55 protein-coding genes and 4 tRNA genes (2 of these 59 running past the window's edge) are annotated in these 56,525 nt (G+C 62.5%); 13 read left to right on the top strand and 46 right to left on the bottom strand.

Annotated elements, in window-relative coordinates; translation table 11 throughout:
• The 16 genes from nuoG to AC1RQ9_RS03580 all read right to left on the bottom strand — a co-directional run.
• On the bottom strand, positions 1-814 hold the 5' end (the start) of the coding sequence (nuoG, locus tag AC1RQ9_RS03655; protein ID WP_485985582.1) for an NADH-quinone oxidoreductase subunit NuoG. 1,250 nt of this gene lie to the left of the window's left edge; the window shows 814 of its 2,064 coding nt (coding positions 1-814); the start codon lies at positions 812-814; its stop codon lies off the left edge, out of view.
• 5 nt (positions 815-819) lie between these two features.
• On the bottom strand, positions 820-2,145 hold the full coding sequence (gene nuoF, locus AC1RQ9_RS03650) for an NADH-quinone oxidoreductase subunit NuoF (protein ID WP_193732354.1): 1,326 nt from the start codon (positions 2,143-2,145) through the stop codon (positions 820-822).
• 5 nt (positions 2,146-2,150) lie between these two features.
• A complete protein-coding gene (locus AC1RQ9_RS03645) occupies positions 2,151-2,801 on the bottom strand; it encodes a complex I 24 kDa subunit family protein (RefSeq protein ID WP_485985581.1) in 651 nt (216 codons plus the stop codon).
• A 5-nt stretch (positions 2,802-2,806) separates the two neighbouring features.
• Positions 2,807-4,063: an NADH-quinone oxidoreductase subunit D gene (locus tag AC1RQ9_RS03640; RefSeq protein WP_485985579.1), complete on the bottom strand. Its 1,257-nt coding sequence runs from the start codon at positions 4,061-4,063 to the stop codon at positions 2,807-2,809.
• Between the two features lie 7 nt (positions 4,064-4,070).
• The gene (locus AC1RQ9_RS03635) at positions 4,071-4,739 is read right to left on the bottom strand and encodes an NADH-quinone oxidoreductase subunit C (RefSeq protein WP_193732357.1); all 669 of its coding nucleotides are present in this window, start codon (positions 4,737-4,739) and stop codon (positions 4,071-4,073) included.
• Entirely contained in the window at positions 4,732-5,313 is a 582-nt protein-coding gene (locus AC1RQ9_RS03630) for a NuoB/complex I 20 kDa subunit family protein (protein WP_141260759.1), read from the bottom strand. The genes AC1RQ9_RS03635 and AC1RQ9_RS03630 overlap by 8 nt, the downstream gene beginning before the upstream one ends.
• Positions 5,314-5,337: 24 nt before the next feature.
• Complete coding sequence (locus AC1RQ9_RS03625) at positions 5,338-5,703, bottom strand: NADH-quinone oxidoreductase subunit A (RefSeq protein ID WP_193732358.1); 366 nt, start codon at positions 5,701-5,703, stop codon at positions 5,338-5,340.
• Positions 5,704-5,990: 287 nt separating this feature from the next.
• A tRNA-Asp gene (locus tag AC1RQ9_RS03620) sits at positions 5,991-6,067 on the bottom strand.
• A gap of 39 nt (positions 6,068-6,106) precedes the next feature.
• A tRNA-Val gene (locus AC1RQ9_RS03615) sits at positions 6,107-6,181 on the bottom strand.
• Between the two features lie 84 nt (positions 6,182-6,265).
• Positions 6,266-6,553 carry an HU family DNA-binding protein gene (locus tag AC1RQ9_RS03610; protein ID WP_007399823.1) on the bottom strand — a complete coding sequence of 96 codons (288 nt, stop codon included), beginning with the start codon at positions 6,551-6,553 and terminating at the stop codon, positions 6,266-6,268.
• 172 nt (positions 6,554-6,725) lie between these two features.
• Positions 6,726-9,215: an endopeptidase La gene (lon, locus tag AC1RQ9_RS03605; protein WP_485985577.1), complete on the bottom strand. Its 2,490-nt coding sequence runs from the start codon at positions 9,213-9,215 to the stop codon at positions 6,726-6,728.
• 161 nt (positions 9,216-9,376) lie between these two features.
• Entirely contained in the window at positions 9,377-10,636 is a 1,260-nt protein-coding gene (clpX, locus tag AC1RQ9_RS03600) for an ATP-dependent Clp protease ATP-binding subunit ClpX (protein ID WP_010506375.1), read from the bottom strand.
• Positions 10,637-10,767: 131 nt separating this feature from the next.
• Positions 10,768-11,403: an ATP-dependent Clp protease proteolytic subunit gene (locus AC1RQ9_RS03595; RefSeq protein ID WP_010506376.1), complete on the bottom strand. Its 636-nt coding sequence runs from the start codon at positions 11,401-11,403 to the stop codon at positions 10,768-10,770.
• A gap of 263 nt (positions 11,404-11,666) precedes the next feature.
• Positions 11,667-13,004 (bottom strand): trigger factor, encoded by a 1,338-nt coding sequence (tig, locus tag AC1RQ9_RS03590; RefSeq protein ID WP_193732360.1) that lies wholly within the window; start codon positions 13,002-13,004, stop codon positions 11,667-11,669.
• A gap of 95 nt (positions 13,005-13,099) precedes the next feature.
• Positions 13,100-13,184 (bottom strand) — tRNA-Leu (locus tag AC1RQ9_RS03585).
• An 80-nt stretch (positions 13,185-13,264) separates the two neighbouring features.
• Positions 13,265-14,725 (bottom strand): NAD(P)H-hydrate dehydratase, encoded by a 1,461-nt coding sequence (locus tag AC1RQ9_RS03580; protein ID WP_485985575.1) that lies wholly within the window; start codon positions 14,723-14,725, stop codon positions 13,265-13,267.
• 139 nt (positions 14,726-14,864) lie between these two features.
• Here AC1RQ9_RS03580 and AC1RQ9_RS03575 point away from each other — a divergent pair, with 139 nt between their 5' ends.
• From AC1RQ9_RS03575 to AC1RQ9_RS03565, 3 genes are all read left to right on the top strand, one after another.
• On the top strand, positions 14,865-15,317 hold the full coding sequence (locus AC1RQ9_RS03575; protein WP_193732362.1) for a CopD family protein: 453 nt from the start codon (positions 14,865-14,867) through the stop codon (positions 15,315-15,317).
• A gap of 211 nt (positions 15,318-15,528) precedes the next feature.
• Positions 15,529-17,109, top strand: a complete 1,581-nt coding sequence (locus AC1RQ9_RS03570) for a DEAD/DEAH box helicase (protein WP_485985573.1) — start codon at positions 15,529-15,531, stop codon at positions 17,107-17,109.
• Positions 17,110-17,138: 29 nt separating this feature from the next.
• Complete coding sequence (locus AC1RQ9_RS03565; protein ID WP_485985572.1) at positions 17,139-18,413, top strand: class I SAM-dependent RNA methyltransferase; 1,275 nt, start codon at positions 17,139-17,141, stop codon at positions 18,411-18,413.
• A gap of 104 nt (positions 18,414-18,517) precedes the next feature.
• Here AC1RQ9_RS03565 and AC1RQ9_RS03560 read toward each other — a convergent pair whose 3' ends face one another.
• The 9 genes from AC1RQ9_RS03560 to AC1RQ9_RS03520 all read right to left on the bottom strand — a co-directional run bounded on the left by AC1RQ9_RS03560 (position 18,518) and on the right by AC1RQ9_RS03520 (position 26,528).
• Positions 18,518-18,895 (bottom strand): HesB/IscA family protein, encoded by a 378-nt coding sequence (locus tag AC1RQ9_RS03560; RefSeq protein ID WP_485985571.1) that lies wholly within the window; start codon positions 18,893-18,895, stop codon positions 18,518-18,520.
• 21 nt (positions 18,896-18,916) lie between these two features.
• On the bottom strand, positions 18,917-19,378 hold the full coding sequence (locus tag AC1RQ9_RS03555) for an SUF system Fe-S cluster assembly protein (RefSeq protein ID WP_485985617.1): 462 nt from the start codon (positions 19,376-19,378) through the stop codon (positions 18,917-18,919).
• A gap of 7 nt (positions 19,379-19,385) precedes the next feature.
• A complete protein-coding gene (sufU, locus tag AC1RQ9_RS03550; RefSeq protein ID WP_193732368.1) occupies positions 19,386-19,814 on the bottom strand; it encodes a Fe-S cluster assembly sulfur transfer protein SufU in 429 nt (142 codons plus the stop codon).
• Between the two features lie 13 nt (positions 19,815-19,827).
• Positions 19,828-21,078 (bottom strand): aminotransferase class V-fold PLP-dependent enzyme, encoded by a 1,251-nt coding sequence (locus AC1RQ9_RS03545; protein WP_485985616.1) that lies wholly within the window; start codon positions 21,076-21,078, stop codon positions 19,828-19,830.
• Complete coding sequence (gene sufD / locus AC1RQ9_RS03540; RefSeq protein ID WP_193732369.1) at positions 21,078-22,352, bottom strand: Fe-S cluster assembly protein SufD; 1,275 nt, start codon at positions 22,350-22,352, stop codon at positions 21,078-21,080. Before sufD ends, AC1RQ9_RS03545 begins: the two co-directional genes overlap by 1 nt.
• On the bottom strand, positions 22,349-23,122 hold the full coding sequence (gene sufC / locus AC1RQ9_RS03535) for a Fe-S cluster assembly ATPase SufC (RefSeq protein WP_193732370.1): 774 nt from the start codon (positions 23,120-23,122) through the stop codon (positions 22,349-22,351). Before sufC ends, sufD begins: the two co-directional genes overlap by 4 nt.
• Positions 23,123-23,137: 15 nt before the next feature.
• Positions 23,138-24,628 (bottom strand): Fe-S cluster assembly protein SufB, encoded by a 1,491-nt coding sequence (gene sufB, locus AC1RQ9_RS03530; RefSeq protein WP_193732371.1) that lies wholly within the window; start codon positions 24,626-24,628, stop codon positions 23,138-23,140.
• Between the two features lie 20 nt (positions 24,629-24,648).
• Complete coding sequence (locus tag AC1RQ9_RS03525; RefSeq protein WP_193732372.1) at positions 24,649-25,110, bottom strand: SUF system Fe-S cluster assembly regulator; 462 nt, start codon at positions 25,108-25,110, stop codon at positions 24,649-24,651.
• Between the two features lie 122 nt (positions 25,111-25,232).
• Positions 25,233-26,528, bottom strand: coding sequence for a DUF445 domain-containing protein (locus AC1RQ9_RS03520; protein WP_193732373.1), 1,296 nt, complete (start codon positions 26,526-26,528; stop codon positions 25,233-25,235).
• 154 nt (positions 26,529-26,682) lie between these two features.
• On the opposite strand from AC1RQ9_RS03520, the gene AC1RQ9_RS03515 reads away from it, so the two are divergent.
• Together AC1RQ9_RS03515 and AC1RQ9_RS03510 are read left to right on the top strand one after the other, a co-directional pair.
• Entirely contained in the window at positions 26,683-29,487 is a 2,805-nt protein-coding gene (locus AC1RQ9_RS03515) for a phosphoenolpyruvate carboxylase (RefSeq protein ID WP_485985570.1), read from the top strand.
• Complete coding sequence (locus tag AC1RQ9_RS03510) at positions 29,468-30,331, top strand: MBL fold metallo-hydrolase (protein WP_485985569.1); 864 nt, start codon at positions 29,468-29,470, stop codon at positions 30,329-30,331. Before AC1RQ9_RS03515 ends, AC1RQ9_RS03510 begins: the two co-directional genes overlap by 20 nt.
• Positions 30,332-30,711: 380 nt before the next feature.
• Here the strand turns inward: AC1RQ9_RS03510 and fusA are convergent, their stop codons facing one another.
• The 4 genes from fusA to AC1RQ9_RS03490 form a co-directional block, all read right to left on the bottom strand.
• Positions 30,712-32,799 carry an elongation factor G gene (gene fusA / locus AC1RQ9_RS03505; protein WP_485985568.1) on the bottom strand — a complete coding sequence of 696 codons (2,088 nt, stop codon included), beginning with the start codon at positions 32,797-32,799 and terminating at the stop codon, positions 30,712-30,714.
• 218 nt (positions 32,800-33,017) lie between these two features.
• Positions 33,018-33,317 carry a 50S ribosomal protein L28 gene (gene rpmB / locus AC1RQ9_RS03500; RefSeq protein WP_010506414.1) on the bottom strand — a complete coding sequence of 100 codons (300 nt, stop codon included), beginning with the start codon at positions 33,315-33,317 and terminating at the stop codon, positions 33,018-33,020.
• Positions 33,318-33,498: 181 nt separating this feature from the next.
• The gene (locus tag AC1RQ9_RS03495) at positions 33,499-33,765 is read right to left on the bottom strand and encodes a hypothetical protein (protein ID WP_010506416.1); all 267 of its coding nucleotides are present in this window, start codon (positions 33,763-33,765) and stop codon (positions 33,499-33,501) included.
• A 99-nt stretch (positions 33,766-33,864) separates the two neighbouring features.
• Positions 33,865-35,706 carry an ABCB family ABC transporter ATP-binding protein/permease gene (locus AC1RQ9_RS03490; RefSeq protein ID WP_485985615.1) on the bottom strand — a complete coding sequence of 614 codons (1,842 nt, stop codon included), beginning with the start codon at positions 35,704-35,706 and terminating at the stop codon, positions 33,865-33,867.
• Positions 35,707-35,818: 112 nt separating this feature from the next.
• Between AC1RQ9_RS03490 and AC1RQ9_RS03485 the strand changes: the two genes are divergently transcribed.
• The 3 genes from AC1RQ9_RS03485 to AC1RQ9_RS03475 all read left to right on the top strand — a co-directional run bounded on the left by AC1RQ9_RS03485 (position 35,819) and on the right by AC1RQ9_RS03475 (position 40,005).
• Positions 35,819-36,670 carry an NUDIX hydrolase gene (locus AC1RQ9_RS03485; RefSeq protein ID WP_485985566.1) on the top strand — a complete coding sequence of 284 codons (852 nt, stop codon included), beginning with the start codon at positions 35,819-35,821 and terminating at the stop codon, positions 36,668-36,670.
• 28 nt (positions 36,671-36,698) lie between these two features.
• Positions 36,699-38,780, top strand: a complete 2,082-nt coding sequence (locus AC1RQ9_RS03480; RefSeq protein ID WP_485985565.1) for a S9 family peptidase — start codon at positions 36,699-36,701, stop codon at positions 38,778-38,780.
• A gap of 70 nt (positions 38,781-38,850) precedes the next feature.
• Positions 38,851-40,005, top strand: a complete 1,155-nt coding sequence (locus AC1RQ9_RS03475; RefSeq protein WP_485985563.1) for an AI-2E family transporter — start codon at positions 38,851-38,853, stop codon at positions 40,003-40,005.
• 89 nt (positions 40,006-40,094) lie between these two features.
• On the opposite strand, the gene AC1RQ9_RS03470 is transcribed toward AC1RQ9_RS03475, so the two are convergent.
• From AC1RQ9_RS03470 to AC1RQ9_RS03440, 7 genes are all read right to left on the bottom strand, one after another.
• A tRNA-Pro gene (locus tag AC1RQ9_RS03470) sits at positions 40,095-40,168 on the bottom strand.
• A gap of 84 nt (positions 40,169-40,252) precedes the next feature.
• Positions 40,253-41,047, bottom strand: a complete 795-nt coding sequence (locus AC1RQ9_RS03465; RefSeq protein WP_485985561.1) for a MerR family transcriptional regulator — start codon at positions 41,045-41,047, stop codon at positions 40,253-40,255.
• Positions 41,044-41,367 (bottom strand): integration host factor subunit alpha, encoded by a 324-nt coding sequence (locus tag AC1RQ9_RS03460; RefSeq protein ID WP_010506428.1) that lies wholly within the window; start codon positions 41,365-41,367, stop codon positions 41,044-41,046. Before AC1RQ9_RS03460 ends, AC1RQ9_RS03465 begins: the two co-directional genes overlap by 4 nt.
• Before the next feature lie 99 nt (positions 41,368-41,466).
• The gene (locus AC1RQ9_RS03455; protein WP_485985559.1) at positions 41,467-42,438 is read right to left on the bottom strand and encodes a beta-ketoacyl-ACP synthase III; all 972 of its coding nucleotides are present in this window, start codon (positions 42,436-42,438) and stop codon (positions 41,467-41,469) included.
• Between the two features lie 83 nt (positions 42,439-42,521).
• Entirely contained in the window at positions 42,522-43,613 is a 1,092-nt protein-coding gene (plsX, locus tag AC1RQ9_RS03450) for a phosphate acyltransferase PlsX (protein WP_485985557.1), read from the bottom strand.
• A 165-nt stretch (positions 43,614-43,778) separates the two neighbouring features.
• Positions 43,779-43,982, bottom strand: a complete 204-nt coding sequence (gene rpmF / locus AC1RQ9_RS03445) for a 50S ribosomal protein L32 (RefSeq protein WP_010506434.1) — start codon at positions 43,980-43,982, stop codon at positions 43,779-43,781.
• Between the two features lie 173 nt (positions 43,983-44,155).
• On the bottom strand, positions 44,156-44,686 hold the full coding sequence (locus tag AC1RQ9_RS03440) for a YceD family protein (protein WP_193732386.1): 531 nt from the start codon (positions 44,684-44,686) through the stop codon (positions 44,156-44,158).
• Between the two features lie 189 nt (positions 44,687-44,875).
• Between AC1RQ9_RS03440 and AC1RQ9_RS03435 the strand changes: the two genes are divergently transcribed.
• Positions 44,876-45,445 (top strand): outer membrane protein assembly factor BamE, encoded by a 570-nt coding sequence (locus tag AC1RQ9_RS03435; protein WP_193732387.1) that lies wholly within the window; start codon positions 44,876-44,878, stop codon positions 45,443-45,445.
• 21 nt (positions 45,446-45,466) lie between these two features.
• On the opposite strand, the gene AC1RQ9_RS03430 is transcribed toward AC1RQ9_RS03435, so the two are convergent.
• Together AC1RQ9_RS03430 and rpsU are read right to left on the bottom strand one after the other, a co-directional pair.
• The gene (locus AC1RQ9_RS03430) at positions 45,467-46,864 is read right to left on the bottom strand and encodes a sensor histidine kinase (RefSeq protein WP_193732388.1); all 1,398 of its coding nucleotides are present in this window, start codon (positions 46,862-46,864) and stop codon (positions 45,467-45,469) included.
• Positions 46,865-46,955: 91 nt separating this feature from the next.
• Entirely contained in the window at positions 46,956-47,159 is a 204-nt protein-coding gene (gene rpsU / locus AC1RQ9_RS03425) for a 30S ribosomal protein S21 (protein ID WP_010506446.1), read from the bottom strand.
• A gap of 239 nt (positions 47,160-47,398) precedes the next feature.
• On the opposite strand from rpsU, the gene def reads away from it, so the two are divergent.
• The 4 genes from def to AC1RQ9_RS03405 are packed head-to-tail and all read left to right on the top strand — an operon-like array spanning position 47,399 to position 49,843.
• Entirely contained in the window at positions 47,399-47,929 is a 531-nt protein-coding gene (gene def / locus AC1RQ9_RS03420; protein WP_485985614.1) for a peptide deformylase, read from the top strand.
• Positions 47,926-48,549, top strand: coding sequence for a COQ9 family protein (locus AC1RQ9_RS03415; RefSeq protein ID WP_485985554.1), 624 nt, complete (start codon positions 47,926-47,928; stop codon positions 48,547-48,549). Before def ends, AC1RQ9_RS03415 begins: the two co-directional genes overlap by 4 nt.
• Before the next feature lie 14 nt (positions 48,550-48,563).
• On the top strand, positions 48,564-49,109 hold the full coding sequence (locus AC1RQ9_RS03410) for a MarR family winged helix-turn-helix transcriptional regulator (protein ID WP_485985553.1): 546 nt from the start codon (positions 48,564-48,566) through the stop codon (positions 49,107-49,109).
• On the top strand, positions 49,106-49,843 hold the full coding sequence (locus AC1RQ9_RS03405) for a response regulator (protein WP_010506450.1): 738 nt from the start codon (positions 49,106-49,108) through the stop codon (positions 49,841-49,843). The genes AC1RQ9_RS03410 and AC1RQ9_RS03405 overlap by 4 nt, the downstream gene beginning before the upstream one ends.
• 188 nt (positions 49,844-50,031) lie before the next feature.
• Here the strand turns inward: AC1RQ9_RS03405 and leuB are convergent, their stop codons facing one another.
• From leuB to ffh, 8 genes are all read right to left on the bottom strand, one after another.
• A complete protein-coding gene (gene leuB, locus AC1RQ9_RS03400) occupies positions 50,032-51,150 on the bottom strand; it encodes a 3-isopropylmalate dehydrogenase (protein WP_485985552.1) in 1,119 nt (372 codons plus the stop codon).
• 59 nt (positions 51,151-51,209) lie between these two features.
• On the bottom strand, positions 51,210-51,833 hold the full coding sequence (leuD, locus tag AC1RQ9_RS03395; protein WP_485985551.1) for a 3-isopropylmalate dehydratase small subunit: 624 nt from the start codon (positions 51,831-51,833) through the stop codon (positions 51,210-51,212).
• Between the two features lie 2 nt (positions 51,834-51,835).
• Positions 51,836-53,239, bottom strand: coding sequence for a 3-isopropylmalate dehydratase large subunit (leuC, locus tag AC1RQ9_RS03390; protein WP_485985550.1), 1,404 nt, complete (start codon positions 53,237-53,239; stop codon positions 51,836-51,838).
• Positions 53,240-53,379: 140 nt separating this feature from the next.
• Positions 53,380-53,775, bottom strand: coding sequence for a 50S ribosomal protein L19 (gene rplS / locus AC1RQ9_RS03385; protein WP_233065258.1), 396 nt, complete (start codon positions 53,773-53,775; stop codon positions 53,380-53,382).
• 31 nt (positions 53,776-53,806) lie between these two features.
• Positions 53,807-54,553: a tRNA (guanosine(37)-N1)-methyltransferase TrmD gene (gene trmD / locus AC1RQ9_RS03380; protein WP_485985548.1), complete on the bottom strand. Its 747-nt coding sequence runs from the start codon at positions 54,551-54,553 to the stop codon at positions 53,807-53,809.
• Positions 54,550-55,101: a ribosome maturation factor RimM gene (gene rimM / locus AC1RQ9_RS03375; protein ID WP_485985546.1), complete on the bottom strand. Its 552-nt coding sequence runs from the start codon at positions 55,099-55,101 to the stop codon at positions 54,550-54,552. The genes trmD and rimM overlap by 4 nt, the downstream gene beginning before the upstream one ends.
• 45 nt (positions 55,102-55,146) lie before the next feature.
• Positions 55,147-55,491 carry a 30S ribosomal protein S16 gene (gene rpsP, locus AC1RQ9_RS03370; protein WP_193732396.1) on the bottom strand — a complete coding sequence of 115 codons (345 nt, stop codon included), beginning with the start codon at positions 55,489-55,491 and terminating at the stop codon, positions 55,147-55,149.
• Between the two features lie 57 nt (positions 55,492-55,548).
• On the bottom strand, positions 55,549-56,525 hold the 3' portion of the coding sequence (gene ffh, locus AC1RQ9_RS03365) for a signal recognition particle protein (RefSeq protein WP_485985544.1). It continues 418 nt past the right edge of the window; only the last 977 of its 1,395 coding nucleotides appear in the window; its start codon lies off the right edge, out of view; the stop codon is at positions 55,549-55,551.

The following is a 56,525-nucleotide window of genomic DNA, read 5'->3' as shown; positions in this document are numbered from 1 at the left end:
GGCGGCGGCGGCGAAAGCCATCGACCACGAACCGTCCCTTGTCCGACAGCCATTCCTCGTTCACTTCGTCATTGATGCGCGGCACGATGCGCAGCACCGCCGCCCCACGTGCATGCATGACGATATTGGTTCCCACCGCGTCACACACATCGATGGAATCCGTGCGCTTGAGTTCCCATGAACGGGCGGTGAACGCATAAGGCTGCGATGTCAGCGCGCCCACGGGACAGATATCGATCAGGTTGCCCGACAGTTCGGATGTCAGGGCCTTTTCAACATAATTGGTGATCTCGAGGTTTTCGCCGCGTGAAATGCCGCCCAGTTCGGGCACGCCCGCGATTTCGGTCGAAAAGCGGATGCAGCGCGTGCACTGGATGCAGCGCGTCATGACCGTCTTGACCAATGGGCCAAGATACTTGTCGGTTACCGCACGCTTGTTTTCACGGTAGCGGGAATGGTCCGCGCCATAACCGAAGGCCTGATCCTGCAGGTCGCATTCACCGCCCTGGTCACAGATGGGACAGTCCAGCGGATGATTGATCAGCAGGAATTCCATCACCGCGCGGCGGGCGCGGCGCACGACCTCGGTATCGGTGAAGATCTGCATCCCCTCCCCTATGGGGAAGCCGCATGAGGCGACCGGCTTGCGCCCACCCGCCACTTCAACCAGGCACATCCGGCAGTTGCCCGCCACCGACAGGCGTTCATGATAACAGAAACGCGGGATTTCCTTGCCCGCCGCCTCACACGCCTGCAGCGCGGAGGAACCTGCCGCGACTTCCACCGGAATACCGTCAACGGTTACTTTTACCACTGTTCCTACTCCGCAGCTTCAACCAGGCCCACGGGCACCTGCACGGGCCGCGTGCCGCCATGGGCGGCCTTGTAGGCATGGATGCGTTCTTCCATGACGGGCCGGAACCTGCGGATCAGCCCCTGTATCGGCCACGCCGCCGCATCACCCAGCGCGCAGATGGTGTGCCCTTCCACCTGCCGGGTGACCTGTTCCAGCATGTCGATTTCCTCGATTTCGGCGCGACCTTCGACCATGCGTTCCATGATGCGCATCATCCATCCCGTGCCCTCGCGGCACGGGGTGCACTGGCCGCAGCTTTCATGTTTGAAGAATTTCGAGAACCGGGCGATCGCGGCGATGATGTCGGTGGATCTGTCCATCACGATCATGCAGCCGGTGCCAAGGCCGGAACCTTCGGCGCGCAGGCTGTCGTAATCCATCAGCACGGTATCGCACACGTCACGCGGCAGCATGGGCACCGAACAGCCGCCGGGAATGACCGCCAGCAGGTTGTCCCACCCGCCGCGCACGCCACCGCCGTGCTTTTCGATCAGTTCCTTCATCGGGACACCCAGCTCTTCTTCAAACACGCAGGGCGTGTTGACGTGACCCGATATGGCCATGAGCTTGGTGCCCGCGTTATTGGGCCGCCCCAGTCCCGAAAACCATGCCGCCCCCCGGCGCAGGATGGTGGCGGAAACGGCAATGCTTTCCACGTTGTTGACCGTGGTGGGGCAGCCATACAGGCCCATCGCCGCCGGGAAAGGCGGCTTCATGCGCGGCTGGCCCTTCTTGCCCTCCAGGCTTTCCAGCAGGGCGGTTTCCTCACCGCATATATACGCACCCGCGCCACGGTGGATGTAGAAGTCGAAATCCCAGCCCGACCCGCAGGCATTCTTTCCGATCAGGCCCGCCGCATACGCCTCGTCAATGGCGTGCTGCAGGTGCATGGCCTCGTTATAGAACTCGCCACGGATGTAGATGTAGGCCGCATGCGCCCCCATGGCGAAGGAAGCGATCAGCGCGCTTTCCACCAGCTTGTGCGGGTCATGGCGCAGGATCTCGCGGTCCTTGCAGGTACCGGGTTCTGACTCGTCACCATTGATGACGAGGTAATGCGGCCGCCCGTCATTCTTCCTGGGCATGAACGACCATTTGACGCCGGTGGGGAAACCCGCGCCACCGCGCCCGCGCAGGCCGGATGCCTTCATCTCGCTGATGATGGCGTCACGCCCGCGCGCCAGTATGTCGGCCGTGCCGTCCCAGTCACCGCGTGCGCGGGCACCGGCCAGCGTCCAGTCGTTCTGGCCATACAGGTTGGTGAAGATACGGTCCTTGTCCTGCAACATGTTCTCTACCCCTGCCCCTGCGGCTTGCGCGCCACGTCATCCACCAGCACCTTGCGCCCACCGGCGGGGGCGGCGTTCAGGCGGTCGATGGTGGGGCCGGGCCTGGGACGTTCACCGCGCCTGAGTGCGGCAATCAGTTCCTCGGTACGCAGGCCGTCCAGATCTTCGTAGTAATCATCATCCACCTGCAGGATCGGGGCATTGGCGCACGCACCCAGGCATTCGACCTCGGTCAGGGTGAACAGGCCGTCGGCGCTGGTCTCGCCAAACGCCTTTATGCCCGTCGCCGCCTTGCACGCCGCCGTCACGTCATCCGACCCACGCAGCCAGCACGACGTGGTGGTACACACCTGCAGGTGGTACTGGCCGATCGGCCTGGTGTTGAACATGAGGTAGAAGGTCGCGACCTCGTATACCCGGATCGGGGCCATTTCCAGACGTTCGGCCACGACATCCATGGCCACGCGGGGGATCCACGCGCTGCCGGTCTGGCGGCCCATCTGCTTCTGCACCACATACAGCAGTGGCAGCACGCCGCTTGCCTTCCGCTCGGGCGGATATTTGGCAAGGACGGTCGCGATCTGCTGTTCGCTCTCGTGGTCGAATTCAAAATGGGTGGGTTCCACGCCCTCAGGCGCGTTGGGCTGGACGGACATGTCGGTCACCTGTCAATCTCGCCAAATACCAGATCGAGCGACCCGATAATGGCCACGGCATCCGCCAGCATGTGCCGGCGCGACATCTCGTCGATTGCCTGGAGATGGGAAAAACCCGTGGGCCGGATCTTGCAGCGATACGGCCGGTTGCTGCCATCAGCCACCAGATACACCCCGAATTCCCCCTTGGGCGTTTCGGTCACGGTGTAGGTCGCACCCGGTGGTACGTGGTAGCCTTCGGTAAACAGCTTGAAGTGATGGATCAGCGCTTCCATCGACCGCTTCATTTCGCGGCGCGGCGGGGGCGTGATCTTGTGGTCGCGTACCTTGACCGGGCCGGGGCGGATCTGTTCCAGGCACTGGTTGATGATCTTCACGCTCTCGCGCATTTCGGCGACGCGTATCAGGTAGCGATCATAACAGTCGCCCTGACGGCCCACGGGCACGTTGAATTCAACCTTGTCGTAATTGTCGTAAGGCTGGCTGCGGCGCAGGTCCCATGGCACGCCCGATGCCCGCAGGCACGGGCCGCTGAAACCCCAGGCCAGCGCCTGTTCGGTGGTGAAAACACCGATGCCCACCGTGCGCTGTTTCCAGATGCGGTTACTGGTCAGCAGCGATTCAAGGTCATCAATCCATTTGGGGAAGGTCCGCGCCCAGTCGGCAATACGTTCCTCCAGTCCCGCAGGCAGATCGCGCGCCACGCCACCGGGGCGAACGTAATTGGCATGGAAGCGCGCGCCGGATGCGGCTTCATAGAACTCGATCAGCTTTTCGCGTTCCTCATATCCCCACAGCGCGGGTGTCAGCGCGCCGCAGTCCAGCCCGAAGGAGGTCAGGTTGAGGATATGGTTCAGGATGCGCGTGATCTCGGCAAACATGACCCGGATCCATTTGGCGCGTTCCGGGGCCTCGATATTCAGCAGCTTTTCCACCGCCAGCGCGAAGGCCTGCTCCTCACACATGGGCGAGACGTAATCGAGGCGATCGAAATACGGCAGCGCCTTGGGATACGTCTTGTATTCGATCAGCTTTTCCGTGCCACGATGCAGCAGGCCGACATGGGGAATGGCGCGGGCGACGACCTCGCCTTCCATTTCCAGAACCAGCCGCAACACACCGTGGGCGGAAGGATGCTGAGGACCGAAGTTCAGCGCATGGGAATCAATTTCCACCACATGGCGTTTGACCTCACCGTCATGGTCCTCCGGCAGCATGCTGTCGGGGATGTCCGTATCACTACGAAGGGTTACGTCGCTCATCTGTCGCCTATCCCTGTCGTTTCATGTCCTGGCGGTCGGCATGTGCCTTTTCATCGCCCGGCAGCGTCAGGATGCCTTCCCAGGGGGATTCGAAATCGAAATTGCGGAAATCCTGCACCAGGTCGACCGGCCCATAGACCACCTGACGGCGTTCCTCGTCGTAATGCAGTTCGACATAACCGGTCAGGGGAAAGTCCTTGCGCAGCGGATGCCCTTCAAACCCGTAATCGGTCAGGATGCGCCGCAGGTCGGGCTGATCGGTAAACAGCACGCCAAACAGGTCGTAGCATTCGCGTTCCCACCACGTGGCCGCGGGCCATAGCTGGTGGACTGATGGCACGGGCGATGTCTCGTCCGTTGTCACGATCACGCGGATGCGGTGGTTATGGGTAACCGACAGCAGGTTGTAGACCACATCAAACCGCTCGGCCCGTTCAGGAAAATCCACGCCGCATATGTCCATCACCTGCTGGCAGGCGTAACGCGGGTCATCACGCAGCATGGTCATGAGTTCGAGCAGGCGATGGCGCGTGGCGCGCACCACCAGTTCACCCTTCTCGATCCCGGCGGACATGATGCCCGGCACGGCTGTGGACAGGCGGAAGGCAATGGCGCCCAGCGGACCCGACACGGCGCGCGGCACGGCCACGGGGGGGATGCTTGCGGGATCAGCCACGGCGGATTGTCCCTGTCCTGCGGATTTTCTTCTGCAGTTGCAGAATGCCGTAGATCAGCGCCTCCGCCGTGGGGGGACAGCCGGGCACGTACACATCCACCGGCACGATACGGTCACAGCCCCGCACCACCGAATAGGAATAATGGTAATACCCGCCGCCATTGGCGCATGATCCCATGGAAATGACCCAGCGTGGCTCGGCCATCTGGTCGTAAACCCGGCGCAGGGCGGGCGCCATCTTGTTGGTCAGCGTGCCCGCCACGATCATCACGTCCGACTGGCGTGGCGATCCGCGCGGGATGATGCCCATGCGGTCCAGATCATAGCGCGGCATGTAGGCGTGGATCATTTCCACCGCACAGCATGCCAGCCCGAAGGACATGGGCCACAGGCTGCCGGTCCGGCCCCAGTTCACCAGCTTGTCCAGGCTTGCGACCACAAAACCCTTTTCGGTGATTTCACCGGTAATGCCCTTGATAACCGCGTCCTGCTGCGGACCCGGCGGCAGCATTTCCCGGTTCCACGCAATACTGTCGGCAGGCCGGTCCGGCCCGGATGTATCGTTGCTACCCATTGGCGCGCCTCCCCCTTGTCATGCTCAATCCCAGTCCAGCGCGCCCTTGCTCCATTCATAAATGAAGCCGACCACCAGAATGCCCAGGAAGCCCATCATGGACGCGAAACCGAACCACCCGATCCGTGACAGACTGACCGCCCACGGGAACAGGAACGCGACCTCCAGATCGAAAATGATGAACAGGATCGCCACCAGGTAGAACCGCACATCAAAACGATGACGTGCATTATCAAATGCCTCGAAACCACATTCGTATGCGGACGTTTTCTCGGCATAGGGTTTCTGGTGGCCAAACAGCAGTGAACTGCCAAGCATCGCGCCTGCGATCACTACCGCAATGCACCCGAATATGAGTACGGGCAAATAATCAGCGATAACGGAATGCATCTTCCGTGTTCCCAACCTGTTAATGCGCCATCGGGTGTCTTGATCGACTTATGTATGGCTTCGGGGATGCTAGACCCAACATGCTGGGGGGAACAGTTACTTAACCGTGTTCTTGGGTGAACATTACTGTGAGGATGTATACCGGACCATTTCCGTCAATATTACGTGACCGTTACTTATATGGCACGAATTATTGTTTTCATTTTTCCGTGTAAAAATATGGGCACAAAAAAACGCCAGTGCGGCTGCATCTGGCGTGGTACGGAAGCATATGGATTGTGCCGTAATGGCGCGAGTGACGGGGCTCGAACCCGCGACCTCCGGCGTGACAGGCCGGCGCTCTAACCAACTGAGCTACACCCGCGTGGTGCATATCCCTGCTTATATAAAAGCATGGAAAATATGGTGGGCGATGACGGGATCGAACCGCCGACCCTCTCGGTGTAAACGAGATGCTCTACCGCTAAGCTAATCGCCCGCGACCCTACTAAGCGATTGCAAAAAAAGGGGCAACCCAAAAAATGGATTGCCCCTTCTTTTTTTCCTGAAAAAACAGTCAGCCTTACTTGCTGACAGCTTCCTTCAGGTTCTTGCCCGGCTTGAAACGCACGGACGTGGAAGCCGGAATGTCCAGCGGCTCACCCGTGCGGGGGTTGCGCCCCTTGGCCGCCTTGCGGGTGGCGGTCACGAACGTACCAAAACCAACCAGACGGACTTCCTGCTTGCTTGCAAGCGCCTTTTCGATCGCACCGAAAACCGCATCAACCACTTCGCCAGCCTTTGCCTTGGCCAGATCGGCTTCCTCGGCTACCGCAGCGACGAGTTCCTGCTTGTTAAGTGGCTTCTCCATTTTACGCCTTTCTTTGTACTGTGCGCCTACGCAATCATTTAAAAGTCGCGCCGCATTTCTGCACGCACTATGCCGCTGTTTTTTCTCACGTCAACCGACAGAATTCGGGGAACGACAGAGAAAATCCGTCATTCCCCTCCATCATGACAATTTTGCGACCACGCAACCCTGCTTAATGCGTCAATGCAGGGGTAGCCGTGCCTTCCTTGGCGCCCGATGCCACCGGTTCCGTCCATTCGATCGGCTCCGGCTTGTGCACCAGCGCCTGCCCGATCACCTCATCCACATGCGAGACCGGCAATATGGTCATGGCACTGGTCACGACTTCGGGAATGTCTACCAGGTCCTTCTCGTTGTCCTTGGGAATGAAGATGGTGGTCAGCCCCGCACGATGGGCCGCCAGCAGCTTTTCCTTAAGCCCGCCAATGGGCAGGACACGACCACGCAGCGTGATTTCGCCTGTCATGCCCACATCGCGACGCACCGGGATACCCGTCATCACGCTGACGATGGATGTCGCCATGGCGATACCGGCGGACGGACCGTCCTTGGGCGTGGCCCCTTCGGGCACATGCACGTGCAGGTCACGCTTTTCAAACAGATCCGGGCTGATACCGAACGTCACGGCGCGGCTGCGGACATAGGACAGGGCGGCGGCGACACTTTCCTTCATCACATCGCCCAGCTTACCGGTCAGCTTGATGTTGCCCTTGCCGGGCACCATCACACTTTCGATGGTCAGGATTTCCCCGCCCACCTCGGTCCATGCCAGCCCGGTCACGACTCCGACCATGTCTTCCGACTCGGTCTCGCCATGGCGGAAGCGTTTCACGCCAGCGTATTTTTCAAGGTTATCGGCCGTGATTGCCACGGTCTTGGCCTTGCCCGTCACGATTTCGGTCACGGCCTTACGTGCAAGGGTCGCGATTTCACGTTCCAGGTTACGCACGCCCGCTTCACGCGTGTAACTGCGGATCAGTTCGCGCAGTGCATCATCCGACACCGACCATTCACCCGGCTTCAGGTTGTTCGCCTCCGTCTGCTTGGACAGCAGGTGGCGCTTGGCGATCTCGACCTTCTCGTCTTCCGTGTACCCGGACAGACGGATGATCTCCATGCGGTCCAGCAGTGGCTGGGGCATGTTCAGGCTGTTGGCCGTGGTGATGAACATCACATCCGACAGGTCGTAATCGACTTCCAGATAGTGATCGCCAAAGGTCGAATTCTGCTCCGGATCCAGCACCTCAAGCAGCGCGGAGGACGGATCGCCACGCCAGTCCGCACCCAGCTTGTCGATTTCATCCAGCAGGAACAGCGGATTCGAAGTCTTGGCCTTCTTCATTCCCTGAATGATCTTGCCCGGCATGGAACCGATATAGGTCCGGCGATGACCACGGATCTCGGCCTCGTCACGCATGCCACCCAGCGACATGCGGACGTACTGCCGCCCTGTCGCCTTCGCGATGGATTTGGCCAGCGAGGTCTTGCCCACGCCCGGCGGTCCCACCAGGCACAGGATCGGCCCCTTCAGCTTCTGCGCGCGACTCTGCACCGCCAGATATTCGATGATGCGTTCCTTGACCTTCTCCAGACCGTAATGGTCGGTATCGAGTACCTTCTGGGCCTCGGACAGGTCATGGCGCACCTTGGAGCGCTTCTTCCACGGAATGCCAAGGATCCAGTCGAGGTAGTTGCGCACCACCGTCGATTCGGCAGACATCGGGCTCATGCTCCGCAGCTTTTTCAGCTCGGCCACCGCCTTTTCGCGCGCTTCCTTGCTCAGCTTGGTCTTGGCGATCTTTTCCTCAAGCTCGGCCGTCTCGTCCTTGCCGTCCTCGCCTTCACCCAGTTCCTTCTGGATCGCCTTCAGCTGCTCGTTCAGGTAGTATTCGCGCTGCGTCTTTTCCATCTGCCGCTTCACGCGGTTGCGGATGCGCTTTTCCACCTGCAGCACGCCGATTTCGGCTTCCATGTGCGCGAAAACCCGTTCCAGACGCGCATTCACGTCCTGGATTTCGAGGATTTCCTGCTTTTCGGGAATCTTCAGGTTCAGATGGCTGGCAATGGTGTCCGCCAGCTTCGACAGGTCATCAATCTGGTTGAGCGAGACCAGCACCTCTGGCGCGATCTTCTTGTTCAGCTTGATGTACTGCTCGAACTGGCCGATCAGCGTGCGACCAATGGCCTCGGCTTCCTTACCGTCGGTTTCCTGTTCCGGCACATCCTCGATCTCGGCCTCGAAATGGCCATCGACCTCATGCAGGGCGGTGATGTGGGCGCGACGTCCCCCTTCGACCAGCACCTTCACCGTGCCATCGGGCAGCTTGAGCAGTTGCAGGATGGTGGACACGGTGCCGTAGCGATAGATATCGTCTGGCGTCGGGTCATCCTGTGCCGCGTTCTTCTGCGCGACCAGCAGGATCTGCTTGTCGCTGCGCGTCACCGCTTCCAACGCCCGCACTGATTTTTCGCGTCCCACGAACAGCGGCACGATCATGTGCGGGAAAACGACAATATCCCGCAGCGGCAGCACCGCAATCGTATCATGTGCGCTGGTCGTTTCTTCCGTCTCACGCTGGGCGGGGGGCGGATTGGCTACCATGTTGTTGTCCGTCGTTTCCGTCCCGTCGGGGACGGGATTCAGCCTGTCAGTTTCAGACATGTTATTTTTTGACCTCCTGATGGACGATCCCGGACGGGCACCCGAACATTGCGGCCTGCCCATCCGTTGCGCCGCATATGCGACAACTTCACTTCATGTTGTCACGACGCGCCATCACCACAAGTCCGGCGATGGCATTTCGGCGTAAACCGGCCCTGCCGTCAGGCAGACTGTTCGGCCGGCTGGTTCTTCCCATACACATAGACAGGCTGTGCCTTGCCTTCGGCCACTTCCTTGTTGACCACGACTTCCTCGACGTTCTTCAGGCCGGGCAGTTCGAACATGGTCGACAGCAGGATGCTTTCCAGAATGGCGCGCAGGCCACGCGCACCGGTCCGCCGCGCAATGGCGCGCTGGGCCACCTGGCGCAATGCGTCCTCGGTAAAGGTAAGCTGCACGTCTTCCATCTGGAATAGGCGGGCATACTGCTTGACCAGGGCGTTCTTGGGCTTGGTCAGGATCTCGATCAGGGCAGCCTCATCAAGGTCCTCAAGCGTCGCAACCACGGGCAGACGACCGATGAATTCAGGTATCAGACCGAATTTCAGCAGGTCCTCAGGCTCCACGTCACGCAGCACCGCGCCCATGCGACGTTCGTCAGGGGACTGCACATCGGCGCCGAAGCCGATGCCCGAACCCTTGCCACGCGCGCTGATGATCTTATCCAGCCCCGCGAACGCGCCACCGCAGATGAACAGCATGTTGGTGGTGTCGACCTGCAGGAATTCCTGCTGCGGGTGCTTGCGTCCGCCCTGCGGCGGCACGGAGGCGACGGTGCCTTCCATGATTTTCAGCAGCGCCTGCTGCACGCCTTCACCGCTGACATCGCGGGTAATCGAAGGGTTGTCCGACTTGCGCGAGATCTTGTCGATCTCATCGATATAGACGATGCCGCGCTGTGCCTTTTCCACGTTGTAATCCGCCGCCTGCAGCAGCTTGAGGATGATGTTCTCCACATCCTCACCCACGTAACCGGCTTCGGTCAGGGTCGTGGCGTCGGCCATGGTGAAGGGCACGTCAAGAATGCGGGCCAGCGTCTGCGCCAGCAGCGTCTTGCCCGAACCCGTCGGCCCGATCAGCATGATGTTGGACTTCGCAATCTCGACATCATTGTTCTTCTGGGCATGGGCCAGGCGCTTGTAGTGGTTATGCACCGCAACCGACAGCACCTTTTTCGCGTGTCCCTGCCCGATGACATAATCATCCAGAATTTTGCAGATTTCCCGTGGTGTCGGCACGCCATCGCGTGATTTGACCAGATGCGTCTTGTGTTCCTCACGGATGATATCCATGCACAATTCGACGCATTCATCGCAAATGAACACGGTGGGACCGGCGATCAGTTTGCGGACCTCGTGCTGCGACTTGCCACAGAACGAGCAGTAAAGCGTATTTTTGGAATCGCCGGATTTGTTATTCATAACCGCTCCTATTCCCACGCGGGGGAACTTCTCCATACCTTGCGACCGGGCCACGGGGGCACGGCACGCCGCAGGTGATTTTCACCCACAGGGGCAGGAAGCGCACCTGCGCGCGCGCTTCCTTGTGCAGATTACTCCGCAGGTTTTGATGCAACGTTACGACGGACCACTTCATCGACAATACCGAATGCCTGCGCTTCTTCCGCCGACATGTAGCTGTCGCGTTCCAGCTTCTGCTCGATTTCCTCAAGCGTGCGGCCGGTATGCTCCTTGTAGATCTCGTTCAGGCGCTTGCGAATGGTCAGGATTTCCTGTGCCTGGATCTCGATATCGCTGGCCTGTCCCTGCGCGCCGCCCGAAGGCTGGTGCACCATGACGCGGGAATTCGGCAGGGCGAATCGCCGTCCCTTTTCCCCACCGGCCAGCAGCAGCGACCCCATGGACGCCGCCTGCCCGATGCACACCGTGCTGACGGGGCAGCGGATATACTGCATGGTGTCGTAAATCGCCAGTCCCGCCGACACCACGCCGCCGGGGCTGTTGATGTAGAACGAGATTTCCTTGCTCGGGTTCACGCTTTCCAGATAAAGCAGCTGCGCCGACACAAGGGCGGAAACCTGGTCATAGACCGGTCCGGTCAGAAAGATGATCCGTTCCTGCAGAAGGCGGGAATAGATGTCGAATGCCCGTTCCCCGCGGGAGGTCTGCTCCACCACCATGGGCACCAGAGCGTTATTGAAGATCTCTACGGGATCCCGATCCCTCATAGCCATATTCCCGTCCTGAAAAGCAAGGATCCGCCCTGCGCGCAATCACCGGCAAGAGATTCGCGGACAACGCGGACGCAGCCGGACCCTTCCCGGTTACTTATGACAAAATAGAGACAAACACGCCAGATACCACCCCATCCCTGTCATTTTGCCATGAACCGGGGTGACAAACTGTGCGTATTCACCTGTCCGCAAACACATACGGCGCACGGAAGTCCCCTTCCGCGCGCCGCATGCGCCACCTATACCGCGAAAGCGGATCAGACGTCAGCTTCCGGCATTTCAGCCAGTTCTTCCGGCGTCACTTCCTTGTCCTCGACCTTCGCCAGCTCGACGATATAGTCGATGACCTTGTTTTCGAAGATCGGGCCGCGCAGGCCGTCAACGGCCTGCGGGTTCTTGGAGAAGTACTCGAACACGGCCTGTTCCTGACCGGGGTAGCGCGCGGCTTCGGCGCGCACCGCATGCACGATTTCTTCCTGCGTCACGGTGATGTTGTTCACACGACCGATTTCCGCCAGCAGAAGACCCAGCTTCACGCGGCGTTCGGCAATCTTGCGATAGTCGGCGCGCAGCGTGTCCTCGTCCTTGTCCTTGTCTTCCTCATCCAGGCGACCGGCCTTGCGGTCTTCCTCGATGCGGTTCCAGATCTGGGTGAACTCGGCATCGACCATGCCCGGAGGGGCTTCGAAATCGGTCTTTTCCGCCAGCTTGTCCAGCAGTTCGCGCTTCAGGCGCAGGCGGGACAGCTGTTCGTATTCCTGACCAACCTGCTTGGAGATCAGTTCACGCACCTGCTCCAGCCCGTCGAAGCCGAGCTTCTTGGCCAGTTCGTCATCAATCTTGGCCTCGACCGGACGGCGGAGTTCCTTGAGCTTGATATCGAAGCTGGCTTCCTTGCCCGCCAGGTGTTCCGCGCCGTAATCGGCGGGGAAGGTCACGGTGATCACCTTTTCGTCACCGACCTTCATGCCCTCGATCTGCTCGGCAAAGCCGGGGATGAAGCCTGCGCCACCCAGTTCGACGCTGACATCATCAGCGGAACCGCCTTCAAACGCCGTGCCGTCGATCTTGCCCACGAAGTCAACCACGGCCACGTCGCCATTGGCGGCGGGGCGGTCTTCCTCGACCTTTTCGAACTCGCGCTGGCGGCTGGCGATTTCCGTCAGGGCCTTGTCCACGGTCTCGGCGTTCACTTCGGACTTGAGACGCACGAGCGACAGGTCCGACAGGTCGGGGATGGTGATTTCGGGCAGGACCTCGAACTCGACCGTGAACTTCAGGTCTTCCTTGCTGCCCGGCTCGCTGCCGGAAACCAGGTCAACCTTGGGCTGCATGGCCGGGCGCAGGCCGCGCTCATCCAGCAGGGTGCGGGTCGCGTCGCTTACAACCTGCTCCAGGACCTCGCCCTGAACAGATTCACCAAAACGCTGCTGCAGGATGCTCATCGGCACCTTTCCGGGGCGGAAGCCCGGCAGCTTCATGGACTGTCCAACTTCTTTCAGGCGCGCGGTGCGCTTGCTCTCGATTTCCGTGGCAGGCACCGTAACGGTAAACCCGCGCTTCAGGCCATCGGAAAGCGTTTCAGTAACCTGCATCTGCCAGGCCATCCTCTCGGTCAGAACGTGTCAAAGAACGCAATAGGCCGGTCAGGCCACCACGTCTGCTCGCATAACGCGACTTGCCGGGATCTTGGTACGGGCGGAGGGACTTGAACCCCCACGACTTGCGTCACCAGAACCTAAATCTGGCGTGTCTGCCAATTCCACCACGCCCGCACTGTGCCCAGGCTGTAAGCGCGGGGCTTTAGCGCACCATTGGCCACGGGGCAATATCCCACGCGGCCCGAATGGCGTTTTCAGCCGAAAACTTTTTTTGCCTCCGCTTCCGCGCGTGCCCTGGCCGCACCCAGATGGCGGTCAAAATCCTCGGCTACCGGCCATTCGCCGGCATGCAGCGCCGCATCACCATGCATCCACACCCCTGCACAGGCCGCATCCCAGCGTGGCATGCCCGCCGCCAGCAGGGCCGCGATGATTCCCGTCAGCGTATCGCCCGACCCCGCCGTGCCCAGCATGGGGGTGGCGTGGCTGTTGATCGCGACACGCCCGTCGGGACTGGCGATGATGGTGTCCGGCCCCTTCATGACGGTCACGGCCCCCGTCCGCGCCGCCGCATGTCGTGCCGCCGCCACGCGATCCGGCCCCGGCTTGCCGAACACGCGCGAAAACTCGCCGATATGCGGGGTGATGATGGCAGCCCCTTTCAACCGGTCGGGCTGCCCCGCCGCCATGGTGAACGCCCCGGCATCGGCAATCACGTCCCGCCCCGCATGCACCAGCGCCGGGAAGGTCGCCGCAACCTCCGCCACCGACAGGCCCGGCCCGCAGACCCAGACGTGACGCCGCGTATCGCGCAGCAGGTCATCCAGCGCGCCGGAATCCACAATCAGCCCCGGCGGCGCGGTCATGCGGTACACCTCCGCGCTGTCGCCCACCGCCAGCCGCACGAGACCCGCGCCCGCCGCCCGCGCGCCCGCCGCCGACAGGCGCGCCGCACCCGGCATTTCACGCCCGCCACATATGCTGACAACACCACGGCTGTATTTATAGCTCGTCGGCCCGCACGCGGGCGTGCGCCACAGCCCCGGTTCGTTATGCCATGTCCGAATCGGCACCGACGCCACCGCGCCTTCCCCGATGCCGATATCCGCCAGCACGGTCTGGCCACACAGCGTATGCCCAGGCAGCAGCAGGTGCCCGGGCTTGAGCCGGCAGAATGTGACCGTCATCTCGACCTGTGGCGCATATCCCCGGACAGCGCCCGTCGCCCCGTCCACGCCCGTCGGCATGTCAATGGCAACCAGACGGGGGGCGGCATTGAGCACATCCGCCACGTCCTGGCCGATATCGCGGCTCAGCCCCGCGCCGAACACCGCATCGACCACCAGGTCGAAACGGGCAGCACTTTCGGGCGTGAACGCCACGACCGGCCCCCGCCACAGCGCGGCGGCCGCGGCAGCATCCCCACCGGGATGGGGCGGTGCCATTTCAGCAACCGATACCGGCCAGCCTTCTTCCGCCAGTCGTCGCGCGGCCACGTAACCGTCACCGCCGTTATTGCCGGGACCGCACAGCACCAGCACGCGGCACGGGCGCATGTGCCGCCGGATGGCGCGAGCAACGGCCCGGCCCGCGTTTTCCATCAGCACAGCCACCGGCACGTGGCGGGCGGCCGCGGCATCGATCCGCCCCATTTCATCAGGCGTAGGCAGCAGCAGGTGGCGTGCGGCCGTCCGTGCTGTTTCATCCATGGTCATGATGTCATTCCCCTTCTGGCAACTTTGGCTGCATGACTGGCCTTGCGCATGATACAGGAATGGGGAAACAAGCATTCCGCATCTTGCCCCCGTGGCAGGGACTGCTTTCTTTACCCATTCACCCCCGCAAGGAGGCGTCATGTCCTATTCCATAGTCTGGAGCCTTGTGCTCGCACTCCACATAACCGGCATGGCGGCCTGGGTTGGCGGCATGATCTATGCGGCCTTCGTGCTCAAGCCCAGCCTCAACCTGCTGGATGGAACGCAGCGCGCCTCCGTCCATCTGCAGACGCTCAACCGTTTTTTCCGTATCGTATGGCATACCATGCCGACGGTGCTGATTACGGGCTGGCTCCTGATTTATCACGATGGCGGGTTTGCGGTGGTGCCATGGCCGATCAACCTCATGCAGTTGTTCGGGCTGATCATGGCCGGCATTTTCGCCCGCATCTATTTCGGTCCCTACCAGAAGGCGCGCCGCGCGCTGCGCCCGCAGCAGGGCACGTTCGACTCGATCCGTTCGCTGGTCATGCTCAATACCGGCATCGGCGTGCTGACCATCATCTGTGGCTGCCTGGCCCATCCGTTCTGAAATTGCGGGGATAATCCTCACGTCCCCTTGATTTCCGTTGCAAATATGGGTAGGCACAGGGAATGTGGCACAGCAGGGTATCTGACCCGGACATGCCGCACTCCCCTTCCCTGCATTGCTGCAGGTACATCAGGGACGGCAGCCTGATACAGCGCGACACGGTGGCAATCGGACGGGGCCATATTCATCTGCTGATACGTTCGAGAGTAATTTGAGCGCCAAAAAAACGCCCTCCGCCCCGGCCCGATCCGCAAAGAAGGCGGTGGCCCAAGCCCCCGTCACCAGCACGGACGGAGTCCCCCCTACTGATACCCCCGCACCGGAAGATGCTGCGGAACAGGAAGCACAGCCCCTGTTTTCCGAACTCGGCCTGTCCGAACCCATCCAGCAGGCGATTGATGAGATGGGATACCGTCATCCCACCCCCATCCAGGCGCAGGCCATTCCGTATGTGCTGATGGGGCGCGACGTTCTGGGCGTGGCCCAGACCGGGACCGGCAAGACCGCGTCCTTCACCCTGCCCATGCTGGAAGTCCTGTCCGGCTCACGGGCACGGGCACGGATGCCGCGTTCGCTCATCCTTGAACCCACGCGTGAACTCGCGCTGCAGGTCGCGGAAAATTTCGTCAATTACGGCAAGCACCTCAAGCTGACCCATGCGCTGCTGATCGGCGGCGAAAGCATGGCCGAACAGAAGGAAGTGCTGAACCGTGGCGTTGACGTGCTGATCGCCACCCCCGGGCGGCTGATCGACCTGTTTGAACGCGGCGGCCTGCTGCTGACCCAGACCCGGCTGCTGGTGATCGATGAAGCGGACCGCATGCTGGACATGGGCTTCATTCCCGATATCGAGAAGATCGTGAACATGCTGTCGCCGCTGCGCCAGACGCTGTTCTTCTCCGCCACCATGGCGCCGGAAATCCGCAGGTTGGCGGACATGTTCCTGAGCAATCCGAAAGAAATCACGGTCAGCCGTCCCTCCTCCGTCGCATCAACCATCGTGACGGGACTGGCCATTGTCGACGCCAAGGAAAAGCGCCGTGCGCTGCGCAAGCTCCTGCGCACGTCGGACATGCAGAACGCCATTGTGTTCTGCAACCGCAAGCGTGATGTCGATGTGCTGTGCAAATCCTTGATCAAACACGGTTTTTCCGCAGGCGCCCTGCATGGTGACCTGGCGCAGTCGCTGCGTTTCTCGACACTTGAAGCGTTCAAGAACGGCGAACTGAAGATCCTTGTCTGCTCCGACATTGCAGCACGCGGGATCGACATTGGCGGCCTGTCGCATGTGTTCAATTTTGACGTGCCGTTCCATGCCGAGGATTATGTCCACCGAATCGGCCGTACCGGCCGCGCGGGCCGCACTGGCCACGCCTATACCCTGGCCACGCCGGATGAAGAGGCGCTGGTGCAGGCCATCGAGAAACTGACAGGCAAGCCAATTCCCCGAATCGAAATCCCTGGCATGGAAATGCTGGAATGGTCGGAAGAGCCCCGCACCGGCAATGGCCGCCGCAAGCCCGCCCGCAAAAGCAATGCTGCAACAGCCACAGCCAAGCCCGAACAGCCTGCGGCACCTGCCACGGCTGAGGAAAAAGCCCCGACTCCGCGCAAATCGCGCAGGTCGAACGGTGGGGTGGCAGGCGGTTCGTCCGCAGCGCCATCGCCGCGTCGCGACTCCGGATTGCTGCCGTCCGCGCCCGATCAGCCTGTTACCGGCTTCGGCAATGACGTCCCGGCCTTCATGCAACTGCCGCGCCGGGAAAAATCCGTCATTCCGGCGGACGAATAAGCAGTCTGCCCTTCTGGCGATAACAGGGAATGGAAAACGCAGTGGCGCATGCCATCCGGGTGGTGGCGCTCGGCAATGATGGGGATGGCATAGCCCAGACCCCAGATGGCCGGGTATTCGTACCCGGCACGGTTCCGGGTGATGAAATCGTGCTGGCAACGCATGACGGTACGCGCGGGACGCTTGATCGTGTGGTGACACCGGGGGCCGACCGCGTACCTGCCCCCTGTCACCTGTTCGGCGCCTGTGGTGGCTGCCGCATTCAGGACATGGCGCTGCCTGCCCTGCTGGACTGGAAGACAGGCCGCGTGGTCGAGTCCCTGCAACATGTGGGGTTTGACGCCATTCCCACGCCGCAGGCCCATCAGGTCGGCCCGCATGGCAGGCGCCGGGTTGATCTGGCCTTCCGCCGCGTCGGGAAACAGATCGTGCTGGGGCTGCATCGCCGCCGTGGCGATGTGGTTGACATGAGCGAATGCACATTGCTCGATCCCACGCTTTTCGCCCTGCTGACACCCCTGCGCGCCATGCTGCATTCGCTTCCGGCCGTGCATGCGGGTGGTGATCTTCAGATCAACCTGCTGGATAGCGGTCCCGACCTGCTGATTACGATGGATGGCACGCCAGACGCCAATGACCGTCGCATTCTGGCGCAGTTTGGCAAGACGCATGGCATCCCGCGCATTTCACTGCAGGGTCGTCCGCCAGAAACACTGGCCCTGACCGGGCCGGTTTTCCATCATTTTGATGACGTGCGTGTCGTGCCCCCGCCGGGTGCCTTCCTGCAGCCCGCGCGGGCGGGTGAAACCTTTATCAAGGCCGCCGTGGTCGCGGGCCTGCCGCGCAAGGGACTGAAGGCAGGCATTATCGAATTATACGCAGGATGTGGCACGCTGTCCTTCGCGCTGGCTGAACAGGCCAAGGTTCATGCCTATGAAGGTGATCGCGCGGCCCTGGCCTGCCTGAAACAGGCCAGTGGCGGCACACGCGTCCTGCCCGCGCTGCGTGACCTGAACCGCCAGCCGGTCATGGCGACCGATCTGGCGAAGGCGGCAGCCATCGTGCTGGATCCGCCCCATGCCGGGGCCGGTGCGCAGATCGCCCAGATCGTGGCGGGCAGACCGGCATGTGTCATCTATGTCAGTTGCAATCCCGTAGCATTGCAGCGGGACCTGACGCCCCTGCAACAGGCGGGTTACAGGCTGGATAGCGTGACGGTTGTTGACCAGTTCCTGTGGTCAGCGGAAGTCGAATCCGTCTGCGTGCTGACTCTGCCGGGGGCAAACCGCCGTAACCGGCGCTAAGAACAGGAAAGTTTTTTGGTGAAGCTTTTTTCAAAAATCTTCAAAGAAGGCCGCCTTTCTGAAAAAAGGCGGCACCCAGAAAACTTCTGTTTTTCATCAATACATCAGACGTGGAAGCTTTCCCCACAGCCACAACGCCCCTTTTCATTGGGATTGCTGAAGGTGAAGCCGGATTCAAGCTGCTTGACCTCGTAATCCATCACCGATCCGATCAGGAACAATGTTGCCTTGCGGTCCACCAGCAGGGTCACACCCTTGTCCACCACCACTTCGTCACCCGGGCCAGCCTGTTCGACAAAGCTCATGTCATAGGCATGGCCTGAACAGCCCTTGGTCGAGACGGCAATGCGCAGCAGGTGCCCTGCGTGATTGGTCTGGTACAGTTTTTCCAGCCGCTGCGCCGCCCGGTCCGTCAGGGTCATAAGCGGCGGCAAAGCCCGGCGCGGGGTGGCAGTGGTGGTTGTGGCGTTATGTTCAGTCATGGCACGTTCCCCTTGCTGGGTTCAGAACATGTTCAGGGCAAGGCGCGCATCTTCACTCATGCGCGACATATCCCATGGCGGTTCCCACACGATTTCCACCGTGGCAGTGGTGACCGTATCGATCTTTTCCACCGCTTCCTTGACCTGCACCGGCAGTTCCTGCGCGCTGGGACAGTTGGGGGCGGTCAGCGTCATCTCGACCTTGACCGATCCATCCTCATGCAGGTCGATGGCGTAAATCAGGCCAAGTTCATAGATATTGACCGGAATTTCCGGGTCATACACCGTGGCGATCGCGGCAATGACCGTTTCCTCGTCCGGTATGCTGGCACTGGCGGGGGCATCATTCGGCTTTTCCCCGTCCGGTGTCCATGTTGATACGGGTTCAGCCCCGGGGTCGGTCTTACCCTCGGCCTCAAGGGAGAAATGCCCGGCTCCCTCTGCCATGCCGATGGCAGGCGCTACCTGATTTTTCTCGTCCATGAGACCTTCACCTGTCTTTATCATCATTGAGCATCCCGATCAGCGCCGACCATGGCAGCATCGCGCAGCGGATACGCGAACGATGCCGGTGCAATGGCGCGAAAACCGAAAGGTCACCCAAGCCCTCAGGGGCTATACCTGTTTCAACGGCCGTCACAAGTTCCGCATGCATCTGGCTGATCCGTGCGCGATCCTGCCCGGCCACGCGTTCCGCCATGAGATCCGCGGACGCGGCACAGATCGCACAGCCCCGGGTTTCATGTCGTAATGCCGTAACCCGGCCCTGTGCATCGACACCGGCCTGCAACTTCACCCGGTCACCGCACAGGGGGTTCGATCCTTCCCCCTGCAACTGCGCACCCGCCAGCGGGCCTGCGTAACGCGGCGTTCTGGCCCGTTCCAGCACCACGGTGCGATACAGATCATCCTGCGCCATGACTGTCACGCCATCAGACAAAAAAGCCGCGTATCTGTTCCAGCGTGGCGGCTAGGAAGTCGATTTCCTCCGGCGTGGTGTAAATGCCGAAGCTGGCCCGTGCGGTGGCCGAAACCCCCAGCCTGCGCATGAGCGGTTCAGCGCAATGATGTCCCGCCCGTACCGCAATGCCATTGCGGTCCAGCAGGGTGGCGATATCATGCGGGTGGACATCGTCCATGGTGAACGAAATCACCCCGCCACGATCCGGCGCGGTCCCGATCACCTTCAGCCCGCTGACATTGCCCAACACCTTCAGCGCATGGGCTGTCAGGGCTTCCTCATGCGCGCCGATCGCGTCAAACCCTATGGATTCGATATAGGCAAGGGCGGCGCCCAATCCAATGGTCTCGATGATGGCGGGGGTCCCGGCCTCGAATTTATGCGGGACACTGGCCCATGTCGAACGCTCGAACGACACGGTGGAAATCATGTCGCCACCGCCAAGGAAGGGCGGCATGGCATCAAGGATCTCGCGTCGCGCCCACAGCACGCCGATACCGGTCGGGCCATACAGCTTGTGCCCGGTCACCACATAGAAATCCGCATCCAGCGCGCGCACGTCCACACGACGATGGACGGCAAGCTGGCTGCCATCAAACAGCACTTTCGCACCCGCAGCATGCGCCATGTCGGCAATGGCGCGGGCATCCGTGATCGTGCCCAGCACATTGGACATATGGGTGATCGCCACCAGCGCCACCTGCCCGTCGGACAGGTTGCGCGCCAGGGCATCCATGTTCAGCGCCCCATCATCGGTAATGGGGGTCACGCGCAGTTCAACGCCCGTGCGGTCCCGCAGCATCTGCCAGGGGACCAGATTGGCGTGGTGTTCCATTTCGGACACCAGCACCACCTGCCCCGGCTTCAGCAGGGAGCCGAAGGAATGGGCGACAAGGTTTATGGCCTCGGTGCTGTTGCGGGTAAAAACGATTTCTTCGCGCGCCTGCGCGCCAAGGAAGGCCGCCACCTGATCGCGCACGGCTTCATAGGCTTCCGTCGTGCGTTCGCTCATCCAGTACAGGCCACGGTGGATGTTGGCGTACTGGGTGCGCATGGTGTCTGCCATGGCGTCAATGACCTGCCGCGGCTTCTGCGCGGAGGCCGCGCTATCAAGGAACACGAGGTCCTTGCCATGCACCTTCTGCGACAGGATCGGGAAATCGGCCCGGATACGGCGCAGGCTGCCCGCGACGTCCGTGCGGCTGGCTACAGTCTGGTCCATCATGCGACCTCCCGCGTCCACCATGCCTCGACGGCAAGGTTCAGGCTGTCCTTCAGGCGCTGGTCATCAATCTGGTCCACGACATCATGCAGGAAGGCGCGGATCAGGATGGAGCGCGCGGCCGCGTCCGGGATGCCACGGCTGCGCAGGTAGAACAGCTGGTCATCATCCAGCGCGCCAACGGTGGCGCCATGGCTGCACTTCACGTCATCGGCGTAGATTTCCAGTTCCGGCTTGGCGTCGATTTCCGCGCCATCGGATAGCAGCAGCGCCTGGTTCATCTGGTAGCCATCGGTCTTCTGGGCAATACGCTCGACAAGGATCTTGCCCTGGAACACGCCCCGTGCATGGTCGGACAGGACATTCTTGATCGTCTGGCGCGATACGCAGTCCGGGGCGGCATGGGTAATCACGCTGGTCAGGTCGCCATGCTGGTGACCGGACAGAAGCTGCGCGCCGTTGACATGCACGCTGGCCCCCGCCTGCATCAGCGCGGCATGGACTTCATGCCGTGACAGGCTGGCGCCCAGCGTCAGCGTAAAGCTGTCATAAACCCCACCGGCGGCAACGCGGGCATGGCTGACCGCCAGATGCACCGCCTGCTTGCCTTCCGCCTGAATACGGGCATGGGACAGGTACCCCCCGTCCGCCACCGCAATGTCATAGAGCGGGTTGTGCAGGTACTGTCCCCGTCCGACCGATGCATCCAGCAACGCCAGGCGTCCGCCTTTTTCCACCACGATACGGTGGCGCGGGTGGAAGGAGACCGGTTCGGCCGCCTCCGTCTGGCCAATGCTGACCAGCAGCAGGCAGCCACCATCCACACCCGCGGGCACGACCAGATCCAGCCCGTCGCGCGCAAGGATGGTGTTCAGCGCGGTGGTGACATCACCCGCCGGGTCGATCCCGTCATCAGGCAGCGTGCCCGCGGCCAGCGTCGAGACCCGGACACCCTTGGGCAGACGTGAACGACCGGCATCGAAATACCCGTTCACGAACACAACACGGCTTGCCCCGGCGCCGAGGCCGGAAATGGTCTCGATTTCCGCCAGCAGGGTATCGGCGGCCGCGTCATCCGCAGCGTGCGGCGCCGTGGTGAACGGCACATCGGCCAGTGCGCGCAGGGAGGTGTATTTCCACGCCTCCACACCCACGCGTGGCAGGCCGACATGGCGCAGGAAATCGGCGGCCTTCTGCCGTTGCGCATTGCCCGTTACGTCACCCCGGTCGAGAAAGGCGGAGGCATTGACCCCGACCGGTGTGATGGCGTTCACGCCGCCTCCGACAGGAACTGGGCATAACCCTGCGCCTCAAGCTGCTTGGCCAGTTCGGGGCCACCGCTGTGGATGATGCGGCCCTTCGCCATCACATGGATGCGGTCGGGCACGATATAATCCAGCAGGCGCTGGTGATGGGTAATGACCAGCGCCGAGAAATCGGGCGAACGCAGGGAGTTCACGCCTTCGGCCACGATGCGCAGGGCGTCGATATCCAGACCGCTATCCGTTTCGTCCAGGATGGCGAAGGACGGCTGGAGCATGCGCATCTGCAGCACCTCATTGCGCTTTTTCTCGCCACCCGAAAAGCCGACATTGACGTTACGCTTGAGCATCTCGTCCGACATGGACAGGTGCTTCGTCTCCTTGCGCACGGCCTTCAGGAAAGCCACGGCATCCAGTTCATCCACCCCACGCGCACGGCGCACGGCATTGACGGCGGTACGCAGGAAATTGGCGTTGTTCACGCCCGGCAGCTCGACCGGAGTCTGGAACGCCAGGAACAGGCCAAGGGCCGCACGTTCCTCGGGTTCCAGCGCCAGCAGGTCCTGCCCCTTGAAGGTGGCCGACCCGCCGGTCACCTCATAATCCTCGCGCCCGGCCAGCACGTAGGACAGGGTGGACTTGCCCGAACCGTTCGGTCCCATGATGGCGTGGACTTCACCCGCCGGGATTTCCAGATCGACCCCACGCAGGATTTCCTTGTGGGTCTCCCCGTCCGAAATGCGGGCGCACAGGCCATTGATGCTTACGAATTGCTTGCTCACGTCTTTGAATCCCTGTTAGCCCACGCTGCCTTCTAGGCTGATCTGCAGAAGCTTCTGCGCTTCCACCGCGAATTCCATCGGCAGTTCCTTCAGGACGTCCTTGCAGAACCCGTTCACGATCAGGCCCACCGCGTCCTCTTCCGACAGGCCGCGCTGGCGGCAGTAGAACAGCTGGTCTTCCGATATCTTGGATGTCGTCGCCTCATGTTCCACGCGTGCGGACATGTTGCGGCTTTCGATATAGGGCACGGTATGCGCCCCGCAACGATCCCCGATCAGCAGGCTGTCGCACTGTGTGAAGTTACGGCTGCCCGATGCCTTGGGCATCATGCGCACCAGCCCGCGATAGGTGCTGTCGGACTGGCCCGCGCTGATGGTCTTGGCGATGATGGTCGAACGCGTGTTGCGGCCGATATGGATCATCTTGGTGCCGGTATCAGCCTGCTGGTGGTTGTTGGTTACCGCGACGGAATAGAATTCCCCCACCGATCCCTCACCCTGCAGGATGCATGACGGGTATTTCCACGTAATGGCCGACCCGGTTTCCACCTGCGTCCATGAAATCTTGGACCGCGCGCCACGGCATGCGCCGCGCTTGGTCACGAAGTTGTAGATGCCGCCCCTGCCGTTTTCATCACCGGGATACCAGTTCTGCACGGTGGAATACTTGATCGACGCATCTTCCATCGCCACCAGTTCGACCACGGCGGCATGAAGCTGGTTTTCATCACGCATGGGCGCCGTGCAGCCTTCAAGGTAGGAGACGGACGCACCATCTTCCACCACGATCAGCGTGCGTTCAAACTGCCCGGTATTACGCGCATTGATGCGGAAATAGGTGGACAGTTCCATCGGGCAGCGCACGCCTTTTGGCACGAACACGAAGGAACCATCGGTAAACACGGCGGCATTCAGCGCGGCGTAGAAATTATCCGTCACCGGAACGACGCTGCCCAGGTATTTGCGCACCAGTTCGGGATATTCCTGCACCGCTTCGGAAATGGGGCAGAAGATCACGCCCGCTTCCTGCAATGTCTTGCGGAAGGTGGTGGCGACGGACACGCTGTCAAACACGGCGTCAACCGCGACGGGTGCGCGCGCTTCCTGGCCTTCGGGCACTTCCACGCCTGCCAGCATCGCCTGCTCATGCAGGGGGATGCCCAGCTTTTCATAAGTGCGCAGCAGTTCGGGATCGACCTCTTCCAGCGACTTCGGCCCGGGCTTCTTGCGCGGGGCGGCATAGTAATGCACGTCCTGATAGTCGATAGGCGGATGATGGACCTTGGCCCATGTGGGTTCGCGCATCTCCAGCCATGAACGGTAGGCCTTCAGACGCCATTCCAGCAGCCATTCCGGCTCCTTCTTGCGGCTGGAGATCAGGCGGATCGTGTCCTCGTTCAGGCCCTTGGGGGCGATATCCATTTCGATATCGGTCTCGAACCCCCATTTATAGGTGTTCTGACCCAGGGTTTCGACCGTCTTGCGGGTTTCGGCTACTGCCGGCATGTGTCTTTCCTCCCCCTGTTTCAGGCCGTGGCCGCGGGCCCGCCGGGCATGGACGGCGTGCGCAGGCCGCCCAGTCTGTCAGTGACTGTGTGGTTTTTCATGTCCGCCAGCGTAATGGCGGACAGGGCGTTGCGGATGGCGGCGTTGACCATGTCCCACTGACCGCCCAGGCCACAGGTGGACCGGGCATCACAATCCCCGCCATCCACGCATGTCGTCAGCGATATGGGGCCATCGATCGCCTGGATCACGGTCGCGATCGAGATTTCCTCCAGCGGGTGGGCCAGCCTGTAGCCGCCGCGTGCGCCGCGCTGTGATGTCACGATGCCCTGTGTCGCGAGAATCTTGAGCACCTTGGCCACGGTGGGTTCGGGAATGCCGGTCGAACGCGACAGGACAGGCGAGGTCGTGACCTCTTCCTTCTGTCCCAGCCGGACCAGAGCCACGACGGCATAATCGGTCAGTTTCGACAGTTTCAGCATTCCGCTCTCCCGCCTGTTCCGGCCCGCCTGCATAATTGGACCGAAACAGTACTGTTTCCTGAAGTTTCAGATGGGCTACCAGCCACGCGTCGTCAAGTCCAATCGTTGCATGCAGCCCCGCCCTATCCGATACCGGTTCCGAATATCAGCTGTAATAGCACGGACAGCCCGCACCCGGCCAGAAACCCGACCAGCGTGCCATTCAGGCGGATATACTGCAGATCCTTACCTACACGCAGTTCCAGACGGTCGCTCAGACTTTCCGCGTCCCATCCATTAACGACCGAGTAAATAAACCGCGACATGCGGTCACGCAGGAATGGCAGGCTGCTCATGATCATGCCACGCGCGCCATCATTGATCCGTTTGCGCATGGTGGCGTCATGATACATCTGTTCCGCGAGACGCTGCAGTGCGTCGCGCACAATGGAGGACAGCCATCCACGATCCCCCCTGTCCATGTCTTCCTCGATCAGGCGGCGCAGGCGGTGCCATACGTCACTGCTCCAGCCACGCACGCTGTCATGGGTCAGCACGCCCATCACGGTATCCGTGATATCACGCCGGCGCACCGGATCCTGCTCGATCCGGTCGATCTCGGCCCGGACCCATGTGGTGAAGCCCTCACGCAATTCTGAATTCTGCGGGTCGATCCGGTCCAGTTCCTGCCCCGCAGCCAGCAGCACCTTGGTCGCGATCGACCCGCCAATGGCCCAGCCCAGCACGCGGCCGCCCTGTTCGCGCACGCGTTCCTCGATCATCGTGCGCAGGGCCGGTTCCTTGGCCTTGATGCCTTCCTTCAGCCGCGACAGCAGGAACGACAGCACTTCCTGGTGGCAGTCCCCTTCCACCATCGCGCGCAGGCTGCGGGTGATGACGGGGGCGATTTCCTCCCCCCCCAGCAGGGTCGGCAGCATGCGGGCGATGGCGGAACTTGCCCGTCCGTCCTCCAGGCGGTCCAGCACGTGCGGCACCGATCCCAGCACGGCGCGGTTGACCATGTCCGCCGTTTCCGGCTCCTGCAGTATGTTGCCAAGGATGGAGGGCAGGTCGATGCGGTTGAATGCGGCCTCGACCTCCTTTTCCGTGAACACGTTGGTCGAGACGAAGCGCCCCAGCGCCTGCGCCAGCCGTTCCTTCTGCGCGGGCAGGATGGCGGTATGGGGAATCGGCAGCCCCATGGGCCTGCGGAACAGCGCGGTCACGGCAAACCAGTCGGCCAGGCCACCCACGACCCCCGCCTTGGTGCCCGAGCGCAGGATTTCCAGCCACGGACGGTCCGCCAGCCAGCCCATCTGTGGCAGGGCATACCCCGCCACCGTCAACCCGGCCATGGCCGCCAGCAGGCCGGTCGCAGACCGTTTGTAACGCAGCAGCGTATGCCGGGCATCCTGATCCGTTTGTGGAATACCATTCATGAAGTCCTTGATACCATTGTCTCCCCTCCAGCCCAAGCAACACTCGGTGTAACGCACCAAATAGGCGTGAATATGCCATGGTGGACATTGCGGGCCGCCGCCGAACATGGGATTTGGGAAAGACCATGACGATTTTTCATGACAGGACAACACGATGACCGAAGCCGCCGCGCGGACTGTTTCCGACCTGCTGCAACAGGCGGAACGACTGATTGCCAGCCATGACGAAACCGCAACCGGCAGCCCGGTCATGGCGCTGGCGCGTCAGATCAACCGCCAGATGGCCAATGGCACCCTGTCGATGGAAATGGTGGAGGAGATCGTGCGCCTGCTGCGTGACCGCGCCTTTGCCGGGCGGGCGCACCATATCGCCGCCTATCTGGACGGTCCTGACGATGCGGTGGTGGCCGCGCGCATGCATGACGTCGCCCGCCGCATCGTGCAGCCGGACCCCGATGACAGTCCCGTGCCCATCGCGCGCTTCCGCGCCGCCATCGAACGCAGCCGCTTTGCCGCCGTGTTTACCGCCCACCCCACATTCGCACTGGCCAACCCGGTATATGAGGCGCTGGCCGACCTGGCCTCCACCAACCCGGCCGAGGTCCCGGCGCATGTCCCCGCCTTCCTGACACACCGCCGCGTCGGGCCGCCGACGCTGGATGAGGAATTCACGCTGGCGACACAGGCCATCCTGCGCGGGCGCAACGCGCTGGACCGGCTGAACGTCATCCTGCTGTCCGAAGCGCGCACCCACTGGCCGCAACTGTGGTCCACGCTGGCGCCGCGTCCCATCATCATGACCAGCTGGGTCGGGTACGATACCGACGGGCGCACCGATATCGGCTGGTGGGATACGCTGCGCCTGCGGCTGCGCATGAAGCAGATGCAGCTTGCCCGCCTGCATGACCAGATCGAACCCGTGACCAGCTGTGCCAATGACCTGCTGCCGCGCGTGCAGACCGCGCTGGACACCGTCGCCGCCCAGATCGCCGCCTGCCCCACCGGGCCGGAACCCGAAGCGGTGTCACGCTTTGCCGATGTGCTGATTACCCGCAGCAATGACGCGCTGACCAGCACCAACGACCTGAACGCTGCCTTCAGCGAGGCGATCGACGCCGCGACACCTGAAGACAAGATGACCCTGGCGGTGGCACGGGCGGGCTTCATGGCGCATGGCCTGTCGGCGGCGCACACGCATACGCGCCTGAATGCGACACAGCTGCACAACATCGCCCGCCAGCGGCTGGGCATTACCGACAGCCCCGACATCCCGGCCCAGCGCCGCGCGCTGATCAGCCGCATGAACGACGCGCTGGAGACGGTCCAGCCGGTCGAGATCGATTTCGGTTCGCTGCTGATGGAACAGGCCAGCGCCGGGCGGCTGATGATGACGGTGCGCCAGATCCTGCGCCATATCGACCGCACCAGCCCCATCCGTTTCCTGATCGCCGAGACCGAGACCGGCTACACCCTGCTGACCGCGCTGTGGCTGGCGCGGCTGTATGGGGTTGCGGACATGATCGAGATCTCGCCATTGTTCGAGACACAGGAAGCACTGGAAAACGGCGAACAGATCATCGAGGAAGCCCTGCGCTCCCCCCACTGGCGCGCCTACCTGCAGCGCACGCGTAAGCTCAGCCTGCAGTTCGGCTTTTCCGACTCCGGCCGTTACGTGGGGCAGCTGGCCGCGACCTATCTGATCGAACGGCTGCGCATCAAGGTATGCGACCTGCTGCGCAAATGGGATCTGGCCTTTGTCGAGGTCATCCTGTTCGACACGCATGGCGAAAGCATTGGCCGTGGCGCGCACCCCTATCGGCTTGCGGACCGCTTCGACTACCTGTCCCCGCCGCATGCCCGCGCCCGCTTTACCCGCGCGGGCATCCAGATGCGTGAGGAAACGGCCTTTCAGGGGGGTGACGGCTATCTTCTGTTCGGCACGCAGGCCCTGGCGGATGCCACTGTCAGCATCATTGCCGAACACGCCTTCGCCACCACGACGCTGGACCGTGACCCGGTTTATGATGAACCGGATTTTTCGGCCGATTTCTTCGCCACCATCGCCAATGGCATGACCGGGCTGGTGGAAGATCCCGGCTATGCCGCCCTGCTGGGCGCATTCGGGCCGTCACTGATCGACAAGACCGGGTCGCGCCCGTCCGCGCGGCAGAGCGACGCGGCATCGACCGTAACCCGCATCAAGCATCCCAGCCAGCTGCGCGCCATTCCCAACAATGCCATCCTGCAACAGCTGGCATGGTGCGCGAATACGTTGCAGGGACTGGGCACGGCGGCGGCGCGCCACCCTGAAACGTTCGAGAAATACCTGGCGGAAAGCCCCCGCTTCCGCCGGGCCATGGATTTCGCGGCCCACGCGCTGGCGCATTCCGACCACGGCGTGCTGCGCGGTGTCATCCGCCTGCTGGACCCGGACATGTGGCTGGAACGTGCCACGGCGCAGAAGGACCCGGGCCGGCAGGAAGCCTGCCTGTCGCTTATGCACGGGCTGGAAAACCTGGATTTCTGGGCCAGCACGCAGGCGATGTTCCGGCGCATCCAGTCCGATCACCTCGCCCTGCGGCGCGCATGGCCTGATGCCCCGCGCATGCGGCCCGATGAACTGCTGCTGCATGCCATCCGCATCGCGATCATCGAGCAGATCTGGCTGCTGTCCACACAGGTGCCCTATTTCTCACCCCGCCATGCGTTTTCGCGCGATGTGCTGACGCTGAAGGTGCTGTGCCTTGAAATCCCGGGGGCGCTGGCGGAACTTGAAAATATCTTCCCCTATCGTTCGGATGGCAGTTTCGATCTTGATTTCCATGAACCGCATGGCCCCCGGCAGGAAGGTACCTACCACCGCGAATACACCGAAATCTTTGAACCAATGCAGCGCCTGTTCCAGATGGTGCGCGAAATCAGCACCGGGGTGATGCACCATGTCGGCGCCTTTGGCTAAGACATCGCGCAACGGGTGGCGGATCAGTGAACCGCCCCCGCCCTATGGCGTGGCGTTGTCCCAGACGCCCGACATACGCCGGGTGGTGGCGAACAATCCCGGCCCCATGACCGGCAACGGCACCAATAGCTGGCTGGTGAACCATGACGGGGGCTGCGTGGTCATTGATCCCGGCAGCACCGACCCCGTCCATCTGGATGCGCTGGTGGCGGCAGCAGGCGACCGGCCGATCACCCATGTCATCCTGACCCATACCCATGCGGACCACCTTGCCGGCGCACGGCCGCTGGGTGCGCGGCTGGAAATCCCGGTCTGTGGCTTCCATGCCAGCGCCGAGCCGGAATTCACCCCCGATATCGGCCTGCGGGATGGTGATGAAATCGCGGGATTACGGGTGCTGTACACACCGGGGCATGCCAGCGATCATATCTGCCTTGAAACAGCAGATGGCATCATCTTCACAGGGGACCATGTCATGGGCTGGTCCACCACCATGGTCCCGCCTGCCCCGCATGGTTCGGTGCAGCAGTTTCTGGACAGCATGGACTACCTGCTGCAACGCGACAGCCACCTGCTGCTGCCCGCACACGGTCCCGCCATACCGCATGTAAAAGCCTGCATCGAAGGACTGGTCGCCCACCGCCGCGCGCGTGAGGAAAGCATCATGGCGCTGATGCCCGCTGACCCCCGCACGCTGGATGAAATCGTGGACAGCATGTACCACAACCTGCGGCCCGGCCTGCGCCGTGCGGCACGACTGAACCTGCATGCCCATCTGGAAAAGCTGGAACATGATGGCCGGGTGGCCCTGCATGGCGACCAATGGGCAAAAATCATGCCCTGATGATGTTCTCCCATCACGCTACGGATCCATCATCGCCTGACGGAAAACGGAATTTCATTCAGGATTAATGGCGGTGTGCACGGGCCAGATAACGCCATTCACCGCGATTCCATGCCCCGAAAGCACGTTTTTCCCACACGGGCGTTGCCGTATCACCTGAATTGCAGGCTTTCCAGACAGTCCGGATATTTCAGTATATGGACGGTTGCAGGAGTCGCTTCATGTGACAACCCTGCCTGCAGGAACATACCCCACGCCGACCTGACTGCATCGCATCGGCACCAGTTTACCCGACTGTCATACCTCCGGATTTCCCAGGGCACAAAAAAACCGGCCCCTTTCGGGAGCCGGTTTCTTTTGATGCTCTCTTTCGAGAAAGATCAGGCGGACTGCGCCATGATCTCTTCCGCGACGTTGCGGGGCACCGGATCGTAGTGGTGGAACTGCATCGTGAAGGATGCACGGCCCTTGGTCATCGAACGCAGGTGCGAGATGTAGCCGAACATTTCCTTCAGCGGCACCATCGCACGCACCATGACGGTCGAGCCGGAGGTTTCCTGGCTCTGGATCATGCCACGGCGACGGTTAAGGTCGCCCACCACGTCACCGACGTGATCGTTCGGGGTGGTCACTTCCACGTCCATGATCGGCTCGAGAATGACCGGACCGGCCTTCTTCATGCCTTCACGGAAGCAGGCCTTCGCCGCGATTTCGAACGCCAGCGCGGAGGAGTCAACGTCATGGTACTTGCCGTCCAGCAGCGTGAACTTGAAGTCCACCGTGGGGAAGCCAGCCAGCACGCCGGTCGAAGCCTGCGCCTGAATGCCCTTGTCCACCGCCGGGATGTATTCCTTCGGCACGGTGCCACCGACGACCTTGTTCTCGAAGGAGATGCCTTCGTTACGCTCGACCGGCGCGAACTCGATCTTCACTTCCGCGAACTGGCCCGAACCACCCGACTGCTTCTTGTGGGTATAGGTTTCGGTATGCGGCTTGGTGATCGTTTCACGATACGCAACCTGCGGCGCGCCGATGTTCGCATCCACGCCATATTCACGACGCAGGCGGTCGATGATGATGTCGAGGTGCAGTTCGCCCATGCCGGACAGGATGGTCTGGCCCGTTTCCTGATCGGTCTTCAGGCGCAGCGAGGGATCTTCGCCGGACAGCTTCTGCAGCGCCAGCGTCATCTTTTCCACGCCGTCCTTCGTCTTCGGCTCGACGGAGATGTCGATAACCGGGATCGGGAAGCTCATGCGTTCCAGCACGACCGGATCAGCCGGATCGGCCAGCGTGTCACCCGTCTGCGTGTCCTTCAGGCCAACGAACGCGGCGATGTCACCGGCATGGACTTCCTTCAGTTCCTCACGCTTGTCAGCGTGCATCTGGAAGATACGGCCGATACGTTCCTTGTGGCCCTTCGTGGTGTTCAGCACGGTGTCACCGGTGCGCAGCACGCCACGATAGACACGCACGAAGGTCAGCGTGCCGTATTTGTCGTTGATGATCTTGAAGGCGAGGCCGGCGAACTTGCCATCCGGGTCAACCGGGATGATCGGCAGCTTGTTCTCGTCCACTTCCTCGTCTTCCGGTGGGGCGATGCGGATGCCTTCCACGTCGTCCGGCGCGGGCAGGAAGTCGATCACGGCGTCAAGCAGCGGCTGGACACCCTTGTTCTTGAACGCGGTGCCGCACAGCACGGGACGGAAGTCACCCTTGATGGTGCCCTTCTTGATGCAGCGCTTCAGCGTCGCAACATCCACGTCGCCCTTGTCGAAATATTCTTCCATCGCCGCGTCATCAACGGACAGCGCGGTGTCCAGAAGGTTCTGGCGCGCTTCGGCGGCCTTTTCCTTCAGGTCGGCGGGAATTTCCTCGTAATGGAACTTCGCACCCAGTTCACCGCCTTCCCAGACGATGGCGCGCATCTCGACCAGGTCCACCACGCCAACGAAGTTTTCTTCGGCGCCGATGGGCAGCTGCAGCGGGATCGCGACGATGTCCAGCTTCTCCTTCAGCGTGCTGAAGGCGTAGTAGAAGTCGGCGCCGGTACGGTCCAGCTTGTTGATGAAGATGATGCGGGGCACGTTGTAGCGGTCAGCCAGACGCCAGTTGGTCTCGGACTGCGGCTGCACGCCGGCAACACCTTCGATGATGAAGATCGCGCCATCGAGCACGCGCAGCGAGCGGTTGACTTCGATGTTGAAGTCAATGTGGCCCGGGGTGTCGATGATGTTGATGCGACGGCCTTCCCACTCACACGTCACGGCAGCCGAGGTGATCGTGATGCCGCGCTCACGCTCCTGCGCCATGTAGTCGGTGGTGGTGTTGCCTTCGTGCACCTCACCGATCTTATGGGACACACCGGTGTAGTACAGGATACGCTCGGTGGTGGTGGTCTTGCCGGCATCGATATGCGCGGTAATACCGATATTGCGAATCAGGGACAGATCAGACTTGGCGGACACGGGGGAACCTCCACAAGACAACACGGGCGCGAAGGGGAACCTTTCCCTTTCGCGCCTGCCGGAACCGTAAGCTGCTTCCGCCCTCAGTCTTTTTCAACATGGACGACGCAGACCGGCACAGCGGAACAATGCACCAGACTTCAGTCAGGCTTCATCTACGACGGACGGGCCGGCCCCCGCCCCGGCATTGCGGGGGTGGTGGCCGGCCCTGTCGCGTATCAGGCTACAGCGGCCTTCTTTTCCTGAACGCGCAGGATACGGCGCTTCACCGTCATGGCTTCCGGCGTCAGCTTGCGGTTCGGGGTGGACAGCAGGAACGCATCCAGGCCGCCATTGTGCTCGACCGTGCGGATGCCATTGGTGGTCATGCGCATGGGAACCGCCGTGCCGAGGATATCGGACAGCAGCGATGTTTCCTGCAGGTTGGGCAGGAAGCGACGGCGGGACTTGTTGTTGGCGTGGCTGACGTTGTTGCCCGTCAGCACGCCCTTGCCTGTGATCTGGCAGCGGCGAGACATTTTATCATCCTCGGATATAACTGTGGCCGAGGCATAAATGCCCGGCAAGGATCGTCTAGATTAGGCGCGGCTTATCGCCAAACCACCGCCAACAGTCAAGATGCATAAGCATGATTCGGCGTTTTTTGTCCGGCATGGGGGGCAAAGCGTGGCATTTCGTCCCCACTTCACCCCTGCGCGATCAGCCAGCCTTCTGGTCGTGGTCGGGGTGCAGTTCGCCCGCCTGCACGCTGTGCAGCGCGTTTTCCAGCATGGCCTGCATGGTCTCGCGCCCCATGGTGCGCGACAGCAGCCCCAGCGATCCGCCCAGCAGGGCGGAGGCAATGGCCACCGGCGGCAGGTTTTCACCCAGCATGTATTCGATGGCCTTGTCCACCACCGCGCCGCAATGGCTCAGTTCGGGGGGGATGGCGTCCCCTTCGGGTGGCGGGTTGTTCGTATCCGTCATGTCACGGCTCCTTCTAGCGTTCTTCCTGATATGTACTTCCCTGCCGCCGCTGACCAGTGCGGGGCGGTCATGCGCGCGCTACCGTCATGCCGGCGCGGGTCAGGTCCCGGCGGCTTCCTCCTCCGCCTGGATCGCCCACATTTCGGCATACAGGCCGCCATGTTCCAGCAGGGCGCGGTGGGTGCCGCGCTCCAGTATCCGCCCCTGCCCCATCACAAGGATTTCATCCACATCGACAATGGTGGACAGGCGGTGGGCGATGATGATGGTCGTGCGGTTGGCGGCCACCGTGTGCAGGGCTGTCTGGATTTCCTGCTCGGTGCGGGTATCCAGCGCGCTCGTCGCCTCATCCAGCAGCAGGACACGCGGATTCTTCAGGATGGTGCGGGCGATCGCCACGCGCTGCTTTTCACCACCCGACAGCTTCAGCCCGCGTTCGCCCACCCGCGTGGCGTAGCCTTCGGGCAGGGTCATGATGAAGTCATGGATACAGGCCAGTTTCGCCGCCCGCTCCACCTCCCCCTGCGTGGCGCCAAGGCGGCCATAGGCGATGTTGTAGCCGATCGTGTCGTTGAACAGGATGGTATCCTGCGGCACCACCCCCACCGCCCCGCGCAGGGCTGCCTGCGAATAGTCGCGGATGTCGTGCCCGTCGATCAGGATACGGCCCGATGTCACGTCATAGAACCGGAACAGCAGGCGGCTGATGGTGGACTTGCCCGCCCCCGTCGGGCCGACAATGGCCACCCGGCGGCCCGCGGGGACATGGAAGCTGACCCCGCGCAGGATCTCGCGGTCGGGACGGTAGCTGAAATGCACGTTTTCGAAACGGATGTCGGCGGCGGGCGCTTCATCCAGCCGCGCGGGCAGGCCGAGCGCGTGCGCGGAATCGGTAATGTCGGCCTGTTCGTCCATCAGGGCGAACATGTGTTCAAGGTCCACCAGTGAATTGCGCAGCGAGGAATATACGCTGCCCAGGAAGTTCAGCGGCAGGTAGAGCTGCATGAGGTAGGTGTTGACCAGCACGAAATGCCCCACCGTCATGTGGCCTGCCTCCACATCGCGCCCGGCCATCAGCATGACGGCGATCAGGGCAACCGCAATGATGGCCGCCTGCCCGAAATTCAGGCCGTTGAGCGAGATCTGGGTGCGGATGGCGGCGGCTTCGTACCGCCGCTGCGCGTCCTCGTAGCGTTTGCGTTCGTGCTCCTCGTTGCCGAAATACTTGACCGTCTCGTAGTTCAGCAGGCTGTCCAGCGCCTTCCAGCTGGCTTCGCTGTTGATGTCGTTCATCTGGCGCCGCAGCCCGATCCGCCACGACGTGAACTTGATGGTGAACAGCACGTACGCCGCCACCGCCACCAGCATCACCACCGCATAGCGCCAGTCGAACAGATGCCAGATCACGACAATGACCATCAGCGCCTCGATCAGGGTCGGCACCACGTTGAACACTCCCACGCGCAGCAGGGTCTCGATCGCTTCCGTCCCGCGCGCGATCGCCCGCGTCACCCCGCCCGACTGGCGGTTGAGGTGAAAGCGCAGTGACAACTGGTGCATGTGCGTGAAGCTGCGCATGGCCGCGATCCGGCTTATGCGGTAGCGCAGCGGGGCGAACAGCGCGTCGCGCAATTCCCCCAGCCCCGCCGCCGCCATGCGCAGCAGGCCATATCCCACGATCAGCACCAGCGGCATCATGGCCGCATGCCCTGCCACGGGCTGCAGGGCGTCAATCACCCGGCTGTAGGCATAGGGCACGCCAATGGTGGCGACCTTGGCCGCGATCAGCAGGATGCACACCCCCACCACGCGCAGGCGGGTGCGCATGTCATGACGGGGCCACAGATAGGGCAGAAGACCGCGCAGGGTGGCGGCGGCGGAACGTTCCGGCAGGTCCTGCCGGGTCTTGTCGGAAACAGCCATATGTCGGGCATGTGGCATACGTTGCGCGTTTTGCAACCCATATCTCCCTGTCATTCCGGCACGCCCAAAGGATTGTCAGTCCCGGGGGCAGCCGGTATGCCAGCCAAGGCCCGAAGGACAGGGATGGATCATGTCACGTAACCTCGATGGTTTTTTTCGTCATATCGCCGCCTGCAACACGGCGGTACTACCCGGCGGGCGGCTGGAATTCCGGCTGGGCGCACAGCCTGCGGGCTGGGTGCAGCCCGGCCTGCTGCCGGTCCTGCTGCGCCACGGCATGATGCATGCGGGGGATGGCGTTACCCTGGATGACCCCGCAAAGCTGGAACAGATCGGGGAGGCCATGGCGCGTGAGGGGGTGTACCGCTCCCACCACGAACTGTTTGACGTGTGGACCGACATGGACCAGCCACCCGTGGCCCGCATTGACCGGGGCGCGCTGCCGCTGTTTGGCCTGATGGCGGCGGGTGTGCACCTCAATGGTCTCGTGCGGCGGCCTGACGGGCTGTATCTGTGGATCGCCCGGCGGTCCATGACCAAGCGGCTGGACCCCGGCAAGCTGGACCATCTGGTGGCAGGCGGCATCCCGGCTGGCCACACGGCGGCACAGGCGCTGATAAAGGAAGCGGGGGAGGAAGCCAGCCTGCCACCCGAACTGGTGGCGCGCGCCCGTCCCACAGCGGATATCCGCTACGCGCTGGACCGCCCCGAGGGGCTGCGCCGTGACGTGCTGCACTGTTTTGAACTGGAACTGCCGGACGATTTCATCCCCGCGCCCGCTGATGGGGAAGTGGAGGAATTCCGCCTGATCCCGCTGCACGAAGCCTATATGCTGGTCCGCGATACCGATGAGTTCAAGTTCAACGTGAACCTTGTGCTGATCGACCTGTTCCTGCGCACGGGCATGATTGACCCCGCCAGCCACGAAGGCCAGCGCCTGCGTCGCGGCCTGACCGGCTGGCACGCCCTGAAAACCGACTGAACCCCCGCCCCCGCGCAAGGACCCTGCAATGACCCTTCCACCCGTTCCCCGCAAGATCCCCCGCACCATCACGCAGCTTGGCCGCACGCGGCAGGACGAATATGCGTGGATGAAGGACGATAACTGGCAGAACGTGCTGCGTGACCCGTCCCTGCTGCGCCCTGACATTGCCGGACACCTGCGGGCGGAAAATGCCTATACGCAGTCCATCCTGTCGGGAACGGAAGCGCTGCAGGAACAGCTTGTGGCGGAAATGAAGGGCCGGATACAGCCCGACGATACCTATCCCGCCATTCCCCACGGACCATTTTTCTACCAGACCGGCTATGCGGCGGGTGCGCAGTATCCCGTCTATAAACGCTATCCCGCAGGCCAGCCGCAGGCGGAAGAAGTGCTGCTGGATGTCAACGCGGCGGCCAGCGGCCATGACTATTACGCCATCGCCACCGCCAGCCACAGCCCCGACCATACCCTGTTCGCCTATGCCGAGGATACGCAGGGGTCCGAAATCTACCGCATCCATATCCGCAGGCCTGCCGATACGGCCGCGGCCGCCCTGCCGCCTGTTGACAACTGCAGCGGGGCATTCGTTTTCTCACCGGACAGCCGGTTCCTGTTCTGGGTCTGGCGGGACGAACATGGCCGCCCGGCCCGCGTCTATCGCCGCCGCATCGGGGAAGATACGGACACGCTGGTGTACGAGGAACCCGATCCCGGCTTTTTCGTGGGTGTGGACGCAACGCGTTCAGGCGGGTGGATCATCATTTCCTCCGGCAACCACGATACATCCGAATCCTGGCTGATCCCGGGCCATGACCCGCAGGCCGCACCCGTATGCGCCGCCGCGCGCCAGACGGGACTGATGTACGGGCTGTATCATCAGGGCCAGCACTTCATCATCCTGACCAATGCCGACGGCGCGTATGATTTCAAGATCATGACCACGCCGGACAGCGCGCCGGGACGTGAAAACTGGCGCGACCTGATCGGGCATGAACCCGGCCGCTACATTACCGACTGCATGGTCTGGTCGGGCCATGTCGCATGGCGTGAACGCCGGGATGCGAATACGCGCATCGTCATCCGTGACCTGCAGGGTCATGCCCATGCGCTGGAGCCGGATGAAGCCGCCTATGACCTGACATTCGCCGGCGGTTATGAATACGACACGACCGAACTGCGTTACGTCTACCAGTCCCCCACCACCCCCCGGCAGTGGCATGCGCAGGACATGACGACGCGGGCGGACCAGCTGCTGAAGCAGCAATCCGTGCCATCCGGCCATGACCCGGCGCAGTACCGCTGCTGGCGGCTGACGGCACAGGCCCCGGATGGGGAACAGGTGCCCATAACCGTTCTGGGCCGCCATGATACGCCCATCGACGGCTCCGCCCCACTGCTGCTGTATGGCTATGGATCCTATGGCCATGCCATCGACCCGGTGTTTTCCACCCGCACGCTCAGTCTTGTGGACCGGGGATGGTTTTATGCCATTGCCCATGTCCGTGGCGGTTCGGAAAAGGGATGGAACTGGTTTCTGGGCGGACGCGGACGTAACAAGCCCAATACCTTTACCGATTTCATCGCCTGCGCCACCACCCTGACCAATGCGGGCTTTGGCACGCCCGGGCGGATCGTGGCTGATGGCCGTTCGGCGGGCGGCATGGTGATGGGAGCGATCGCCAACATGCGCCCCGACCTGTTCGCGGGGATCGTGGCGGTGGTGCCGTTCGTGGATGAACTGAACACCATGTCCGATGACACCCTGCCCCTGACCCCGCCGGAATGGCCGGAATGGGGCAATCCGCTGAACGACCCGGATGCCTATGACCTGATCGCAGGCTATGCCGCGTATGAACAGGTGGCCCCGCGGGCCTATCCCGCCATTCTGGCCATGGGCGGGCTGACCGATCCGCGCGTCACCTACTGGGAACCGGCGAAATGGGTTGCGCGCCTGCGTGACAACAACCGGTCGGACCGGCCCATCATGCTGCGCACGAACATGGAAGCGGGCCACAGGGGGGCGACCGGACGGTTCGATTCCCTTAAAGAAGCGGCCCTGATTCATGCTTTTGCCCTATGGGCCGTTGAAACGACGCCCCCGACATAGGATTAATGTCATTGCTGGAACGATCGCGTTAACACCAGCACCCTATCGACCAAGCCCGTTTTCCAGAGGAATGACCATGACGGATCCCTACAACGCGGATCAGGATCAGGCAGGCGCCCCCATGCCGGGCCGCCGCATGGATCCTGCATCCACGATGCGAACCTTCCGGTCATTCAGCGAAACCCAGCGCACGCAACGCATGGCGCGCGCGGGCCTGGCGCTGTTTTTTGTCCTGCTGGCGCTGTACACCGTGCGCGGCTTCCTGCCATCGCTGATCTGGGGCTGCATATTCGCCATCGCGTCGTGGCCGCTTTATGTACGGGCGCGCAGGCGATGGCATTCACGCGCGCACCGGACGTTGCTGCCGGTCCTGTTCACGCTGGTCATCGCGCTGATCTTCCTTGGCCCCCTGGCGCTGTTCGGGCTTGAAGCGGGGCGTGAGGCGGAAAGCGTGCTCAGGCTGCTGAACGATGCACGTCATTCCGGCATTCCCGTCCCGCCATGGGTCGGTCGCCTGCCCTATGGGCAACAGACGATCGAAACATGGTGGAACGAACACCTGACAAATCCCGCCGATGTCTCGACCCTTCTCGGGTCCATGAATATCGGACAGGGCATGAAGGTGACGCAGCAGCTTGGGTCGCAGGTGCTGCACCGTGTGCTGCTGTTCGCCTTTGCCATCCTGACGCTGTTTTTCCTGCTCAAGGACGGGGATTCGGTTATCCGCCAGTCCCTTAATGTCTCCCGCCGCGCCTTTGGCAAACGGGGGGAACGGATCGCGTTACAGATCATCGCATCCGTCCATGGGTCGGTATCGGGGCTGGTGCTGGTCGGTATCGGCGAGGGCATGTTGATGGGCCTTGCCTATCTGGTCGCAGGCGCCCCCCACCCGTTCCTGTTCGGCGTGATAACGGCTATTGCCGCCATGATCCCCTTTTGCGCCCTGATCGCCATCAGCGCCGTCGCCATATTGCTGGTGATCAATACCGGGGCGGTGCTGACCGCCATCGCCATCATCCTGTTTGGCATTGCCGTGATCCTGCTGGCGGACCATCTGGTGCGTCCTGCCCTGATCGGCGGCTCGACCCAGCTGCCCTTCCTGTGGGTGCTGACCGGCATTCTGGGCGGGGCTGAAAGCTGGAGCCTGCTGGGGCTGTTTGTCGGGCCGGCCATCATGGCGGTGCTGCACATGCTGTGGCTGAACTGGAGCCGTGCGCGTTACTAACGCGCTGGCTGCAGATACAAAAAAAGCACCCTGTTACAGGTGCTTTCATCGGGGCGTTCACCCAAAATCTTTAATCGCAGACAGGGATATCGGGCAGGCGGGATTCGAACCCACGACCCCCAGTCCCCCAGACTGATGCGCTACCAGGCTGCGCTACTGCCCGCCTGTCTGCGATGCGCAGGGTGTAGCAGGCCAGTGGGGGGACGGCAAGCCACGATCTGCGCAAAACTGAAAAAAACCGGATAAATCAGACCGGCACCATTTCCCGCAGGGCCTGCAGTTCCACCAGCACGCCACGCAGGCTGTCGCGTAGCACGGTATTTTCCGCCTGCAGGCGCTCAAGTTCGATCATGACAAGCTGTTCCAGCGGTATTTCCGCTTCATCCACCGTCTCGCCTTCTGGCGGTGCCTTGTCCGCGGGCGCTGTTGCTGCTGTGGCCGGGGCTTCTTCCTTTACAGGCTGCACCGACGGGGGCGCCGGGGTTTCGGCGGGGGCCGTGTCGGCCACCTGTATGGTGGTTTCCTCGACAATTGTGACCTGTTCGATAACCGTGGCGGTCTCGACCGGCCGCTGCACGTGTTCCGGCGCGGGCGTGTGGGCAGGACCTTCAGTCGCGGCCTGCACTTCCGCCACCGGAGCAACCGGTTCCAAAATCGGGTCAGGCATTACCGTATGACCAGCCGGGATTTCTGGCGTGGCTGGCGTGGCTGGCGTGGCTGGCGTGGCCACGCTCGCAGGTGACGGGTCTGCGGCAAGGGCCATCTGCCCCAGTTCGGCCTGCGCCTGCGCAATCGATAGCTTGCGGACATACAGCAGATCAGCGATCTGGCGCAGTACCGCAATGTCCTGCGGGCGGTAATAACGTCGCCCCACCTGCCCCCGCAATGGCTGCAATTGCGGAAAACGGGATTCCCACATGCGCATGACATGCTGGGCCAGGCCGAGTTCACGCGCGACCTCATAAATGGGCAGGCTGTCCGTGCCCGGCTGCGTCACGTCATGCGTGGGCGCGGTCCGGGCCGGTTCATGCTTCGTGCTCATTCCTCGTCTCCTTCCGGCGGGTTTTCACCACTGGACTGTCCATTGACATGGGCACGAAGCAGCTGGCTGGGGCGAAATACCAGAACGGAACGCGGAAGAATCGGCACTTCCACGCCCGTTTTCGGATTACGGCCCGTACGCTGTCCTTTCTGCCGGACAGAGAAGGTGCCAAACCCGCTTATTTTCAGGGTATCGCCGGTTTCAAGTGTCCGTGCCATCCGTTCCAGAATATCTTCCAGAATATCGGCGGATTCATGGCGGGACAGCCCGACCTGATCATATATCTGTTCTGCCAGAGTGGCGCGCGTCACGGTGCTCATGCGTAAACGTTATGCATGCGCGCCACCATCGTCAATTGAATGTATTCAATGAACGGGCGGTTTATTGCGCGTCCATTTCAATGTGGTACCGAAACGACATTACAGCCGCGCCAGCGCCGACCCCCATGTCAGGCCACCGCCCAGCGCTTCCATCAGCACAAGGTCACCCTTGCGTATGCGCCCGTCCCGCACCGCTTCGTTCAGCGCCAGCGGGATGGAGGCGGCCGATGTATTGGCATGCCGGTCCACCGTCACCACCACCCGCTCCGCCGGAAGCGCAAGCTTGCGCGCAACACCGTCAATGATGCGCAGGTTGGCCTGGTGCGGCACCAGCCAGTTTACATCCGAATGGGTCAGGTTATTGGCCGCCAGCGCCTCGTCAACCGAAGAAGACAGCTTGCCCACCGCATGGCGGAACACGTCACGGCCCTGCATACGCAGGTGGGCGGGCTTGTCATGCTGCCCGGTGGCGCCGTCCACATACAGCAGGTCGCCATACTGGCCATCGGAATGCAGATGGGTCGACAGTATCCCGGCATCACCGTCCTGCGGTCCGGCAGAAGTCAGGAACACCGCCCCCGCCCCATCACCAAACAGCACGCATGTGCCCCGGTCCGACCAGTCGAGGATACGTGAATAGACTTCGCTGCCGATGACCAGCGCGGAGCGGGCCTGTCCGCTGCGAATCAGCGAATCGGCCATGGACAGGGCAAAGATGAATCCCGAACACGCCGCCGCAAGGTCAAAACCGAATCCGGATGACATGCCCAGTTCGGCCTGCACGCGCACGGCGGTGGATGGAAAGGCCTGGTCCGGCGTGCTGGTGGCAACGATTACGGCATCGACATCCGCTGGTGAAACGCCCGCGTATTCAAGCGCGCGGCGTGCGGCCTCTGTCGCCATGGATACGGCGGTATCATTTTCACCGGCGATATGGCGCTGGCCAATGCCGGTGCGGCCACGAATCCATTCATCGGATGTATCGAGCCGCGATGCCAGTTCATCATTGGTAACGATCCGCTCAGGCAGATAACCGCCGAACCCGGACAGAAGCGAGCGTTTCGCCGTCATGCCTGTTTTTCCACCAATCTCATCTTACATGCACGGGTGGCGACAGCCATGACAGCCTGCGCGCCACACCGGATGTTACAGGGTCAGGATGCAGGAACCGCCTGCTGCTGGTCCGGCGTCACCTTGACGGATGTCAGCTTTTCCATATGCGCAAGGCGATCACGTATGCTGTCGGTAAAGCGGTGGGTGACCATGTCCATCGCCACATCGACCGCAGCGGCGAAGCCTTCGGCATCCGTGCCGCCATGCGACTTGACCACGACACCATTCAGCCCGACGAACACCGCGCCATTATAGCGCCGCGGGTCCAGCCACTCCTTCATCCGTTCCAGTCCCGGACGCACCAGCAGGTAGCCGATCCGCCCCAGCAGGCTGGCGGTAAAGACCTGCCGCAGAAGGGTAAACGCCATTTTCAGCGCCCCTTCCCCGGTTTTCAGGGCCACATTGCCGGTAAAGCCATCCGTCACCACCACGTCGGTCGTGCCCGCCGTGATATCGTGCCCTTCGACAAAGCCATGGAACTGCCGGGCCAGCGCGCTGCCACGCAGCACCTCTGCCGCCTGGCGCAGCCGTTCGTCGCCCTTCAGTTCCTCCGACCCGACATTCAGCAGGCCGATGGTCGGCGCGGGCAGGCCCAGCACCGCCTTGGCGAAGGCTTCGCCCATGATGGCGAATTCCACCAGGTTGCGCCAGTCGCACGACACATTCGCGCCGAGGTCGAGCATGACCACATCGCCACGTGTCGTGGGGCTGAGCGCCGCCATTGCCGGACGGCTTATGCCGGGGAGTGTCTTGACCACGATCTTGGCAAGCGCCAGCATCGCCCCGCTGTTGCCAGCGGATACGACACCCTGTGCCGCGCCCTTGGCCACCGCGTCCATGGCCAGCCGCATGGAGGAATCGCGCACGCGCAACGCCGCCGTGGGCTTCATGTCCATCGGGATGGCCGAACCGGCCGGAAGGATTGTGCAGATGGCGGCCGCGCGTGGATGGCAACTCAGAAGGCCGGACAACTTTGCCTCATCCCCGACCAGAAGAATTCTGGCCGACGGATGTCGGTCTGCCGCAATTGCCAGTCCAGCCACTACAACTTCCGGACCACCATCCCCACCCATGCCATCTATGGCCAGGGTATAGGACCCAGTCTCGGAAAAGGAGGAACCTGTCTCGCTCATGCTCGTCTTGTGCCGGGTAAGAAAGAAACGCGCAAGATCAGGGAGTACAACTTTGGCATACCCCTGTCCCGCGCGTCCCGGCCGGGACGGCCACAGGCACGCCCACAGGCGCGGCCCATGCAGGCCACGCCCTGACCGGGTAATGACGCCAGTCGCGTCCTGTTATCAGGCGCGGACCGCCGTCTTCAGCGCCTTGCCGGCGGAAGCGACTTCGCGGCCGTCATAATGTCCGCAGTGGCTGCAGACGTGATGCGGGCGCTTGAGTTCGCCGCAGTTGGAACATTCCGCGTGTGCGGGCACGCTCAGCGCAGCGTGGCTGCGACGCATGCCACGACGGGACGGCGAGGTTTTTCTCTTGGGTACAGCCATGGGCCTGGGCCCCTCCGATCTGGATCACAACCGGCAGGCACACCATCGTGGCGATACACCGGTCAGTTATCAATAATTGAGGGGGGCGCTCTAACAGATCATTTGCACTTGCGCAAGAGATGATGCGCAAGACGCGTAATCCGCGCCCCCCGTTACCTGCCCCTTCCTTTGCGTCAGTTCTGCTTTTTTTTCAACTCGGCCAGGGCGGAAAAAGGCTGCCTGCGCACGGTTTCTTCGGGTTCGCCTTCCTCCTTGCCCGCAAATTCGGCCGGAATCGCGCATCCAGGCTTGTGCGGATACGGATCCAGCGCCAGCGAAAGTTCCTCCGCCGCCAGTTCACCAAGGTCGATGCTGTCTCGGTCATAGGGGATTTCATCAATGGAAAAGGGATCGATCTCGTCATCCTCGCGGAAACGTTCCGCCGGGATGCAGCGCACGGTGAACGATTCTGCCAGCACGTCCTCGAACGCCTCAAGGCTTACGACACATTCCTGCGTCACATGCGCGGTCAGCCAGCCTTCGGCCAGTACCTCCCCATCCTGTCCCGGAGCCAGCCGGTAGCGGCAGGACAGGTCACGCAGGCCGGGAATTCCGAACCGGCGGGCCAGCCTGCGGCATTCCTCATCCGATGCCTCGACCACCGTTTCCATGCCACGGGCCGGGATGCGACCCACGGCAAGCGGGCGGGAAAATTCTGCATCCATGTCGTATTACTCCTGCGCGTGTGTTCACGGGGCCTGCGCCTTCATGCCCGCATGGTGGAAACATGGCCCTGACTGTCGTGTTTTTCCACCGTCAGGGCGATCTGTGATTGACTTCATTTTCCCAATCGGGCACCGGAAAGACGAACCGCATTTTCGCGCCATGCCTTATTTCAGGATATTTTCCGGACCATGAGGTCACCACAGGACACCCTGCCCCGTTCGCGTTCATTACGCCTGTTTTCGTGCGCTGTCATCGGGGCCGGTATCGCGCTGTCGGGATGTTCGGTGTTCAAGCCCAACACCATCCAGCGTGGCTCCCTGGTGGAAGAGGACGATTACAAGAAACTGAAGGTTGGCGAGACCACGCGCTCGGACGTCATGGATGCGCTGGGTTCCCCCACCGGGCGCGCCACGTTTGATGACAATACATGGCTGTATATGTCCATGAAGCAGGTGATGGTCCCCATCAGCTTCCCCCGCGTGCGCAAGCAGGACATGGTGGTGCTGACGTTTGACCAGGACGGCATCCTGCGCAACCTGCGCACCCTGCACAAGGACGACGCGCGCTATGTCTCCATGGCGCCCGGAAAGACGCCCACGCCGGGCACCAAGATCAACATCATGCAGCAGATCCTGGGCAATGTGGGCCGCTACAACCCGCTCAGCCAGATGAGCAGCACATACGGCGGCAGCACCGGCCCGATGAACAGCATGAACGGCGGCCCCGGCCATGGCGGGTCGGGCAACTCCCTGCCCTGATGTCCTGCCCTGCCGGACCGGTCAGTTCGGCAGCACGATCCTGACCCGCGCCCCACCCAGGGGCCCGGCTTCCAATCCGATATGGCCGCCATGGGCGTGAATGATGTCGCGCGCGATTGCCAGGCCCAGTCCGGTTCCGCCTTCCTTGCCGCTTTCAAACGGGCGGAACACGCTTTCACGCCGCGCCTCATCCACGCCGCAGCCGTTATCGTCCACATACACGAAAACTTCCCTGCGCCCGCGTTCGGCTGACAGTTCAATGCGGGTGGCATGCCTGCGGGCATTTTCCACGACATTGTTCAGGACGCGGCGCAGGGCATTGCCCCGTCCGGTCACGCACAGCCCCGCAGGGGTGATGGAGCCGATACCGGCCTGCGCCCCCATGCGGCGCTGCGCCACGACGATTTCATCGAACAGTTCCTCCACGCGGATGACAACGGGCTTTTCCGCCCCCTCGCCCCGCGCAAAGGACAGGTAACCTTCGATCATATGCTCCATTTCCACGATATCGCCGATCATGTCGGCAATATCGGGCTGCAGTCCGGCCGCATCGACCATGCCCGTGCGCGGCAGCATGGCCAGTGACAGGCGCAGCCGGGTCAACGGCGTGCGCAGGTCATGCGACACACCGGCCAGGACGGTCGTGCGCTGTTCCACAAAACGGTTGATACGGTCACGCATGCGGTTGAAGGCAACCGCCGCCTTGCGGATTTCCTGCGCGCCCTCGGGCACGATGGGCACGGTGTCACGCCCCAGCCCGAACAGTTGCGCCGCCCGCGCCAGCCTGCGTATGGCACGGACCTGGTTGCGCATGAACATTGCCGCGATCAGGAACAGCACCAGCGCGCTGCCTGACGCCCACGCCACGAACAGCCATACCGGCGCCACGTCCAGCCGTTTGCGCAGGGCCACCACCTGCAGCACCCCGATGGGCGTCTGAACGCGGATCACCACGCGATGGTGCGCCTGTTTCCAGTCCACGAAGCTGGGCAGGCGCACATTCGCCCGCAGGTCGCGCACCAGATCATCATCAATGGGACCAAGCACATGGTTGGAACCGCGACGGTCCAGCCTTTCCCCTTCATGCAATGTCATGATCAGGCCCGCGCGCCGTCCGGCATCATCCAGTATCCACTGCCGGTCGGCGGGCGATGGGTAGCGTTCCAGCAGGTCCAGCGTCATGGCGATGGTGGTGGCCATGTCGCCCGACAGCCGACGGGAGACGATCTGCAGGTAGTTCCCGTAAAACAGTTCCAGCGAGATGGCCTGCGTGGCCAGCAGCGGAATGAAGCCGATCAGCAGCATGCGCCCCAGCAGGGAACGTGGCAGGATGCGCCGGATCAGCCGTTCACGTACCCTGCGCCACCCGTGCATGGCGGGTGGCGTTGGTTCGGCGCCGGAATGCGACTCCATATCCATGGCTTTACCTTGACTGCGGACACAAAAAAACCGGCTCCCTGCTGGGGCCGGCTTTTTTGTGGGTCAGACCCATATTCCGATAACGGTCGGCTTAGAAGCCTTCACGCTCCAGACGCTTGCGCTCCATCTTGCGGGCGCGGCGCACGGCTTCAGCAGCCTCGCGCGCCTTGCGCTCGGACGGCTTTTCATAATGACGACGCAGCTTCATTTCACGGAAGATGCCTTCGCGCTGCATTTTCTTCTTGAGGGCCTTGAGGGCCTGATCAACATTGTTGTCACGAACGAGAACCTGCACTGGGTCGTCAACTCCTGATCTGCCATCCGGTATGGATGATCCATGAAACTGAAACTTGGGGAACGTCCGCCCGAGGCCATTCCCTTCGTGCGATTCCCAAACGGGTCGCACCTATATCACACTCGCGCACGGCAACACAAATCATTCCCGCATCCGGGGACAAATGATTTTCGTGCTCCGCATTGCGCGCCAACGCTGTCATATACATGTTCCCCGAAACAGGAAGGGTGTTTGTGTCGATGACGCTGCTCAAGATCGCCCGCATGGGCCATCCGGTGCTGCTGCAGCCTGCACGACCGGTGGCCGACCCGCAGGCCCCGGCAGTCCGCACGCTGGTGGCCGACATGATTGAAACCATGCTGGACGCAGGCGGCGTGGGATTGGCCGCCCCCCAGGTGCACCAGGGCCTGCGGCTGTTTGTCTACCGCGTGCCCGAAACCCGCAGTACGGGGGATGATGATCCGCCACGCCTGCCCGCCGCCCTGATAAACCCCGTGCTGGAACCGGTTGATGATGACATGGTGGACCGGATGGAGGGCTGCCTGTCCATTCCCGGCCTGCGGGGCTGGGTGCCGCGTTACCGCCGCATCGCCTGGCGCGGCATGAATGCGGAAGGGCAGGAAACCCACGGCATTGCCACCGGCTTTTTGGCCAATGTATTCCAGCATGAATACGATCACCTGAACGGAATCCTCTATCCCATGCGCATGACCGACCTTGGCCGGATGGGATTTGATACCGAAATGGCACGTTACGGAGAGCGCCCATGAATCCTTCCGCCCTGGTTGCCGCCGCGACATCCGCGCTGGAACCGCCCGCGCTCCAGAATTCACCGCAGGGTGACGCACTGCTGCGCCGATTCCTGGCCGACCCGCGCGCGGGCAGCCAGCCATGGACGACCGCGCTGCTGCGGCAATGCGTGGGGGCGGACGCGGACCTGCTGTTCCCCGAGGGCATGGTGCAGGTGGCCGAGTCGTGTTTCGACCTCATGGACCGCGACATGCTGGCCGCCACCAACAGTTTCCGCAGCCGCAAGATCAGCCGCCGCGTCCGCGCGGCCGTGCTGTTCCGGCTGGATCATGCCGCCCCGTACCGCGCCGCCATCCGGCAGGCGCTGGCAGTGCTGATGGTGCCAACCCATGCCCGGGCCCTGGCCCGCACGCTGGGGCGCAGCGTGAACGCGATATGGCAGGCGGCAGGGGATAATTCCGCCGGTTTCACTTATATGACCAAGCGCATCACCCTTGGCAGCGTATATGTCTCCACCCTGCTGTTCTGGCTGACGCGGGGCGGCAATCCGGCCTCGGTGGAGGAATTCCTTGACCGTCGCCTGTCCGAAGTCGGGCGCATCACCCGCCTGCGCAATCGCCTGACCGGCCGTATCGCCTGAACGGTTTCGCGGACGTGACAGCCCCTGCCCGACCGCCATCGACCCGCCATGCGCCCGCTGGCGCGGGGGTGGAACTGCTTTTCCTGCGTGATGAAGACATGCGGCAGGCGCAGGACCTTCTCATGCTCGCGAGCCGGTCCTTTACGGCCATCATAGACGACGCCCTGCACGCACATGGGCTGGGCCATGCGCATTATCGCATCATGCAGGCCGTGGCCCTGCAGCCCGGCATGGCCGTGGGCGCCCTGCTGAACACGCTGGGCATTACCAAGCAGAGCATGAGCCGCGCACTGGGTGAACTGCTGTCCATGGACCTTGTGCGGCAGGAAACGGCGCAGCAGGACAGGCGGCGGCGGGAACTGTATCTGACCGCACGGGGAAGCGAGATTGAAAACCATCTGTTTTCCCTGCAACGTGAGGTCCTGCTGCGTGTGTACCGCAACGCGGGGGGCAAGGCCGTCGAGGGTTTTCGCCGCGTCATGCACGGGCTGATAGACGAATCGGATGCGCCCGGCGTATCCACCGGTGCCCATCACCTTCCCGACCGGAGTTCCCCATGATCCAGACGGCCTGCGACTCCTCCCTGCCCCGCGACAGCATGATCGTGGATGCACACGTGGTGGTCGTGGATGATGATCCCCGCCTGCGTCGCCTGCTGCAGCGTTACCTGAGCGAACAGGGTTTCCGCGTCAGCGCCGCATCATCAGCGCAGGAGGCACGTCAGGTACTGGGTTTCATGCAGCCTGATGCACTGGTGCTGGATATTACCATGCCGGGGGAAAACGGGCTGGAACTGACGCGCGAACTGCGGCGGGAAAAGCTGGATTTCCCCATCCTGCTGCTGACCGCGCGCGGCGAGCCGGAAGACCGGATCATCGGGCTGGAAGCCGGGGCCGATGACTATCTGGCCAAGCCGTTCGAACCGCGCGAACTGCTGCTGCGGCTCAAGGCGCACCTGCGTCGCTTTGTCCCCCCCGCGCCAAGCAGCAACCTGCGGATCGTACGGCTGGGGGAACTGGAATTCGATCCCGTGCGTGGCCTGCTGTCCAACGCACAGGGAATCGTGCACCTGACGGGGGGCGAGTCGGCCCTACTGTCTGTACTGGCCCGCCACCCCAACGAAATCCTGTCGCGCACCGATATCGCGACCACACTGGATATGGAAGAAATCGGGGAACGTGCGGTGGATGTGCAGGTGACCCGCCTGCGTCGCCGGATCGAACCCGACCCGCGGGAGCCGCGTTTCCTGCAGACGGTGCGCGGCAAGGGCTACGTGCTGAAACCCGGCCTGTAAAAAACAAAAATTTCTGGGTGACGCCTTTTAAAAAAAGGCGGTGTCTTCCGAAGCTTTTTGAAAAAAGCTTCGCCAAAAACTTGCTTATGATTCGTGGTAGGTGCTTTTACAACGCCCCCGGAATAAAAAACGGGCCAGCATGATGACCATGCCGGCCCGTTTCACATTGAAGCCATAACCCGGACGGCTTAGGCCGCCTGGTTCAGCCGGTCCAGTTCGGCCACCACGGCCTCACCCATTCCTGCCGTATTCACTTCCGTCCGGCCCGCACTCATGATGTCCGGCGTGCGCAGGCCGCGGTCCAGCACGTTGGACACTGCCTGTTCAATCATCGCTGCATCTTCCTGCATATCAAAGGAATACCGCAGCAGCATGGCGAATGACAGGATCTGCGCCAGCGGGTTGGCCTTGCCCTGCCCCGCGATGTCCGGCGCGCTGCCATGGATCGGCTCATACAGCGCGGGCGTACGGCCATCTTCCCCCTTTGCCCCCAGTGTTGCCGAAGGCAGCATGCCAAGGCTGCCGGTCAGCATGGAGGCAAGGTCGGACAGCAGGTCACCAAACAGGTTACCCGTCACGATCACATCAAACTGCCGTGGGTTGCGCACCATCTGCATGGCGCAGTTATCGGCCAGCATGTGGCTCAGTTCCACGTCCTTGTATTCGCGGTCATGCAGGGCGGTCACGACCTCTTTCCACAGCAGGCCGCTTTCCATCACGTTGCATTTCTCGACCGAGCACACACGGTTGTCGCGCTTGCGCGCCAGGTCGAAGGCAACACGGGCCACGCGTTCGATTTCCGCTGTGGTATAGACTTCGGTGTTGATGCCACGACGTGACCCGTCGGGCAGCGTCTCGATCCCGCGCGGCGTGCCGAAATAGATCCCGCCCACCGTCTCGCGCACGATCATGATGTCCAGGCCACGGATGACATCGGGCTTGAGCGTGCTGGCATCCACCAGCGAATCGAACACCTTGGCCGGACGCAGGTTGGCGAACAGGCCCAGTTCCTGACGCAGCTTCAGGATCGCGATTTCGGGCCTGCGGTCAAACCCGGCCGATGCCCATTTCGGATCCCCCACCGAACCGAACAGCACCGCATCCGCCGCCCGTGCCGCATCAATCACCTGCTGCGTGATCGGCTGGCCATGCACCGCCAGCGACGCGCCGCCCACCAGATCCTCGCTGATATCGAACCGGATGCCGCGCGCCTGCGCCATCCAGTCCATGATGCGCTGTGCTTCCCGCATGATTTCGGGGCCAATGCCATCGCCAGGCAGGATCAGAAGCTTCTTGGGTGCGGACATGACGTCTCCCATCCGGATAATCGGTTTATGAACAGTTTGCCAGGATACGGCGCGTGCCTTCAGTCAAGGACGATATGCGCAATCCACGGCTGCGCCTGTGCGCGACGCTCCTCAAAGGTCGTGATCGCTTTTTCATGCTGCAGCGTCTGGCCAATGTCATCCAGGCCTTCCAGCAGCAGCTGCTTGCGCAGCGGATCAACGTCAAAGGGCACTTCCTTGCCGTCGGGCCGGATAATGACCTGTCGCGCCAGATCAACCGTAAGGCGGGAATTCGCACCCTGACGGGCGTCATCCATCAGCTGCGTGCAGACCTCACGCGGCAGCGCGATGGGCAGGATGCCGTTCTTGAAGCAGTTGTTGTTGAAGATATCGGCGAATGACGGCGCGATCACGCAGCGGATGCCAAAATCCAGCAACGCCCACGGCGCATGTTCCCGCGACGACCCGCAGCCAAGGTTGTCATAGGTAATCAGGATCTCGGCCTTGCGGTACGGTTCCTGATTCAGCACGAAATCGGGATTTTCCGATCCATCGGGCCGGTAGCGCATTCCGTCGAACGCATGCACGCCAAGACCCGAACGCTTGGTGGTCTTGAGGAACCGCGCCGGGATGATCTTGTCGGTATCGATGTTTTCTTCCGGCAGGGCGGCGGCGATGGCCGTGAGGACGGTGAATTTATCCATTGTCAGATCAGCTCCCGCACATCAGTCAGGGTTCCGGTCACGGCGGCGGCGGCAGCCATGGCGGGGGACAGCAGGTGCGTGCGACCGCCGGGGCCCTGCCTGCCCTCGAAATTACGATTGGATGTTGAGGCACAGCGCTGTCCCGGTGTCAGGCGGTCGGGATTCATGCCAAGACACATGGAACACCCGGCCTCACGCCACTCAAACCCGGCTTCCAGGAAGACCTTGTCCAGTCCTTCCTCTTCCGCCTGCGCTTTTACGATGCCTGATCCGGGCACGATCATCGCCCGCACGCCGGGGGCGACCCTGCGGCCTGCCGCAATGCTGGCTGCGGCCCGCAGGTCCTCGATCCGGCTGTTGGTGCATGACCCGATAAATACGACATCAACCGGCGTGCCCGCGATTTTCTGCCCGGCTTCCAGCCCCATGTAGTCCAGCATGCGCTGCATCTGCCTGCGCCGCGACGGGTCCGGTTCGACCGCGGGATCCGGCACGTTGCCGGTTACGGGAATGACGGTTTCGGGGCTGGTGCCCCATGTCAGCACGGGCGTGATGTCTTCCGCGCGCAGTTCCACCACGCGGTCGTAATGCGCGCCTTCGTCGGATGCCAGCGTCTTCCAGTAGGCGACGGCTTCGTCAAACGCCTCGCCCTTCGGCGCGAAGGGACGGCCGCGCACGTATTCGAACGTGGTCTCATCCGGGGCCACCAGCCCTGCACGCGCACCGGCCTCGATCGACATGTTGCAGAGCGTCATGCGGCCTGCCATGTCGAGTTCACGGATGGCTGACCCCGCGAATTCGATCACGTGACCCGTGCCGCCCGCCGTGCCGATATGGCCGATGATCGCCAGCATGATGTCCTTGGCGGTAACACCGGGACCGACCTGCCCCTCGACCACGACCTTCATGTTCTTCGCGGGCTTCTGCAGGATGGTCTGGGTCGCCATCACGTGCTCGACCTCGGACGTGCCGATACCGAACGCCAGCGCGCCCAGCGCACCGTGGGTGGAGGTATGGCTGTCGCCGCATACGATGGTCATGCCCGGCAGGGAAATCCCCTGCTCCGGTCCCACCACGTGCACGATACCCTGGCGCGCGGACAGCAGCGGGAAATACGGCACGCCGAATTCCCTGACGTTGCGTTCCAGCGTCTCGATCTGGTTGCGGCTGTCCGCTTCCTCGATCGGCAGGGTGCGGTCGGATGTGGGCACGTTATGGTCCACCACCGCGATCGTGGCATCGGGGTGACGCAGGCGGCGGCCGCTCAGGCGCAGCCCCTCGAACGCCTGCGGGCTTGTGACCTCATGCACAAGGTGCCGGTCGATGTAGAGGATGGCCGTACTGTCCGGAAGGGTTTCGACCACATGGCTGTCCCATATCTTGTCGAACAATGTGCGCGGGGCCATCTTGATATTCCTCTCCCGGACGGAAACAGGCCGCCATCACGTGCAGGAGACGCACGCAACAGGCAGCCACAGAAACTTGCATAAAAAACGGTTCGCCCGTTTCCACCATGACAGTGGGAAACGGGCGAAGGGTCGGCATATTACTCGGCTGCGGCGGTAGCTGCGGGGGCCGCAACCTCACGCTTGCGCTCGGCAATACGGGCGGACTTGCCGCGACGGCCACGCAGGTAATACAGCTTCGCGCGACGGACCACACCGCGACGGACAACCGTGATGTCCGCGATGGTGGGGGAATACAGCGGGAACACACGTTCCACGCCTTCACCGTTGGAAATCTTACGCACGGTGAAGTTGCTGTTCAGGCCCTTGTTGGAGCGGGCGATCACAACGCCTTCGTAGTTCTGCACACGCTTGCGGGTGCCTTCGACCACTTCCACACCGACGCGCACGGTGTCGCCCGGTGCGAATTCCGGCACGGCGCGCTTGGCGGTCAGGCGGGCGATCTCTTCCGCCTCGTACTTCTGGATAATGTTCATGATCCGGTCCTCGTTCGATAGGATTTCATGTTCAGTTCAGCCGGCCCGCATCGGCACGGGGGCCTGCGGTCCGGGAAATGTCTTGACCCGTGCCCGCCCGGTAGGCGGCCCACAGGTCCGGCCGACGCGCCTGCGTCACCGTCTCGGATGCCGCGCGTCGCCATCTGGCGATCGCGGCATGATGACCGGACAGCAGGACTTCGGGCACGTCGCGCCCGTCCCATTGTGCCGGCTTGGTATAAAGCGGATATTCAAGCAGACCGTCGGAAAAGCTTTCCTCGACCGCACTTTCGCCCGATCCCATCACGCCCGGCAGCAGCCGCACGCAGGCATCCAGCAGCACGGTCGCCGCCACTTCCCCGCCCGACAGGACATAATCCCCTATCGAGACCTGTTCAGCACCCGAGGCTTCGAGCACGCGCTCATCCACCCCTTCGTACCGCCCACACAGCACCACGACACCCGGACCCGCCGCATACCGGCGGATATCCGCCTGCATCAGCCGCCGTCCGCGCGGCGTGGGATAGACCAGCGGTCGCCCCGCCAGGTCAATATCGGCAATGGCCGCCGCCACGACATCGGGGCGCATGACCATGCCCGCCCCGCCGCCAAACGGCGTGTCATCCACAACCCGGTGTCGCCCCAGACCGTATTCGCGCATGTCACGCGCATCCACGGACCAGATGCCCCGTTCCAGTGCCCGCCCGGCCAGTGAATGGCCCAGCGTGCCGGGAAACATGTCGGGAAACAGCGTCAGCGCCGTTGCCTGCCACGTCATGGCTCGCCTGCCTTCCCGGACGTGCCGGGGAAACATTCGACGGGCACCTCGATCTCATCAGGCTGGCAGATGGCGACCCATCCTGCGCCGACATTCACCACCGGCACGCAGGCCTCGGTGAATGGCAGCAGGATGTTCCCACCCGCGCCGTCAATTTCAAGGCTGGTGCCCGCGCCATAGTCATGGACTGCGGCAACACGGCCAACCACGCGGTCCGTGCCCTGTTCGCGCGCTTCCAGTCCGACCAGATCGGCGAAATAGAATTCGTCCTCATCGGGTTCGGGCAGGCTGGCGCGGGGCACGTACAGCTTGCGGTTGACCATCTGCTGGGCGGCTTCGCGGCTGTCGATGGCATTGCCCGCCGCATCATGCAGTCTGGCCACGCCATTGCCATGCCATGACAGCCGCCACGGACGGCCAAGGTCATCGACCAGCCCGGCATAGGTGGCCAGGTCTTCCGCCACGGCGGTGTAGCTGTGCACATGCACAAGCCCCCGCACGCCATGCGGACGACCCACCACACCCATCAGGACATGATCGTGGTTCATGGGATGACTGCCTGCCTTTCCTGCCTGTCTATCGCGCCAGCAGTCTTACGCTGCGGCTGCTTCAGCAGCGGCGGCGGCACGTTCCTGCGCACGCTTCTTGGGCGCGGACTTCTTCGGCTGCTCGTTCCAGGTCGGCTTCGGCGCCAGGCCTGCGTTGCCAAGGAAGCGGGCCACGCGGTCGGTCGGCTGCGCGCCGTTGGACAGCCAGTGGGTGATGCGCTCGGCAACCAGACGCACGCGGTCGGCGTGGTCGGACGGCAGCATCGGGTTGTAGGAACCAACGCGCTCGATGAAGCGGCCATCACGCGGGGAGCGGCTGTCAGCCACAACGATGTGGTAGTAGGGACGCTTCTTCGCACCGGCGCGGGCGAGACGGATCTTGAGGCTCATTTAAGACTTCTCCAGACAGAAAAAAGACAAAAGAAAAACGGAAACGACGTTATGCGATCAGCCGAAAGGCGGACGCCCGCCGCCACCGGGGGGGCGTCCCCCATTGGGCATGAGGGCGGACAGGCCCTGACGCATCAGGCCCTTCACCCCCAGTTTGCTGAACCGCTTCATCATGGAGGCCATCGCGTCATACTGCTTGAGCAGACGGTTGATCTCCTGCACGGTCGTGCCTGACCCGGCGGCAATGCGCTTCTTGCGTGACGCCTTGATGATGGAGGGCGTGCGCCGCTCCTTGCGGGTCATGGATGAAATGATGGCCTGGTGGCGCTTGAGGACGGAGGTATCAAGCTCCTTGTCCCCCAGCGCATCCTTCAGCTTGCCCATGCCGGGCAGCATGCCGAGGATACCGGAAATGGAACCCATCTTGTTGATCTGGCGGATCTGCGCCGCGTAGTCATCAAGATCGAACTTGCCCTGCATCATCTTGAGGGCAAGCTTCTCGCTTTCCTCATGATCCAGGGTATCGGCGGCCTTTTCCACCAGGCCCGCGATATCGCCCAAGCCAAGGATACGGCCTGCGACACGCTCGGGGTGGAATTCCTCCAGCGCGTCCAGCTTTTCGCCCGAACCGGTCAGCTTGATCGGGGCACCGGTAATGGCGCGCATGGACAGGGCGGCGCCACCACGGGCGTCACCATCCATACGGGTCATGACAACACCGCTCACACCCACGGCCTCGTTAAAGGCCTTGGCGGTGTTGACCGCGTCCTGCCCGGTCATGGCATCGACCACCAGCAGGGTTTCGGCGGGATCGGTCTCGGCGCGGATCGCGCGGACCTCATCCATCAGGGCTTCGTCGATCGACAGGCGGCCGGCGGTGTCGAGGATGACGATGTCATACCCCTCGCGCCGCCCCGTATCCATCGCCCGCTGCGCGATCTGCACCGGGGTCTGCCCCGCGATGATCGGAAGCGACGCCACCCCCGCGCGTTCAGCCAGCTGCGCCAGCTGCAGCTGGGCGGCGGGGCGCTGGG

The sequence above is a fragment of the Komagataeibacter ossonobensis genome, from assembly GCF_057359305.1.
Note: the sequence above shows the minus strand (reverse complement) of the source record. Positions and strands in the feature narration are given on the sequence as shown.

What these genes read in the sequence shown, in the direction of transcription:
- nuoF (WP_193732354.1), bottom strand. Translation starts at nt 2,145, where the DNA reads ATGTTGCAGGACAAGGACCGTATCTTCACCAACCTGTATGGCCAGAAC.
- AC1RQ9_RS03645 (WP_485985581.1), bottom strand. Translation starts at nt 2,801, where the DNA reads ATGTCCGTCCAGCCCAACGCGCCTGAGGGCGTGGAACCCACCCATTTT.
- AC1RQ9_RS03640 (WP_485985579.1), bottom strand. Translation starts at nt 4,063, where the DNA reads ATGAGCGACGTAACCCTTCGTAGTGATACGGACATCCCCGACAGCATG.
- AC1RQ9_RS03630 (WP_141260759.1), bottom strand. Translation starts at nt 5,313, where the DNA reads ATGGGTAGCAACGATACATCCGGGCCGGACCGGCCTGCCGACAGTATT.
- AC1RQ9_RS03625 (WP_193732358.1), bottom strand. Translation starts at nt 5,703, where the DNA reads ATGCATTCCGTTATCGCTGATTATTTGCCCGTACTCATATTCGGGTGC.
- AC1RQ9_RS03610 (WP_007399823.1), bottom strand. Translation starts at nt 6,553, where the DNA reads ATGGAGAAGCCACTTAACAAGCAGGAACTCGTCGCTGCGGTAGCCGAG.
- lon (WP_485985577.1), bottom strand. Translation starts at nt 9,215, where the DNA reads ATGTCTGAAACTGACAGGCTGAATCCCGTCCCCGACGGGACGGAAACG.
- clpX (WP_010506375.1), bottom strand. Translation starts at nt 10,636, where the DNA reads ATGAATAACAAATCCGGCGATTCCAAAAATACGCTTTACTGCTCGTTC.
- AC1RQ9_RS03595 (WP_010506376.1), bottom strand. Translation starts at nt 11,403, where the DNA reads ATGAGGGATCGGGATCCCGTAGAGATCTTCAATAACGCTCTGGTGCCC.
- tig (WP_193732360.1), bottom strand. Translation starts at nt 13,004, where the DNA reads ATGCAGGTTACTGAAACGCTTTCCGATGGCCTGAAGCGCGGGTTTACC.
- AC1RQ9_RS03580 (WP_485985575.1), bottom strand. Translation starts at nt 14,725, where the DNA reads ATGACCATGGATGAAACAGCACGGACGGCCGCACGCCACCTGCTGCTG.
- AC1RQ9_RS03575 (WP_193732362.1), top strand. Translation starts at nt 14,865, where the DNA reads ATGTCCTATTCCATAGTCTGGAGCCTTGTGCTCGCACTCCACATAACC.
- AC1RQ9_RS03565 (WP_485985572.1), top strand. Translation starts at nt 17,139, where the DNA reads ATGGAAAACGCAGTGGCGCATGCCATCCGGGTGGTGGCGCTCGGCAAT.
- AC1RQ9_RS03560 (WP_485985571.1), bottom strand. Translation starts at nt 18,895, where the DNA reads ATGACTGAACATAACGCCACAACCACCACTGCCACCCCGCGCCGGGCT.
- AC1RQ9_RS03555 (WP_485985617.1), bottom strand. Translation starts at nt 19,378, where the DNA reads ATGGACGAGAAAAATCAGGTAGCGCCTGCCATCGGCATGGCAGAGGGA.
- sufU (WP_193732368.1), bottom strand. Translation starts at nt 19,814, where the DNA reads ATGGCGCAGGATGATCTGTATCGCACCGTGGTGCTGGAACGGGCCAGA.
- AC1RQ9_RS03545 (WP_485985616.1), bottom strand. Translation starts at nt 21,078, where the DNA reads ATGGACCAGACTGTAGCCAGCCGCACGGACGTCGCGGGCAGCCTGCGC.
- sufB (WP_193732371.1), bottom strand. Translation starts at nt 24,628, where the DNA reads ATGCCGGCAGTAGCCGAAACCCGCAAGACGGTCGAAACCCTGGGTCAG.
- AC1RQ9_RS03525 (WP_193732372.1), bottom strand. Translation starts at nt 25,110, where the DNA reads ATGCTGAAACTGTCGAAACTGACCGATTATGCCGTCGTGGCTCTGGTC.
- AC1RQ9_RS03520 (WP_193732373.1), bottom strand. Translation starts at nt 26,528, where the DNA reads ATGAATGGTATTCCACAAACGGATCAGGATGCCCGGCATACGCTGCTG.
- AC1RQ9_RS03515 (WP_485985570.1), top strand. Translation starts at nt 26,683, where the DNA reads ATGACCGAAGCCGCCGCGCGGACTGTTTCCGACCTGCTGCAACAGGCG.
- AC1RQ9_RS03510 (WP_485985569.1), top strand. Translation starts at nt 29,468, where the DNA reads ATGTCGGCGCCTTTGGCTAAGACATCGCGCAACGGGTGGCGGATCAGT.
- rpmB (WP_010506414.1), bottom strand. Translation starts at nt 33,317, where the DNA reads ATGTCTCGCCGCTGCCAGATCACAGGCAAGGGCGTGCTGACGGGCAAC.
- AC1RQ9_RS03495 (WP_010506416.1), bottom strand. Translation starts at nt 33,765, where the DNA reads ATGACGGATACGAACAACCCGCCACCCGAAGGGGACGCCATCCCCCCC.
- AC1RQ9_RS03490 (WP_485985615.1), bottom strand. Translation starts at nt 35,706, where the DNA reads ATGCCACATGCCCGACATATGGCTGTTTCCGACAAGACCCGGCAGGAC.
- AC1RQ9_RS03485 (WP_485985566.1), top strand. Translation starts at nt 35,819, where the DNA reads ATGTCACGTAACCTCGATGGTTTTTTTCGTCATATCGCCGCCTGCAAC.
- AC1RQ9_RS03480 (WP_485985565.1), top strand. Translation starts at nt 36,699, where the DNA reads ATGACCCTTCCACCCGTTCCCCGCAAGATCCCCCGCACCATCACGCAG.
- AC1RQ9_RS03475 (WP_485985563.1), top strand. Translation starts at nt 38,851, where the DNA reads ATGACCATGACGGATCCCTACAACGCGGATCAGGATCAGGCAGGCGCC.
- AC1RQ9_RS03465 (WP_485985561.1), bottom strand. Translation starts at nt 41,047, where the DNA reads ATGAGCACGAAGCATGAACCGGCCCGGACCGCGCCCACGCATGACGTG.
- AC1RQ9_RS03460 (WP_010506428.1), bottom strand. Translation starts at nt 41,367, where the DNA reads ATGAGCACCGTGACGCGCGCCACTCTGGCAGAACAGATATATGATCAG.
- AC1RQ9_RS03455 (WP_485985559.1), bottom strand. Translation starts at nt 42,438, where the DNA reads ATGACGGCGAAACGCTCGCTTCTGTCCGGGTTCGGCGGTTATCTGCCT.
- plsX (WP_485985557.1), bottom strand. Translation starts at nt 43,613, where the DNA reads ATGAGCGAGACAGGTTCCTCCTTTTCCGAGACTGGGTCCTATACCCTG.
- rpmF (WP_010506434.1), bottom strand. Translation starts at nt 43,982, where the DNA reads ATGGCTGTACCCAAGAGAAAAACCTCGCCGTCCCGTCGTGGCATGCGT.
- AC1RQ9_RS03440 (WP_193732386.1), bottom strand. Translation starts at nt 44,686, where the DNA reads ATGGATGCAGAATTTTCCCGCCCGCTTGCCGTGGGTCGCATCCCGGCC.
- AC1RQ9_RS03435 (WP_193732387.1), top strand. Translation starts at nt 44,876, where the DNA reads ATGAGGTCACCACAGGACACCCTGCCCCGTTCGCGTTCATTACGCCTG.
- AC1RQ9_RS03430 (WP_193732388.1), bottom strand. Translation starts at nt 46,864, where the DNA reads ATGGATATGGAGTCGCATTCCGGCGCCGAACCAACGCCACCCGCCATG.
- def (WP_485985614.1), top strand. Translation starts at nt 47,399, where the DNA reads ATGACGCTGCTCAAGATCGCCCGCATGGGCCATCCGGTGCTGCTGCAG.
- AC1RQ9_RS03415 (WP_485985554.1), top strand. Translation starts at nt 47,926, where the DNA reads ATGAATCCTTCCGCCCTGGTTGCCGCCGCGACATCCGCGCTGGAACCG.
- AC1RQ9_RS03405 (WP_010506450.1), top strand. Translation starts at nt 49,106, where the DNA reads ATGATCCAGACGGCCTGCGACTCCTCCCTGCCCCGCGACAGCATGATC.
- leuB (WP_485985552.1), bottom strand. Translation starts at nt 51,150, where the DNA reads ATGTCCGCACCCAAGAAGCTTCTGATCCTGCCTGGCGATGGCATTGGC.
- leuD (WP_485985551.1), bottom strand. Translation starts at nt 51,833, where the DNA reads ATGGATAAATTCACCGTCCTCACGGCCATCGCCGCCGCCCTGCCGGAA.
- leuC (WP_485985550.1), bottom strand. Translation starts at nt 53,239, where the DNA reads ATGGCCCCGCGCACATTGTTCGACAAGATATGGGACAGCCATGTGGTC.
- rplS (WP_233065258.1), bottom strand. Translation starts at nt 53,775, where the DNA reads ATGAACATTATCCAGAAGTACGAGGCGGAAGAGATCGCCCGCCTGACC.
- trmD (WP_485985548.1), bottom strand. Translation starts at nt 54,553, where the DNA reads ATGACGTGGCAGGCAACGGCGCTGACGCTGTTTCCCGACATGTTTCCC.
- rimM (WP_485985546.1), bottom strand. Translation starts at nt 55,101, where the DNA reads ATGAACCACGATCATGTCCTGATGGGTGTGGTGGGTCGTCCGCATGGC.
- rpsP (WP_193732396.1), bottom strand. Translation starts at nt 55,491, where the DNA reads ATGAGCCTCAAGATCCGTCTCGCCCGCGCCGGTGCGAAGAAGCGTCCC.